This is a genomic window from Synechococcus sp. MEDNS5 (genome assembly GCF_014279875.1).
Classification (GTDB): domain Bacteria; phylum Cyanobacteriota; class Cyanobacteriia; order PCC-6307; family Cyanobiaceae; genus Synechococcus_C.
The window spans coordinates 1967469-2022519 of record NZ_CP047952.1 but is presented as its reverse complement, the minus strand read 5'-3'; the positions used below and the strand labels follow the sequence as shown (position 1 = coordinate 2022519).

Annotated in this window: 58 protein-coding genes, 2 tRNA genes and 1 pseudogene (2 of these 61 only partly in view); 25 read left to right on the top strand and 36 right to left on the bottom strand. The window is 58.7% G+C overall.

The annotated features are described in order from the left end of the window. Positions 1-382, top strand: partial view of an ABC transporter ATP-binding protein/permease gene (locus tag SynMEDNS5_RS10940; protein ID WP_370593532.1) — the final stretch only. 1604 nt of this gene lie to the left of the window's left edge; the window shows 382 of its 1986 coding nt (coding positions 1605-1986); its start codon lies off the left edge, out of view; its stop codon occupies positions 380-382. A 9-nt stretch (positions 383-391) separates the two neighbouring features. Continuing rightward, positions 392-607 carry a chlorophyll a/b-binding protein gene (locus SynMEDNS5_RS10935; RefSeq protein WP_186583402.1) on the top strand — a complete coding sequence of 72 codons (216 nt, stop codon included), beginning with the start codon at positions 392-394 and terminating at the stop codon, positions 605-607. Here the strand turns inward: SynMEDNS5_RS10935 and SynMEDNS5_RS10930 are convergent, their stop codons facing one another. The 4 genes from SynMEDNS5_RS10930 to psbX form a co-directional block, all read right to left on the bottom strand. Next, positions 608-1099 (bottom strand): hypothetical protein, encoded by a 492-nt coding sequence (locus SynMEDNS5_RS10930; RefSeq protein ID WP_186583401.1) that lies wholly within the window; start codon positions 1097-1099, stop codon positions 608-610. It lies immediately after the preceding gene. After that, positions 1096-1596, bottom strand: a complete 501-nt coding sequence (locus tag SynMEDNS5_RS10925) for a TolB family protein (protein ID WP_370593596.1) — start codon at positions 1594-1596, stop codon at positions 1096-1098. Before SynMEDNS5_RS10925 ends, SynMEDNS5_RS10930 begins: the two co-directional genes overlap by 4 nt. Before the next feature lie 23 nt (positions 1597-1619). Then, a complete protein-coding gene (locus SynMEDNS5_RS10920; RefSeq protein ID WP_186583400.1) occupies positions 1620-2567 on the bottom strand; it encodes a Ycf66 family protein in 948 nt (315 codons plus the stop codon). Positions 2568-2648: 81 nt separating this feature from the next. Further along, entirely contained in the window at positions 2649-2771 is a 123-nt protein-coding gene (gene psbX / locus SynMEDNS5_RS10915; RefSeq protein ID WP_186583399.1) for a photosystem II reaction center X protein, read from the bottom strand. Between the two features lie 96 nt (positions 2772-2867). Between psbX and SynMEDNS5_RS10910 the strand changes: the two genes are divergently transcribed. After that, positions 2868-3188 carry a YggT family protein gene (locus SynMEDNS5_RS10910; RefSeq protein WP_186583398.1) on the top strand — a complete coding sequence of 107 codons (321 nt, stop codon included), beginning with the start codon at positions 2868-2870 and terminating at the stop codon, positions 3186-3188. Between the two features lie 22 nt (positions 3189-3210). Here the strand turns inward: SynMEDNS5_RS10910 and accC are convergent, their stop codons facing one another. Then, positions 3211-4554, bottom strand: a complete 1344-nt coding sequence (gene accC / locus SynMEDNS5_RS10905; protein ID WP_186583397.1) for an acetyl-CoA carboxylase biotin carboxylase subunit — start codon at positions 4552-4554, stop codon at positions 3211-3213. Between the two features lie 147 nt (positions 4555-4701). Here accC and SynMEDNS5_RS10900 point away from each other — a divergent pair. From SynMEDNS5_RS10900 to msrB, 3 genes are all read left to right on the top strand, one after another. Beyond that, positions 4702-4783: transfer RNA gene (locus SynMEDNS5_RS10900), tRNA-Leu, on the top strand. A 26-nt stretch (positions 4784-4809) separates the two neighbouring features. Further along, positions 4810-6096 carry a glycosyl transferase gene (locus tag SynMEDNS5_RS10895; RefSeq protein ID WP_186583396.1) on the top strand — a complete coding sequence of 429 codons (1287 nt, stop codon included), beginning with the start codon at positions 4810-4812 and terminating at the stop codon, positions 6094-6096. A 25-nt stretch (positions 6097-6121) separates the two neighbouring features. Continuing rightward, on the top strand, positions 6122-6535 hold the full coding sequence (gene msrB / locus SynMEDNS5_RS10890; protein ID WP_186583395.1) for a peptide-methionine (R)-S-oxide reductase MsrB: 414 nt from the start codon (positions 6122-6124) through the stop codon (positions 6533-6535). 30 nt (positions 6536-6565) lie between these two features. On the opposite strand, the gene SynMEDNS5_RS10885 is transcribed toward msrB, so the two are convergent. From SynMEDNS5_RS10885 to SynMEDNS5_RS10875, 3 genes are all read right to left on the bottom strand, one after another. Beyond that, entirely contained in the window at positions 6566-7639 is a 1074-nt protein-coding gene (locus SynMEDNS5_RS10885) for a PRC-barrel domain-containing protein (protein ID WP_186583394.1), read from the bottom strand. Between the two features lie 60 nt (positions 7640-7699). Then, on the bottom strand, positions 7700-11251 hold the full coding sequence (gene smc, locus SynMEDNS5_RS10880; protein WP_370593531.1) for a chromosome segregation protein SMC: 3552 nt from the start codon (positions 11249-11251) through the stop codon (positions 7700-7702). Between the two features lie 104 nt (positions 11252-11355). Continuing rightward, positions 11356-11769: a hypothetical protein gene (locus tag SynMEDNS5_RS10875; protein ID WP_186583392.1), complete on the bottom strand. Its 414-nt coding sequence runs from the start codon at positions 11767-11769 to the stop codon at positions 11356-11358. Positions 11770-11823: 54 nt separating this feature from the next. Here SynMEDNS5_RS10875 and SynMEDNS5_RS10870 point away from each other — a divergent pair, with 54 nt between their 5' ends. Next, positions 11824-12264: a YqjD family protein gene (locus SynMEDNS5_RS10870; protein WP_186585975.1), complete on the top strand. Its 441-nt coding sequence runs from the start codon at positions 11824-11826 to the stop codon at positions 12262-12264. After that, positions 12261-12659 carry a phage holin family protein gene (locus SynMEDNS5_RS10865; RefSeq protein ID WP_186583391.1) on the top strand — a complete coding sequence of 133 codons (399 nt, stop codon included), beginning with the start codon at positions 12261-12263 and terminating at the stop codon, positions 12657-12659. Before SynMEDNS5_RS10870 ends, SynMEDNS5_RS10865 begins: the two co-directional genes overlap by 4 nt. Positions 12660-12662: 3 nt before the next feature. Here SynMEDNS5_RS10865 and SynMEDNS5_RS10860 read toward each other — a convergent pair whose 3' ends face one another. Together SynMEDNS5_RS10860 and SynMEDNS5_RS10850 are read right to left on the bottom strand one after the other, a co-directional pair. Beyond that, entirely contained in the window at positions 12663-13835 is a 1173-nt protein-coding gene (locus SynMEDNS5_RS10860; RefSeq protein ID WP_186583390.1) for a class I SAM-dependent RNA methyltransferase, read from the bottom strand. A gap of 609 nt (positions 13836-14444) precedes the next feature. Continuing rightward, on the bottom strand, positions 14445-14690 hold the full coding sequence (locus SynMEDNS5_RS10850) for a hypothetical protein (protein ID WP_186583389.1): 246 nt from the start codon (positions 14688-14690) through the stop codon (positions 14445-14447). A 373-nt stretch (positions 14691-15063) separates the two neighbouring features. Here SynMEDNS5_RS10850 and SynMEDNS5_RS10845 point away from each other — a divergent pair, with 373 nt between their 5' ends. Next, positions 15064-18003 carry a DUF4114 domain-containing protein gene (locus SynMEDNS5_RS10845; RefSeq protein WP_186583388.1) on the top strand — a complete coding sequence of 980 codons (2940 nt, stop codon included), beginning with the start codon at positions 15064-15066 and terminating at the stop codon, positions 18001-18003. Positions 18004-18585: 582 nt separating this feature from the next. Here SynMEDNS5_RS10845 and SynMEDNS5_RS10840 read toward each other — a convergent pair. Further along, positions 18586-19119 carry a hypothetical protein gene (locus tag SynMEDNS5_RS10840; protein WP_186583387.1) on the bottom strand — a complete coding sequence of 178 codons (534 nt, stop codon included), beginning with the start codon at positions 19117-19119 and terminating at the stop codon, positions 18586-18588. A gap of 664 nt (positions 19120-19783) precedes the next feature. On the opposite strand from SynMEDNS5_RS10840, the gene SynMEDNS5_RS10835 reads away from it, so the two are divergent. After that, positions 19784-20098, top strand: a complete 315-nt coding sequence (locus SynMEDNS5_RS10835) for a DUF3303 domain-containing protein (protein WP_186583386.1) — start codon at positions 19784-19786, stop codon at positions 20096-20098. Positions 20099-20613: 515 nt separating this feature from the next. Next, a complete protein-coding gene (locus SynMEDNS5_RS10830; protein WP_186583385.1) occupies positions 20614-21054 on the top strand; it encodes a hypothetical protein in 441 nt (146 codons plus the stop codon). Positions 21055-21100: 46 nt separating this feature from the next. Here SynMEDNS5_RS10830 and SynMEDNS5_RS10825 read toward each other — a convergent pair whose 3' ends face one another. Then, positions 21101-21382 carry a hypothetical protein gene (locus tag SynMEDNS5_RS10825; RefSeq protein WP_370593530.1) on the bottom strand — a complete coding sequence of 94 codons (282 nt, stop codon included), beginning with the start codon at positions 21380-21382 and terminating at the stop codon, positions 21101-21103. A 127-nt stretch (positions 21383-21509) separates the two neighbouring features. Between SynMEDNS5_RS10825 and SynMEDNS5_RS10820 the strand changes: the two genes are divergently transcribed. Together SynMEDNS5_RS10820 and arsH are read left to right on the top strand one after the other, a co-directional pair. Further along, entirely contained in the window at positions 21510-21782 is a 273-nt protein-coding gene (locus SynMEDNS5_RS10820; protein WP_186583384.1) for a DUF3764 family protein, read from the top strand. A gap of 425 nt (positions 21783-22207) precedes the next feature. Continuing rightward, the gene (gene arsH, locus SynMEDNS5_RS10815) at positions 22208-22909 is read left to right on the top strand and encodes an arsenical resistance protein ArsH (protein ID WP_186583383.1); all 702 of its coding nucleotides are present in this window, start codon (positions 22208-22210) and stop codon (positions 22907-22909) included. A gap of 12 nt (positions 22910-22921) precedes the next feature. On the opposite strand, the gene SynMEDNS5_RS10810 is transcribed toward arsH, so the two are convergent. Both SynMEDNS5_RS10810 and SynMEDNS5_RS10805 read right to left on the bottom strand, forming a co-directional pair. Beyond that, positions 22922-24562 carry a SulP family inorganic anion transporter gene (locus SynMEDNS5_RS10810; protein WP_186583382.1) on the bottom strand — a complete coding sequence of 547 codons (1641 nt, stop codon included), beginning with the start codon at positions 24560-24562 and terminating at the stop codon, positions 22922-22924. Between the two features lie 4 nt (positions 24563-24566). Next, positions 24567-24872 carry a hypothetical protein gene (locus tag SynMEDNS5_RS10805; protein ID WP_255440140.1) on the bottom strand — a complete coding sequence of 102 codons (306 nt, stop codon included), beginning with the start codon at positions 24870-24872 and terminating at the stop codon, positions 24567-24569. Positions 24873-25051: 179 nt separating this feature from the next. Between SynMEDNS5_RS10805 and SynMEDNS5_RS10800 the strand changes: the two genes are divergently transcribed. From SynMEDNS5_RS10800 to SynMEDNS5_RS10780, 5 genes are read left to right on the top strand one after another with little or no spacing between them, the layout of a single operon-like run. Then, positions 25052-26023 carry a DnaJ C-terminal domain-containing protein gene (locus tag SynMEDNS5_RS10800; protein WP_186583380.1) on the top strand — a complete coding sequence of 324 codons (972 nt, stop codon included), beginning with the start codon at positions 25052-25054 and terminating at the stop codon, positions 26021-26023. 51 nt (positions 26024-26074) lie between these two features. Then, positions 26075-27076: a porphobilinogen synthase gene (hemB, locus tag SynMEDNS5_RS10795; protein ID WP_186583379.1), complete on the top strand. Its 1002-nt coding sequence runs from the start codon at positions 26075-26077 to the stop codon at positions 27074-27076. A 38-nt stretch (positions 27077-27114) separates the two neighbouring features. Beyond that, positions 27115-27393 (top strand): hypothetical protein, encoded by a 279-nt coding sequence (locus SynMEDNS5_RS10790; RefSeq protein WP_186583378.1) that lies wholly within the window; start codon positions 27115-27117, stop codon positions 27391-27393. 21 nt (positions 27394-27414) lie between these two features. Next, positions 27415-27813, top strand: coding sequence for a VOC family protein (locus tag SynMEDNS5_RS10785; RefSeq protein ID WP_186583377.1), 399 nt, complete (start codon positions 27415-27417; stop codon positions 27811-27813). Continuing rightward, the gene (locus tag SynMEDNS5_RS10780) at positions 27813-30197 is read left to right on the top strand and encodes an endonuclease MutS2 (protein WP_186583376.1); all 2385 of its coding nucleotides are present in this window, start codon (positions 27813-27815) and stop codon (positions 30195-30197) included. The genes SynMEDNS5_RS10785 and SynMEDNS5_RS10780 overlap by 1 nt, the downstream gene beginning before the upstream one ends. Before the next feature lie 24 nt (positions 30198-30221). On the opposite strand, the gene SynMEDNS5_RS10775 is transcribed toward SynMEDNS5_RS10780, so the two are convergent. Next, positions 30222-31454: an ABC transporter ATP-binding protein gene (locus tag SynMEDNS5_RS10775; protein WP_186583375.1), complete on the bottom strand. Its 1233-nt coding sequence runs from the start codon at positions 31452-31454 to the stop codon at positions 30222-30224. Positions 31455-31513: 59 nt separating this feature from the next. Between SynMEDNS5_RS10775 and obgE the strand changes: the two genes are divergently transcribed. Together obgE and SynMEDNS5_RS10765 are read left to right on the top strand one after the other, a co-directional pair. Then, positions 31514-32503, top strand: a complete 990-nt coding sequence (obgE, locus tag SynMEDNS5_RS10770) for a GTPase ObgE (RefSeq protein WP_186585973.1) — start codon at positions 31514-31516, stop codon at positions 32501-32503. 94 nt (positions 32504-32597) lie between these two features. Further along, a complete protein-coding gene (locus tag SynMEDNS5_RS10765) occupies positions 32598-32780 on the top strand; it encodes a hypothetical protein (protein ID WP_186583374.1) in 183 nt (60 codons plus the stop codon). Between the two features lie 92 nt (positions 32781-32872). Here SynMEDNS5_RS10765 and SynMEDNS5_RS10760 read toward each other — a convergent pair whose 3' ends face one another. The 4 genes from SynMEDNS5_RS10760 to SynMEDNS5_RS10745 all read right to left on the bottom strand — a co-directional run bounded on the left by SynMEDNS5_RS10760 (position 32873) and on the right by SynMEDNS5_RS10745 (position 36910). Further along, entirely contained in the window at positions 32873-33091 is a 219-nt protein-coding gene (locus SynMEDNS5_RS10760; protein WP_186583373.1) for a CP12 domain-containing protein, read from the bottom strand. Between the two features lie 287 nt (positions 33092-33378). Continuing rightward, positions 33379-35289, bottom strand: a complete 1911-nt coding sequence (locus SynMEDNS5_RS10755) for an ABC-F family ATP-binding cassette domain-containing protein (protein ID WP_186583372.1) — start codon at positions 35287-35289, stop codon at positions 33379-33381. Next, positions 35286-35924, bottom strand: coding sequence for a DUF2301 domain-containing membrane protein (locus tag SynMEDNS5_RS10750; protein WP_186583371.1), 639 nt, complete (start codon positions 35922-35924; stop codon positions 35286-35288). Before SynMEDNS5_RS10750 ends, SynMEDNS5_RS10755 begins: the two co-directional genes overlap by 4 nt. Beyond that, a complete protein-coding gene (locus SynMEDNS5_RS10745; RefSeq protein ID WP_186583370.1) occupies positions 35921-36910 on the bottom strand; it encodes a glutathione S-transferase C-terminal domain-containing protein in 990 nt (329 codons plus the stop codon). Before SynMEDNS5_RS10745 ends, SynMEDNS5_RS10750 begins: the two co-directional genes overlap by 4 nt. Before the next feature lie 50 nt (positions 36911-36960). On the opposite strand from SynMEDNS5_RS10745, the gene SynMEDNS5_RS10740 reads away from it, so the two are divergent. After that, positions 36961-37884 carry an aspartoacylase gene (locus SynMEDNS5_RS10740; RefSeq protein WP_186583369.1) on the top strand — a complete coding sequence of 308 codons (924 nt, stop codon included), beginning with the start codon at positions 36961-36963 and terminating at the stop codon, positions 37882-37884. A gap of 2 nt (positions 37885-37886) precedes the next feature. On the opposite strand, the gene SynMEDNS5_RS10735 is transcribed toward SynMEDNS5_RS10740, so the two are convergent. From SynMEDNS5_RS10735 to SynMEDNS5_RS10725, 3 genes are all read right to left on the bottom strand, one after another. Then, positions 37887-38255: a hypothetical protein gene (locus SynMEDNS5_RS10735; RefSeq protein ID WP_186583368.1), complete on the bottom strand. Its 369-nt coding sequence runs from the start codon at positions 38253-38255 to the stop codon at positions 37887-37889. Between the two features lie 74 nt (positions 38256-38329). Then, entirely contained in the window at positions 38330-38686 is a 357-nt protein-coding gene (locus SynMEDNS5_RS10730) for a hypothetical protein (RefSeq protein ID WP_255440139.1), read from the bottom strand. A gap of 484 nt (positions 38687-39170) precedes the next feature. Next, complete coding sequence (locus SynMEDNS5_RS10725; RefSeq protein ID WP_186583367.1) at positions 39171-39311, bottom strand: hypothetical protein; 141 nt, start codon at positions 39309-39311, stop codon at positions 39171-39173. A gap of 211 nt (positions 39312-39522) precedes the next feature. On the opposite strand from SynMEDNS5_RS10725, the gene psbA reads away from it, so the two are divergent. After that, positions 39523-40602, top strand: coding sequence for a photosystem II q(b) protein (psbA, locus tag SynMEDNS5_RS10720; protein ID WP_006040880.1), 1080 nt, complete (start codon positions 39523-39525; stop codon positions 40600-40602). A gap of 49 nt (positions 40603-40651) precedes the next feature. Here psbA and SynMEDNS5_RS10715 read toward each other — a convergent pair whose 3' ends face one another. Both SynMEDNS5_RS10715 and SynMEDNS5_RS10710 read right to left on the bottom strand, forming a co-directional pair. Then, positions 40652-41824, bottom strand: a complete 1173-nt coding sequence (locus SynMEDNS5_RS10715) for a DUF389 domain-containing protein (RefSeq protein WP_186583366.1) — start codon at positions 41822-41824, stop codon at positions 40652-40654. 83 nt (positions 41825-41907) lie between these two features. Then, a tRNA-Thr gene (locus SynMEDNS5_RS10710) sits at positions 41908-41980 on the bottom strand. Between the two features lie 82 nt (positions 41981-42062). On the opposite strand from SynMEDNS5_RS10710, the gene SynMEDNS5_RS10705 reads away from it, so the two are divergent. Further along, positions 42063-42284 carry a DUF3493 domain-containing protein gene (locus tag SynMEDNS5_RS10705; protein WP_186585971.1) on the top strand — a complete coding sequence of 74 codons (222 nt, stop codon included), beginning with the start codon at positions 42063-42065 and terminating at the stop codon, positions 42282-42284. 45 nt (positions 42285-42329) lie between these two features. Here SynMEDNS5_RS10705 and SynMEDNS5_RS13195 read toward each other — a convergent pair. From SynMEDNS5_RS13195 to grrP (SynMEDNS5_RS10650), 12 genes and pseudogenes are all read right to left on the bottom strand, one after another. Further along, positions 42330-42887, bottom strand: a pseudogene (locus SynMEDNS5_RS13195) (low-complexity tail membrane protein); the annotation flags it as partial. Next, a complete protein-coding gene (gene infB, locus SynMEDNS5_RS10700; RefSeq protein WP_186583365.1) occupies positions 42887-46252 on the bottom strand; it encodes a translation initiation factor IF-2 in 3366 nt (1121 codons plus the stop codon). The gene infB and the pseudogene SynMEDNS5_RS13195, both read right to left, overlap by 1 nt. Positions 46253-46315: 63 nt before the next feature. After that, positions 46316-46597 (bottom strand): YlxR family protein, encoded by a 282-nt coding sequence (locus tag SynMEDNS5_RS10695; protein WP_186583364.1) that lies wholly within the window; start codon positions 46595-46597, stop codon positions 46316-46318. Beyond that, complete coding sequence (nusA, locus tag SynMEDNS5_RS10690; RefSeq protein ID WP_186583363.1) at positions 46594-48021, bottom strand: transcription termination factor NusA; 1428 nt, start codon at positions 48019-48021, stop codon at positions 46594-46596. Before nusA ends, SynMEDNS5_RS10695 begins: the two co-directional genes overlap by 4 nt. Positions 48022-48070: 49 nt before the next feature. Continuing rightward, entirely contained in the window at positions 48071-48538 is a 468-nt protein-coding gene (gene rimP / locus SynMEDNS5_RS10685; RefSeq protein WP_186583362.1) for a ribosome maturation factor RimP, read from the bottom strand. 140 nt (positions 48539-48678) lie between these two features. Beyond that, a complete protein-coding gene (locus SynMEDNS5_RS10680) occupies positions 48679-49119 on the bottom strand; it encodes a hypothetical protein (RefSeq protein WP_186585970.1) in 441 nt (146 codons plus the stop codon). A gap of 108 nt (positions 49120-49227) precedes the next feature. Further along, positions 49228-50379 carry a cyclophane-forming radical SAM/SPASM peptide maturase GrrM/OscB gene (gene grrM / locus SynMEDNS5_RS10675; protein WP_186583361.1) on the bottom strand — a complete coding sequence of 384 codons (1152 nt, stop codon included), beginning with the start codon at positions 50377-50379 and terminating at the stop codon, positions 49228-49230. Further along, on the bottom strand, positions 50376-50714 hold the full coding sequence (gene grrA / locus SynMEDNS5_RS10670; RefSeq protein WP_186583360.1) for a GrrA/OscA1 family cyclophane-containing rSAM-modified RiPP: 339 nt from the start codon (positions 50712-50714) through the stop codon (positions 50376-50378). The genes grrM and grrA (SynMEDNS5_RS10670) overlap by 4 nt, the downstream gene beginning before the upstream one ends. A gap of 34 nt (positions 50715-50748) precedes the next feature. Then, a complete protein-coding gene (gene grrP / locus SynMEDNS5_RS10665) occupies positions 50749-51687 on the bottom strand; it encodes an extracellular substrate binding-like orphan protein GrrP (protein WP_186583359.1) in 939 nt (312 codons plus the stop codon). A 113-nt stretch (positions 51688-51800) separates the two neighbouring features. Then, positions 51801-52070, bottom strand: a complete 270-nt coding sequence (locus tag SynMEDNS5_RS10660) for a hypothetical protein (protein ID WP_186583358.1) — start codon at positions 52068-52070, stop codon at positions 51801-51803. A gap of 50 nt (positions 52071-52120) precedes the next feature. Next, complete coding sequence (gene grrA / locus SynMEDNS5_RS10655) at positions 52121-52483, bottom strand: GrrA/OscA1 family cyclophane-containing rSAM-modified RiPP (RefSeq protein WP_186583357.1); 363 nt, start codon at positions 52481-52483, stop codon at positions 52121-52123. Between the two features lie 46 nt (positions 52484-52529). Further along, positions 52530-53435 (bottom strand): extracellular substrate binding-like orphan protein GrrP, encoded by a 906-nt coding sequence (gene grrP, locus SynMEDNS5_RS10650; RefSeq protein ID WP_255440138.1) that lies wholly within the window; start codon positions 53433-53435, stop codon positions 52530-52532. 128 nt (positions 53436-53563) lie between these two features. Here grrP (SynMEDNS5_RS10650) and SynMEDNS5_RS10645 point away from each other — a divergent pair, with 128 nt between their 5' ends. Together SynMEDNS5_RS10645 and SynMEDNS5_RS10640 are read left to right on the top strand one after the other, a co-directional pair. Then, positions 53564-54268: a response regulator transcription factor gene (locus SynMEDNS5_RS10645; RefSeq protein WP_186583356.1), complete on the top strand. Its 705-nt coding sequence runs from the start codon at positions 53564-53566 to the stop codon at positions 54266-54268. 288 nt (positions 54269-54556) lie between these two features. After that, positions 54557-55051: the 5' portion of a cellulose binding domain-containing protein gene (locus tag SynMEDNS5_RS10640; RefSeq protein WP_186583355.1), read on the top strand. 1320 nt of this gene lie beyond the right edge of the window; 495 of the gene's 1815 nt are visible here — the first part of the coding sequence; it begins with the start codon at positions 54557-54559; the stop codon falls past the right edge of the window.

The following is a 55051-nucleotide window of genomic DNA, read 5'->3' as shown; positions in this document are numbered from 1 at the left end:
CGATGAAAGTCGCTACAGCGATGACCAGCTGCGCCATGTGCTCGAGGAAGTCAATCTCGGGGGTTTGGTCAGCCGCTATCCCGATCTGGATGTGAAGCAAGATTGGCCGAGAATTTTGTCGCTGGGTGAGCAGCAGCGCCTCGCCTTCGGTCGCTTGCTTCTCAATGCACCGCGTTTCGTGGTGCTGGACGAAGCCACAAGTGCCCTCGATGTTGCCACGGAAGATCGTCTTTACAAGCTCCTGCGCCAGCGCGATCTATCCGTGATCAGCATTGGTCATAGGCCTACGCTTAAGTCGTTTCACGACACTGTTTTGGCTCTGGATGGTCAGGGTGGATGGCAGCTCCTCCCCGCCGCCAGCTATGACTTTGGACATTCCTGATCCCTACGCATGACCACCAGTAGTGCCGACGCGAGTGTTAATGGGCCTGAGTCCGAGTCGACTCCTGCTCCCAGTGCGACGACTAGTGATATTCCGGCCTTTGGTTGGAGTGCATACGCCGAAAGGATCAATGGACGCTTCGCAATGATCGGTTTTGTCGCTGTGCTGGCGGTCGAAGCCATCAGTCACGACACCTTTCTGCATTGGGCTGGTTTCCTGCGCTGATTAGGGGAGTCGGATCACATCCACATCCCAGCGACCTTGGCGACTCACCTGCACGGCCAGACGCTTGCCTTCGCCATCAAGGCTCACCTCCCTCGGCACACCTGACGGTTCGATGGGCAGTCGCTGAAGAGCTCCAGCGCTTCGTCGGTAGAGCATCAGCTCTGTGCGTCCCTCACGGGTGCGAACGAGAGCAATGCGCTTGCCATTGGCGCTCACACTCGCACTCACCGGCTGGCTTCCTGCTTGATTGAGTCCAGGCAAAGGCACCGGTTGGCGGGTGCGCAGATCCACCAGCTCAATGCGTTCCCGCCCGTTTCGGCTGGCAACCGACACCAGCCACTGCTGCCCCAGAGCTGGCTGTCTGCGACTGTCTGCACTGCGACGCAGGGCGGAATTCAAGCCCGGTTGCGGACGCATGCCAGAGCCGGAGCACCCCGAGATGCTGATGCCCAGCACTGAAGCCAGGATCACTGGTCTCAACCATCCCTTCAAGGTTCCTGCGGGGTTGTGGTTTCCAAACGCCCTCCAGGACGATCGGGTTCAAGCAGTTCACGGAGGTTGAACATCTCAACCTGCCAGCGCCCCTGCTCGGCTGTTTGAACCGCCAGTTCGCGTCCATCAGGTGCCAGGCTGAGGTTCACAGGATCACGTCCTGCCGGAAGACGCAGGGGATGGGCCTGGCCTGTGAGACGGTCCTCGATCAGCACAAGTCGGCGGTTGCCCCGCTGAATTACAGCGGCGAGGTAGCGACCGTTCCAACTCAGCGACGGTGAGCTGTGAGGCTGGTGGCGAGAAAAGTGGCGGAGTTGCAGAAGCTGCCCACTCTTGAGATCCCTCAGTTGCACGGTTGGGCGCCCGCGTTGGTCAGCGATCACAGCCAGTTTGCTGCCATCGCCACTCAGGCTGGGTTGCTGCTGTTGGTTTGGCACAAGACCACTCGGAGCGCGACGGCTTCGGCCGCTGCAGCCAGCTTGGGTGAGACCAGCCAGCAGAAGCACCAGGATCAGGCGCTTCAGTCGTCGAATCGGGAACTGTTGTCCCGTGGGCGGGAACTGCGTGGAGGCGTGCGATCAGCACCGTCAGTTCTTGCCGCAGTGGGTCCTGCAGGCTTACGCGGTGTTGAGGGCGTGGAGCGTTCGCTCGGGGCGAAGGCAGCGTCCTCCGCCTTTTGGCGCAGAGGTGTGCCTTGGGGGACGCCGGCTTGGGAACGGCTCACAGGCCTGCTGCCCTGGGGCTGTTGGATTGGAGCAATGCTCCGTTCAACTGTTTGGGTCGGACTGGCTGAACGACTTGCTGCAGGATTGGGTCGGCTGCCACGGCGCTGATCCTCTCTTTGGCTGCGTCGGTCGCCAAAGCTGGGGCCAGTGCGACGCGTTTCATCCTCACGATTACCGAACCTCGCCATGCGTCGATCTTGCTCTGAATCACCGTTCCAATCGCTGGAGGCCTCGCTGCGTCCTCGCCTGCGGCTTGCAGCCTCTTCAGGGATGGCAGCGCGAGGATTCCGGCGCGGTCTGTAGAAGTCCTGGTCTTCCGGCTCAGCATCGTCGAACTCTCTGCCGGCGAACCGGCGCCTCAGGGGTTGAGGTTCGTCAAAGCGCTCATAGGACTCGTCATATCCACCACGCAGGCCACCGGCGGGAGCTCGGCTCGGGGGCTCATCGTCGAAGTAAGCCGAACGTTTGGCCTGTTCTGCAGAGATACCACGAAGACGCACACTCTCGTAGGCGAAAAAGACCGTGGTACCAGCGAGGAGGAACTGACCGAACTGGAGAATTGGGTCCAGACGCCACCCCTGGAAAAACAGAATTCCTCCGCAGAGAAGACCAATGGCCGCAAAAAAAACGTCGTAATCACGGGCCAGCGCTGGCTTGAAGCTGCGCATGAAATACAGCATTGCGCCACCAACGGCCAGCACGATTCCAACAATGCTGGCCCAATTAAGACTGGCGTTAACCACGTTGAGGCCCCCGGGAAACGGTTATCAGCTCTCGATGAAACGAGTTCTGATTGATTAATTCTACGAAGCGCGCCAGAGCGATCAGAGCTTGCGATCGAGGCGGTCGGTCTGGCTCAAGAAAAAGAGTCCAATGGAGGCCGGGACAACCACGATGACGGCACCCCAGACCAGGCTGCTGAGGAAATTGGAGAGTGAGGGGGTCATAGCGAGCGCGCCGGAGCTGACGATCTGACAGAAACGCCACGATCCTAGGGATTGCTGGCATGTTTCTACGATGTCTCATCGATTGCTTTGAGGTTTGTGACGCCGACCTTGCTCCAGGTGCTGTCTGTTCTGAATCCGCTTTTGGGATTGCTGCTGGCAGCCTGGAGTCTGATGTTCCTTCTGCGCATTGTGCTCACCTGGTATCCCCAGGTGGATTTGAAGAACGCACCCTGGGCGGTGATCGCCTTGCCCACTGAACCGGTGCTTGCGCTCACTCGTCGCGTGGTGTCCCCCATCGGAGGGGTGGATGTGACCCCCGTGATCTGGGTGGGGATCGTCAGTTTGATCCGAGAATTGCTTGTCGGCCAGCAGGGGCTGTTCACGATGGTGTTGCAGCGCGCTCAGACGATCGCTTGAGACTGCTTGCTGCGCATTGTGTTCAGAGCATCTCCTGTTCCACGAATTTTGTGTGCACGTCACCCTGCAGAAACTCTGGCCGCTCCAGCATGCGCAAGTGAAAATCCACTGTGGTGGGAATCCCGGTGATGGCGCATTCGTTCAAGGCTCTGCGCATGCGGCTGATGGCAGCCTCCCGATCAGGTCCCCAAACAATCAACTTTCCGATCAGTGAGTCGTAGAAGGGTGGTATGTCGTAGCCGGTATACACGTGGCTGTCGACGCGCACACCTGGGCCTCCTGGAGGGAGCCATCCGGTGATTCGCCCGGGAGCTGGCCGGAAGTTGTGGGTTGCATCCTCGGCGTTGATCCGACACTCGATGGCATGCCCTCGCAGTTCGATCTGGTCCTGAGACACGCTGATGGGCTCACCCCCAGCGATGCGCAGCTGCTCCGCGATCAGGTCGATGCCTGTCACCATTTCTGTGACGGGATGCTCCACCTGAATGCGGGTGTTCATCTCCATGAAGTAGAAGCCGCCGCTGCGATCGAGCAGGAATTCAACGGTGCCCGCACCCTCGTAGTTGATGCTGCGTGCTGCAGCAACGGCGGCTTCGCCCATGCGCAAGCGCAGGTCCTCGTCCAGAGCAGGGCTGGGTGCTTCCTCCAGAAGTTTCTGGTGCCGTCGCTGAATCGAGCAGTCGCGCTCACCGAGGTGCACCACATGGCCGTGGCGGTCAGCGAGCACCTGAACTTCAACGTGTCGGGGCCTGTCGATGAATTTCTCCATGTACAGCCCCGGGTTGCCGAACGCCGCCTCCGCCTCCCCCTGGGCGGCCTTGAACAAATTCTCCAGTTGATCCGCTGACTGAACGAGACGCATGCCCCGGCCACCGCCGCCAGCTGTGGCCTTGATCATCACGGGATATCTCATGGCCATGGCAAGGTCGGCCGCTTCGTCTGGCCCAGACAGAAGGCCTTCGCTGCCCGGCACGGTGGGAACCCCCACGGCCTGCATGGTGGTTTTTGCCGTGGACTTATCCCCCATGGAGCGGATCGCGTGAGGGGATGGGCCTACAAATGTGATTCCGTGATCTCTGCAGATCTCCGCAAAACGGTCGTTCTCCGCCAGAAAGCCGTAGCCGGGATGGATGGCATCAGCCCCGCGTGAGGTGGCCGCAGCCAGGATGTTGGGGATATCCAGGTAGCTGCGGTTGCTGGGGCCCTCACCAACGCACACCGCTTCGTCTGCCAGTTGCACGTGCAGGGCATTGCGATCCACGGTGCTGTAAACAGCGACCGTGGCGATTCCCATCTCACGGCAGCTCCTCAGGATCCTCAGAGCGATTTCGCCGCGGTTGGCGATCAGCACCTTGCCGATGGACATCCCGCAGTTTCCAGGCCAGGGCGGATCGTATCAGCGTCCGTTCTGCGCGTCCTTTTTCATCCTGCCTGACAGGTGCTTCAGGAAAGGGTTGCACCGTGAGCCGGTATGATCGATCCTTGACAAGGCCCGAGCGGCTGCGTCGACCACGCGGATGTGGTGGAATTGGTAGACACGCACGTTTGAGGGGCGTGTGGCTTCGGCCTTGCGAGTTCAAGTCTCGCCATCCGCACTTCACTCTTCTCTGATCTGTCGCGCGTGACGACGAGACTCACAGATCAGACGCTCTCCGTCATTTTTGTCTCCAACGGGCCCGGGGAGCTCGCCACCTGGGTCCGTCCCTTGGCAGAACAGCTGCATCGCCGCCTCTTGATGCGGCCCAGGGCTCCTGGTTCACAGATCAGTCTTCATCTGGTGTTGGTTCCCTGCCCGAATGCCACGGGCACGGAGGCTGAAGCCGCAGCGCGTTGGGGGCAATTTGATCGCATTGTTCCGGCGCGGCGTTTCTGGAGTCTGTTGCTGAATCCCAGTCGCTACGGCCCCTGGCCATCCCGCGGTGTGGTGGTGTTTCTGGGTGGTGATCAGTTCTGGACTGTGTTGTTGTCCGCCCGGCTTGGGTATCGCCACATCACCTATGCCGAATGGGTGGCACGTTGGCCCCGCTGGAACGATCGGATCGCCGCTATGGCTCCAGCGGTGCTGGAACAGCTGCCTAGGCGTTTCCGTCCGCGTTGCCGTGTTGTCGGGGATTTGATGGCGGATCTTTCCGATGACGCCAAGGGCAGAGACCCATTGCCTGAAGGGCTCTGGGTGGCGCTGATGCCCGGGTCAAAGCCTGCCAAGTTGCGGGTGGGCATGCCGTTCCTTGTAGAGACTGCCGATCGTCTGGCAGCCCAGCAGCCCGACTGCCACTTCCTGTTGCCTGTGGCACCCACCACCAATCCAGAAGAGCTAATACGCTTTTCCGGTGTCACCAACGCGATTTCCTCCAGCTATCGCGGTGGCATTCACTCCCTGTTGCCCGCCGATGAACACTGGCCATGGCGACGTCTGCTGACCCATGCCGGCACGGTGATCCACCTGCAGGAAGATCCGCCTGCTCATGCTGCACTCAGCCAGTGTGCGCTCGCTCTCACCACTGTGGGAGCGAATACCGCTGAGCTCGGGGCTCTTGGGGTTCCGATGATCGTGCTGGTGCCGACGCAACATCTGGTGGTGATGCAGGCCTGGGATGGCTGGCTGGGTCTGCTCGCCAGACTTCCAGGTCTGCGAAGGCTGATCGGACTGCTTCTCAGCGCCTGGCGCATGCGAAACCATGGCCTGCTGGCCTGGCCGAATATCGCTGCCGGACGGATGGTGGTTCCTGAGCGTGTCGGGCCGATCACACCGGAGGAGATCGCCGGAGAGGCCCTGGAGTGGCTTCAGGCCCCGCACCGTCTGGATGGTCAGCGCGAGGATTTGCGCCGATTGCGCGGACAGCCCGGTGCCGTGTCGGCTCTGGCCGAGGAAGTGAGGGAGCTGCTCCCGAGAGCGCTTTCCGATTAGGGTCCGCGCCAATTGCCTCAAGATGATGTCCAGCTCTCACCCCACCGAAGGCGACCGCATGCAGCGTTCTCCTGACGAATGGAGAGAGCAGCTCACCCCTGAGCAGTTTCAGGTTGCCAGGCAGGGGGGGACTGAACGCGCCTTCACCGGGGCTTATTGGAATCACAAGGACGACGGCGTTTATCACTGCATCTGCTGCGATGCGCCACTGTTCAGCTCGAGCACCAAGTTCGAGTCCGGGACCGGCTGGCCGAGTTTCTGGGATGGGGTGAGCTCAGGGGCGATCCGCACCAAAGAGGACCGCACCCATGGCATGGTGCGTACTGAAATCCTCTGTGCCCGCTGCGATGCCCATCTGGGACATGTGTTTCCGGATGGTCCGACGCCCACAGGGCAGCGTTACTGCGTCAACAGCGCGTCTCTCCAGTTCAAGGGATAGGACATCAGCTGAGGCCCTCTTTCACGGGATCTACCAAGGATCATCCATCGGTTCCCTGGGAGATCTGGGCTGGGATTCCTGATCGAGGGGCTCCACATCCAAGGGTTCGCCTGGTCGCTCGATCGGCCGCCGCGATGCCGGCCGCGGCCGTTGATCGCTGCGGGGTTGGGGTGGGGCCTCCTCATAGCGAGGTGGCTGCAGGTCGAAGTCCCGATCCTGATCAACCTCACGGGACTGATAAGAATCACGGGATGGATAGCTCTCCCGAGGCTGATAGCGCTCAGGGTCTTCCTCGAATGGAAGTTCATCGAGGTAGCGCCTGCGGCGGGCTTCGTCCTGGCGGGGCTGCTCCAGTTCCACGTACTCCAGCTCGGCCTGATCCACGTCAAATCTCTGTGAGGAGGAGGCTTCCAGCTGCCGGGGAGTGTCTTCCGTGCTCTGGCCAGAGCTCAACTGATTCTCCACAGGCACCACGTTCACCCTGTAGCGCTCGCGTTCCTGCTCTTCCCAGCTGGGGCCACCAACGCCAAGCTTTTCGAGAAAACCACTGTTGAGCTGCTTGAGTTTCTCCTCGGCACCCTCGTAAACAATGATCCGGTCTGCACCGCTGCTCACGATCTCGTCGACGGGGATCTCCCAGGTGCTGAGAACCCCTTCACCCAGAAGGGGCACGCCCACGGCCCCCATCACGAGTGTGGTGAGTTCTCCGGTTTCGATATCGAAAGAGAAGCCGAGCACCCTGCCAAGCTGCTGGCCTGATTCGGTGATCACCTGGCAATTGATCACGCGGCTGTAGCGCTCGGGTGAAAAAGCTTCACTCAGAGAATCGGCGGAATCCACGAGGATCACATCGCCGACCTGACGGATGCGATCGAGGGGCATCCAGCGCGGAAGCCCAGGCAGGAATCGGGTGAGGGGGTTATCACGCAAGCCAAGGGCGACGACCTCGCGGCCGTCAATGTCCACGATCACCTCTCCCACCACACCAAGGCGGCGCCCGGTATCGCGGGTGATCACCTGGGTACCCATCAGCTCTGACCTCAGCCAGAGGCGATCACTGGGCACGTTGGCCAGAGGATCATTGGAAGACGACGACAAACTCAACCGCAGGCCTCAGCCGGAGGGATTTGCGCCATTTTGACGCAAGGAGCCGACACCGGCTCGTCAGGCTGCATCCGGAAGGCCCACCACTTGGGTGTGGGCGCCCCGAGCCTGGGTCACGCCGATGGTTCTGGTCGAGGCGCCGATCATGGGCCTGCGGTGGCTCACCACAAGGAACTGGGCCTGTTCGGCCTGCCGGGCGATCAGCGCCGCCAGGCGCTCCACATTCACCCCGTCAAGAAAACTGTCCACCTCATCGAGGGCATAAAAGGGCGATGGCCTGAAGCGCTGCAGCGCAAAAAGGAAGCTCAGCGCGGTGAGGGATTTCTCCCCGCCCGACATGGCCGCCAGACGACGGACAGCTTTGCCCTTGGGATGGGCGACCAGGGTCAGGCCTCCCTCAAGGGGGTCATCGGCGTTGTCCAGCTGCAATTTGCCGTCGCCATCGGACAGGCTTGCGAAGATTTCGCGGAAATGACTGTCCACCGCTTCGAAGGCCTCCATGAAGGCCTCCTGGCGGAGGGTGGCCACAGTTCCGATTCGTAGCAGCAGTTCCTCCCGTTCTTGACTAAGCACTGCAAGGCGTTCACCGAGATCACCGAGGCGTTGTTCGAGCTCTTGCAGCTCTTCCAGCGCCAGCATGTTCACGGGCTCGAGGGCCTCCATTCGCCGTTGAAGCTGCTGGAGTTGCTCCTGCAGAGCCTCGAGACCACCCTCGCGAACGCCATCGCTGATCTCCGGCAGTGGGTCTGGCAGAGATGATTTCAGCTCCTCCAGGCGAATGCTGCCGCTGCGCAACTGCTCCTCAAGGCCCACCCGTTCCTCGCGCAACCGTTCTAATTCCCAGCGCGCCTGCTGCAGCCCCTGGCGTTGTTCCGCCACGATGGCCTCGGATTCATCGCGGGCGCGACGTTCCTCCCCGAAACGTGTCTGCAGCTCCTGTTGCTGGACGTTGAGGGCATCGCGCCGGGTTTTCAGATCCTGCTGCTGCTGCCGCCAACGGCCATGGGTTTCGGCAAGGGTTTTCACCGCTTCTTGGAGGGATTGTTCCTCGCGCTCGAGAGCCTTCAGCTGATCTGCCAAGCGCTGGACCGACATCTGGCGCTCTCGGTCTTGCTGCAGCAAGGTGTCGCGCTGACGGCGGGCCGTCTCCAGTGCTCCATCTGCCTGTTCCAGGGTGTGTTGGAGGGCTTGCCAGCGTTCGGCGTCACCGTTGGTTTCCACCTTGGCGTCCTCCTGATCCAGTTGCTGGAGCTCGGTCTGCAGAGGCGTCAGCGCTGTCTCGATGTCCTGGAGGCGACGGTTCTCCTGGCTGCCTGTCTCCTGCAGTTCCTGAAGCCTTCGCTGACGTTGCTGCAGGCGTTCCAGCAGGGGGCCGTGGGAGCGGCGCGCTGCCTGGCGTTCCGCCTCCAGGGCTGCCTGGCGTTGCTCAAGCTGGCGTAATCCCGGGCGTTGCTCCTCAATCTGTGCCGTCAGGCGTTGCTCTTCCCGACAGCAGGCAGCCAGGGTTTCTCCCAGCTCCAGGAGGCGTTGGCGCAGGGGAGCCGCTTCGTCACCCTCATTGCTTACGCCGAAGCTCAGGCTGCCGCTGCGCTGGCTCAGGCTTCCCCCGGTCATGGCTCCGCTCTTTTCCAGCAGCTCGCCCTCGAGGGTGACGGCACGGGAGCGGCCCAGGACGCGTCGAGCACTGCCCAGGTCTGTGAAGACCTGGGTGTCCCCGAACACATAGGCGAACACCTCGCCGTAAATCGGCTCGTACCGGATCAGGTCGACGGCTCTTCCGATCAGGCCATCGGCGTTGCCACCGTCCGGTCTGCGTCCACGGGCCATGGCGGCGCCGCCACCACTGCCGGGGGCCCGAATCTTGTTCAGTGGCAGAAAGGTAAGACGTCCGGCTCTGCGGCTTTTCAGTAGATCGATGGCCCGTGCAGCGATGCGGTCGTCGTCCACCACCACCTGTCCCATACGCGCACCGGCAGCCACCTCGAGAGCCATGCGATGGCGCTCCTCCACCTCCCCAAGCTGAGCGACCGGTCCATGGATTCCCTCCAGTCCGGATTCGAGCAGAAGGCGCAGGGCTCCGGTGCCGCGGCTCTCCTGAAGGGCTTCACGGCGACTGTCCTGTCGTGCGATGTCCCGTTCCAGTCGAGTCTGCTCCTGCTCCAGGCGGGCGCGGGTGCGCTGCTGAATCGCCAAGGACTCCGCCAGCTGCTGCAGTTGCTCCTGTCCCGTACGGATCGCGTTGAGCAGGGTCTGCCACTCCTGTTCCAGTTGCTCCAGCAGCGTCTGCACCTTGTGGTCTTCCGCACCGTCTTGATCCCGCTCCTGCTCCAGGTCGAGCCTGCGCTCTTCCGCCTGGCGCAGCCGCTCTTTCAATTGCTGACGCTCTTCCTGCAGAGGGGCCAGGGAGGCCTGCAGCTGCTGGCGGCGGGAGCTGCGCTGGCGTTGCTCCTCAATCCAGGTGCCTGAGCGGCCGGCCACTTCGCCCAGCTGGCGGCGGGAGCGTTCCACGGCGGCTTCCGCATCCCGGCAATCCTGTTCGGCTCGCGCGAGTGCGTCCGGATCGGTGCTGAGCCGAAGCGACTCCGATTCGGATTGGATCTGTCCTCTGCGTCCCTGGAGGTCATGGCGCACGGCCTGAAGCCGTTCACCCTCCTGCTGGTGCTGGGCGGCCTGCCGCTCCAGTTCTCGGCTTTGAGGATCGAGGCCTGCCAGCTCAGCCTGCACGCCCAGCAACTGGTCTTCTCCCAGAGCCTTGACGTTGTCCTGGAGTGTTTTCAGCTTGCTGGCCGCTTCCTGCAATGTCGTTTCCCGCTCCTCAAGGGCTCGGGAGTCGCGGGCATCCTGATTTCCCAGGTCTTGATGCCGCTGCTGCAGGCGGCGGCGTTCGGCCTGCGCTGCTTCGTAAGCCAGAACCAGTTCCTGCCGGCGACCCAGCTGGAGCTGCTCGCGCAGCTCCTGATAGGCCCGGGCCTTGGCGCAATCCTTCTCAAGCCGCTGGCGCGCCGCCAGAAGTTCCTGTTCCACGATCCGGCAGCGCTCCTGCCGTTCCTGCACATCGTCCAGTTTTCTGCGGGTCTGTTCGATGCGGGTGTCGAACAGGGCCACTCCGGCCAACTCATCAATGAGGCCGCGGCGGTCCCGGTTGCTCATCGACACGATGCGGGTCACGTCGCCCTGCATCACCACGTTGCTTCCCTCCGGATCGATGCGAAGCCGTCGCAGCTGGGTCTGGAGCTGCTGCAGGTTGCAAGGGACCCCGTCGGCGCTGTAGCTGCTGCTGTAGGAGCCGCCCGGCATGACCCGTAATTTGCGGGTCACCGTCCACTCGGTTTGATCCGGCCGGATCCAGGGGCCTTCCTCTGGAGCCTCGATGCCCTCCTCTGCGGCATCGGGTTGCCAGTCCGAGAGGTCGAAGCGCACGCTCACCGTGGTCTCGGCTGATTTGCCAGCCTTGAGAACCCCACTGTTCACAAGATCGGGCAAGCGATCGGCCCGCATGCCGCGGCTGTTCGCGAGCCCGAGGCAGAACAGCACACCATCAAGAATGTTGCTTTTGCCGGATCCGTTCGGCCCAGTCACCACCGTGAAGCCCTGCTCCAGGGGGATGCTCATCGCCCCGCCGAAGGACTTGAAGTGCGTGAGCCCAACTTGATTGATATGAACCAACAGGGGCCACGGCTGTCAGCGCTCTGAAATTAGCGAAGCCCCTGAAAAGCTCAAGCGTTGCGTTCAGTTTGTTGATCTCGAGGCTGGCTGAGGCAGCACAGTTCTCCGATCAGAGAGAGACAGACGGGATCTGGCATCCCGATCGCAGCCATCCCCTCAAGCTCCAGGGTTAAGGGCTGATCAGCGCTGGCTGGAAGATTGCCGCGGTAGCGCCCCCCCACCACCCGTCGCGCCCAACCCCGACCTCCGGACACCGCTGCGGCCTCTCGGTCGAGCCACACCAGCCGGTGGGGGGGGAGCGGCGTGGCGTTCTGGCCAGGGCCGTTGAGGAGCGGGATCGCATCAAGCCGCCAGCTGCGGCAACTGTCACCGTCTTCCAGGAGGAGATCGAGATGGCAACCCCGGGGATCATCCGGGGCTCCGAAATGCTCAAGCAGTACGTATCGGTGTGGATCGACGGGCATGAGTTTCATCCGCAGGACGCCCTACCTATCCTGTGAATGGCCATCAGGATCGCCATGGATTCAGCTCCATCCCCTGCCGAGTCGACTGCAGAATCCCAGGATCTGGCACATCGATTCCGAGATCGCTTTGAAACGCTCCTCCCGGAAATTCAGAAGCGCTGGCCGGAAGTGACGCATCAGGCCCTGGAGGCGACCCGCGGAAGTCTTGATGATGTGGTGCATCTGATTGCAACACATTCTGACCGCGCCTCTACGACGGTGCGCCATCAGCTTGAGGAGCTGATCCATCAGGCCGGAGACAGGTCCCGCCATCTGGCAGACAGTCTTCAGCCTCTGGAAGAGCAGCTGGAACAGTTGCTGGATGATCTAAACCGCACCCTGCGGCCGAAAATCGAGAAGCCCCTGCGGGAGCGGCCCCTCCTTTCTGTGGCTGTGGCCGCCGGGGTTGGGGTGTTGGTGGGTGCCTTGCTGAGCGGTGGTCGGCGGTCCTCATGAGCGAACTGCCTCGTTCTCAAGAGCCCCGTCCGCGCGGGCTTGGCGCAGCCGCCAGGGTGACTGCACTGGCGGGTTCCGTGATGGATCTGCATGTGCGCATTGCACTCCAGGAGGTGGACCGCGAAAAGCGCCGCTTGATCAGTGGTGGCGTGTTTCTGGCCATGGGCGGCACCTTGATGCTTCTGGCCCTGGTGGCCGGAGAAGCCGCACTGTTGGTTTGGGTGCTCGAGGCCTGGGACTGGTCACTGCTCCAGGCGTTGCTCGGTTTGGCAGTACTCAACCTGGTGGTGGCTGGGATCAGCCTGCGCGTGGGCGGGATGCTGGCCAAGGGGCCCTACCTTCCCCAGACCCTCGAGGGACTGTCGCGCACCACGCGCGCTGTGCTGGGGCGCTGAGCTTCAGCGCACGTCGTAGTGCAACCAGCGGCAGTCGATGCCGCCATTGCTGATGGGAATCCTGCGGGTGGCCTTCATGCGCAGGGCTCCGGTGAGCTTGGGGTTGCCGCTGAGCACCCACAGCGCCCATCCCGATGCGTGCTCTTTGGCGTAGCGACCCAGATCGCAATAAAGACTCTCCAGATCGCTTTCCGCGCCAATGCGTTCGCCGTAAGGCGGATTGCACACCAGCGTCCCAGGCTCCTGCGGCAGGGCGAAGTTGTGGAACGATCCCGTTTGGATCTCAACGATGTGCTGCAGGCCTGCGGCCTGAACATTGGCTCGGGCTTGATCGGCGATGCTGGGATCGGCCTCAAACCCCTGGATCAGGGGAAGGTTCCGCTCTCTGCAGGCCCGGTCCTGAGCGCGCTTTCTTTCGGCGTCCCATTGATCCAGGTTGAAATCAGCCCAGCTTTCAAGAGCGAAGACACGATCGAGTCCTGGTGGAAGCTGCAGAGCCATGGCTGCCGCCTCGATCAGAAGGGTGCCGGAACCGCAGAGAGGATCCACCAGTGGGCTGCTGCCGTCCCATCCTGAAAGCTGGATCAGTCCTGCGGCCAGATTTTCCTTTAAGGGTGCTGCACCCATTGCCGCGCGGTAACCGCGCCGGTGCAGGCTGCCGCCGGAGCCATCGAGGCTGAGTGTGGCTTCACCGCGGTGCAGATGCAGGTGCAGGTTCAGATCGGGCTCTTCAAGGTCGATGGACGAGCGTTCTCCCCAGAGGTCCCGTTGCCGGTCGATCACCGCATTTTTCACCTGAAGGGCCGTGAAATGGCTGTGGTTCAGGCCTGGGGCTGTGCCTGTGACATCCACACGGAAGCTCATGGAGGGATGCAACCAGCGCTCCCAGTCGAGAGCCTGTTGGATGCCGTCGTAGAGATCATTGCGCTCTCTACAGGGGAAGTGGCTCATCTCGCGGAGCAGCCGAAACGGCAATCGCGCCTGGAGATGCAGCCTGTAAAGACAGGCCATGTCGGCGTCAAACGAAGCCGCACGGCGGAGAGGCTTCACCTCTTTGGCACCAAGAGCGCTCAGTTCGGCAGCACCGATGGCCTCCAGGCCCTGGGGCAGCACGGCGATGCAGGGGATTCGTTTGGGTGGATGGCGGTGTTCCCTCCCCACGCTGCTGTGCTCCACGTCACCACTGCTGTCAGAATGGCAGTGTCCGGATTTTCCGGACTAGGTGATCCACACCAGTGTTCCGGACAGCGGTTCGATTCCGCTCAGCTCCATTCCCCCTTCCCGGGGCTGCAATGGTTTCGACGGGGCATGAGGAGGGTGACTGAAGCCTGCTCGGTGAGAGCAAACCCGTAACTGCGAACAACATCGTTCGTTTCTCCCGTCAAGCAGCCCCTGTTGCTGCCTGACCCTTAGGGGAGATGGGGTGAAGTCAGCCTTATCACCCAAATGACTCATGGGGCCTGGAAGGGCCTCTTAAATATTCCAAGACAGCGCATCTCAAGGGTCCGCTGTTTATTGCCAAGAGGTTCGTGGGCATCCTGCGGGCAGCGTCCAGTTCCGCGTCCAGGCGGTCAAGCACCATCGCGCTCATAACCCTCTTATTGAGAACTGCCATGTGAGCCAGCATCAGGCGCATCACAGTGGCAACATTTTCTGGCTTACTGGCTGCCATGCAATCCAGCCATCAACCCCCTAACGGCTCCAAATCTCCCAACCCCTGAAGACACGTCATTTCAACGCACGGAATCTGAACCGGAGGTTTTGGTAATGGTCGATTGCAAGCTATCACTCTGGCGAGGGCAACCAACTTTTTTCAATGGCTAATTGAAGAGGACTCTCCAGCATCCTCAGCCATGACCTGCGCTGATAGCTCAGCTGGTTGTACTGCGCTACGGTCACGCTCATTGCGGAGGCATTCTTTGCCACTCGGGTGGCTACTGCCTTGCTGATCATGAATTTTGAAGCTTTCACTAACCCTTGAGAAGGCTTCCGTTTCTTTGCTGCGTGGCAGCGCAACAACGTTGGAAACATCTATGCCATTACAACTGACTATGGCTGACCTAATGCAAGTTTAATGGTCATCTTCTTAGAACATTACTGAGATCACTAGCTCACTAGAGGGAGCGGTATTAAAGATTTTTATCCGTTTGGGGGATAGGTCAGCAGCGAAGACCACTCGGATGGGGGATGTGATTTTTATCTGCAAGTAGTGTGGGTAGTAATTGACTTTTCTGCCCCGTAAGACGAGTTCTTATTAGCCTTGTGATCATGATTTTTGCCTTGGATAGTCCTGCAAGGGCTTTATCATGTTACCCGAAGAAAATATAAATTCTATCTTGATTGTTAAATCTGGCCAAGACATCGGCCTTGATCTTAAAATTAGTCTATTTATGATTTCAAAAAAATGTCCTTCGATTTTGATTTTTCACTTTATTGGAAAAAGGATGGAAAAACAATAACTAAAACTGGGTCTAAACGGACTTACCGTTCCCAAAATATCGAACCTACTGAAGGTAATTGGATTTTTAATGGTAATGGTGATAGCATTTATCTTTTAGAACATTTTCGTCAAGCTTTTCCGAAGGACACAGATCTTAGTAAATACACTCTCGGGATTGAGTTTAATCAAACTGAAGGTTTACCTGAGAAAGAGTCATGGCTTGCAGTAGGCGACCATGCAATGAAAGGAAAATTTGTAAGTGGTACAAACCGGAAAAAAATTGAATTTAATCTAAGTGGTCTAAAAGACGGTTTGATTGGAGGTAATTCAGCGGCGAAAGCGACTCAGGGCGTCAGACAATTTACATTTATTCCTTATACAGAAAAATCTTCCAAGGAGGGAAATATTCAATATTTTGGCAAAAGAGTTGTTAGTATTACGACAGGGCCAAACTCTTATGATGATATTGTCCCAAGCCTCAAAACAGGAGTAAAAAATACTTCTCAAATCAAGACTTTAAAGGATTTAAAAGATAAAAAAAATTCTAACGTTTTGCCTGGTTTTACAGTAACGATTGGTGGTATAGCCGATCTACTGCTAAACAAAGGTTATAAGAAAGCTGGCGGTCTTCCGGACGATGTAAGCCAATATCATTTAATTGTTGATGATCTAGTCGACACGAGCAAGAAACTTCTTGCCCAATCTATTCTGGTAACTTATAATGGAAATAATCCAAAGTATAAAAAAAAGTTTGGTTCACCAGTAAGGATTTTACTCGAAAACGATATTCCTTGGTTTGTTACAGGCTCAAAGAATAGTATTATTGACAGTAGAACTAAATTTGATCAATATAAAAAATATAAACCTAATGTTGAGAAAAAATTTTATAATACTGCTCTTGAGCTGCAAAGCTCTTTCAAAGGTAAAACACCTACTTCCAATACACCACGTAATAGAGCAATCTCAGTTGCTGGTATTACATTCAAAGACAATGCAAAAGTTAATCGCTCAGCAATTCAGCTAAACGGTTATAATGATTCTGATGGCTCGTATGATTGGTGGGTCGAAACTAAAGCCAACCAGCAAGAGCAAACTTATTGGCGGAGAATCAAGAAGGCTATTGATAATTATGTTTCGGGAAATTCTACAACACAATTTTTTAATCAGGGAGGCAAGGCGTCTTCTCCTATCTATATGTATGACAACCAGATATCTACATGGTCTGATGGATCTGATGGTCCCGAAACACTAGCGCCATATAGTCTATTTGAAAGAAATTTTCAGATGGTCACTGATGATAACATCAAAGTTTTGACTGGTAATTCACGATGGAAGGATATGACATTAATCCAAGGTAATACTGGCTCAGCTGTTTCTATGGGATCTTATGGATTTACGAATGGAAATGTAAGTGGTAATAAACTGACAAACATTTCTATTCCTAGAATAGCCCAGTATAATCCTTTTGATTATATTAACGGAGTTATATCTAATAAAAGTATTTATGGAAAACCACTGCAAGGTTCCAAGAATTATGGAATTGATGGAAACTCAATTGGAAGAAAATCAGATAAGAGTGCGGGAACAGGGATCTATGTTGATTCGTGGAACAAAGATGGCACTAGCAATGGAAATATTAATGCAATTAGAGATATTGGAATTTTATCTGCGCTGAATCGGAACAACAAATTCGATGCATTGAGCAATTTTTCAGAAGGTCTGTTGACATCAAATAAAAGCTACGCACTAGGAAACAACCATTTCTCCTATTCAATTACCGACGATATATTCTATGATAATAAGGAGAGACAATTAATGTATGCCTTCGGCACTAATGACTCTTCAAATCATGTCTTCTATTCAGGACAGAAATGGAATACCATGACCAAGTGGGATACAGGTCTTGGTTCAATGCCCGACAACGCATTGAAATTAAATAAAAGCCTTAAAATCCATGCAACTAGAATTGATCAGAATGCCGGCTTGGTAACTATCGGTCTTGAAAAAGATTCGATATCCAATACGTTACTGTCATCAGCAAAAAGTCAATCAAAGCATATTGCGGCCCTTACTGCTGAAAATATTAACTCTGATCAGCAGTCTGAAAACTGGCTGTCAACAGAGGGTTTACAAGTTGGTCCTTTATCTTCTGCTCATTTGGATGACGGAACATATAAGCCATATGCTATTCATGAAGATCAAAAACTTGCAATCGAAACTCTGCATGATAATGGTAACTCCGTAGATGTGCATTTTGAAAAAAATATTCAAGTCAGGTTTTTTACTTCTTCAACAGGCAGTTGGCTTAATGATACGCCTCAATCTGAAAAAATTTATTTGAATATCAAGCGCTTAGGTAGATTAATCACTTCGTTGGGCTTCTATGAGTGCGATCCTGTCACTGGGGAGATATTAATTGCAGAAGACAGCATCAAGCCCGGCGAAGATGGGTATATGCAGCAAGCAATGGACTTGTCAAAATCTTCAAATCTTTTTTTCACAGGCAAAGATATGCCTGGCTATAAATCAGAAGTCACTATTTCTGATATCACCGATTTTAAGCCCAATGCCGGCTACGGTTTATTCTTGAGTGTTGATGGTCAAAAAAATATATTGCATTCATCATTTTCTAGTGCAAATCCAGGCAACGCGATTCAAATGATAAGCACTGCATCCCAAGCTGGTGCTATTAGTTATGCTTTTGAAGATATTTTGGTCAGCAATAGTGAATCCGATCGTGATTACAACGATCTTATTGTAACAATTGGCGCCGAGTCAACCATTCCCGATGTTAAGCATGATACCAATCCCACGGGATTTATAATTGACTATGATGAAACAAATCAAAATTATATTGATCTTTACCAAAATACAGTACATAAAAATATTAGGGCTACTGCTTAGATTGCATTACAGTGGCCTAGGCTGGATCTAATTCAGGGTTTGGCTATTGTATTGAAGTTATGGTGTTGTTCAATTCGGCAACATCAAGCAGCCCTTCAGCGCTGAACCATGGAGCATTTTCCCAGCTGAAGCCTTCGCCGAGGGTGTTGTCTGGAGCGACAACGTACCAATTGCAGTCGGCGTCTGGAACATCCGGGGAGCATTGCGACTAATCCGCTTGCCATTGGCGAGCTTGAACACACATGAAAACTGCAAGGGTGACTGAAAATAGGCTTTGCAGCATTGTTATTTAAATTAAAGAAGCTGCCCCTACTCATCAGCCTCAACCAATTCCTCTATGAAGTCGGCTATATCTTCTACAGCCTGAATAGAGACCTTGAGTCTGATATTCGGTGACCTCAACCTCGGAGATGTGCCTGGAGAACTGGGCGGAAGCATCGGAACGATGGTTGGTGAGTTCACCGCTAAAGCGATCAACTTCATGATAAGCCTTGAATGCGCAGCACTGGCTTCGGGGCTCAATGCAGCGATCTTCGACTTCTTTACGGCACTCTTCAAGAATATTGGCTACTGCCAAATCGGTCAGTTGGCGATGAACCTCATCCAAGGGGTGTTTGGCTCATTTACGGGCTTCATCATCGGAACCGCCGCGGCAGCCAAGTTCATCACCTTTATTGGCTTCTTAGGCATGCCACTCTCTGGCGTAGCAGCCACGATTGCGGCTGCTACGCCATTGATCAGGAATTGCAGCTCGGTGTCGGACAGGGTGAACTTGCGGCGTTTCTTGTCTGCCTTGCCTCGCAATTCCTTTATGTCCACAGTGTTGATTTGCCATGTCTTGGCGGCACCAAGCCGGGCGATGGCGTGATCAGTCAGGTTGCACAGCGCGATGCAATAGGCGGAACGTGATGGGGCCATCCCCGTCCATTTGGTCAGTGTTCTCTTCAAGAGGGTGTGACCATCAGAGGCCTGACCGGCATTAATCAACCGCAGGGCTTCGGTTACATAGGGCTGGTAGTTGTCCCGCCAGGGGATAGCCCGGATTTCATTGCGGTGATTCATAAGGACATCCCGCAGGCTGTCGGCTTCCTCCGTCCACAACAGTTCACGGCGCATGGTGGTGCTGCCGTCTTAGGCCGTGGCCAGTGCTGCTTTGAGGCTGTCGGTCTTGCCTTCGGCGATTGCCTTGGTAGTAAGGTTCAGCAGCAACAAGGTCTTAGCTGTGTTCTCTGTGACCAGGCCAGGTCCAGCACGGCTGATTTTTGTTTGCGCCAGTCTGTTGGTCGCCAGCGCAAGCGATGCGTCCGCGGTTTTTGGCGTTGCTCACGGTGAATCCAGCCAGGCCTGGGGCGGTGCGAATGGCGGAGTCGAGACCTTTTCGCCAGAGTGCACAAGCAGCTGTTGTAGGCATGGATCATTTCTAACGTCTGTTGACCAAACCTTGGCATTAGGGAGCCTTGCTATGAGTATAGGTGAACACTTGTATTGTTAATTGCTAGGGGTTTGGCGTCATAGCTGGCAGAAGCTTCCCGTATCACCAAAATGACTCATGGGGCCTACAAGGGCCCTTTAACCATTTCCGCCCGGCGAACTCATGGATTCGTCTTGTCGTGGCTCAGCTCTCAGTGGGAATCTCAGGTCCGCCAGACCGGTCATCAGAGAGACATGCTTCCAGCCGCTGCACCAGAACAGTGCGGGTCTCCAGTTGACAAATTTGTGTGGTAACGAATACATGCGTAGGCGATTAAGGTGTTATGGTCATTTACATTGATTTTCCAAAATGCAGCTCTACAACGTAACATGGCAGTTCCCTGAAATCGAGGGGCAAAAGGCCGGTTATGCCAAATTAATCGAGTACATGGCGAGTGGCGCTGAAGCGGACAATTTTGAAGGCTTTGAGTTGATCAGCCGCACGCATACCCCTCAAACGGGTAGCGGTATTGTGATTTGCAAGGCATCAGGCACTAAGGCAATTTTCAAGCATTTTGCCCCATGGAGAGCGATGTTTGGCGTGGAGTTTGACATTCAGCCAGCCTTCTCCGATGAGGAGGTTTGTGAGTGCCACAAGGAGCTTTTTGAGTCGATGGGCAACTGATTGCCCAGTGCTCTGCCATTGCAGTTAGTAAATATTGTCTCTATCAGCCCCGTCAGCAATGGCGGGTTTTTAGTAGGCACGCAGATAGCCTTTGGTATTGCCCGAAAGGGCTATTTTAGTTTTTGATGAAGATGCATAATACTTTTGTTGGTGATTTTGGTTAAATTATTTTCGATATAAGGGTACTCAGTTCATTAATTCATGAGTCTCTTGTGCAAATTAAGCGGGGCATTTGAAAACCTTGAGAAGCTTGCCTTCATCAGTTCGAATATCCCCTGACTGAAAGCATCCGGCTTCGGCAGGCGGAATCCTTGAGCCGATGTGGGTCGTGAAGCTCTCGGCACTGCTCAGCCCACTCGCCAGCACGACCACGAAAGCAACGAGTGAGAGCAGAGTAGTCGTAAGCAATCGCATCTGTGGAAGAGTTGAGGAGGTTCAAGTCTGCATGGAAGATCACTCAGCTGGGGCGCAGATGACGAGAGACCTCCTTAAAATTCTTATGAAATCACCTTCTGATGGACGAAACCAGAGAGTCGAGGGGTCATCTTGCCGCAATCGTTGGAATCGGTTTATTGGTTATCGGCTTTTTTGTTGTTGGAGTTATCGGGGTGAAAGTGTGGGGCCATCAAGTTGAGCTGACCAGAAGTTTTGAACAATGCATGGAGAGTGCTCCATTTAAAAAATCTTTCAACGTGGCGCGACCAGAGAATCTCTTATCAGCAGATCAACTGCAAAATCACTTTGAAGAGTTCGATCGGATTGTTGAAGTGACTGGTTTGCCACCTATCTGGAATGGAAAGACATTGGTTCCATGGAAAAGCTTCCATCAGGACTCCATCGCATTTGCAAGGCAATGCCATTTGCGACTGGGGATTGATCAGCCTCAAAGACAACTGAAAGGGACCTACTCCAAGCCTGTATTGGATCCTGATTCCCCGATTTGGGCACCCAGCTGATTCGACGCTTTGAGCGCATATTTGGAAGCTCAGTAGCCGCTGCTGCTTACTTTGAAGTGGTTTTGCTTGGAAGACTCACCTTGTGCAAGGTGTCGTTGAGAGGTCGCCATTGCACGAGGTGGTTCGGATCGATCTGATGGATGTCCAGGCAATTCCAGACATCTGTTCCGGAGAGGGTCGCCTTGGCCCAGTGATCGCCTTCGCTTTTCATTTGCTTGCTGTTGCCGTCTTTCCACTCGCTCCACTCGATTGTTGGGTATTGGTCAACAAACTGATTGAGAATGACGATTGAAAACTCCATGGCGCCGTCGAGCGAGTCCTTTGCCAAGCGTAAGGGGTCCTGAGTCTTGATTAGCCTGAACGGCCCTCTGATGGCTGATCCATACGCTTGGTGTTGTGGCAACTACGGATCAATCGCGGAACCAGTGCTTCAATAGATCATCTTTCAAAGTTCAATGGAAACCACGGTTTGGACCTTCAGCCTCAGTGTCCCTTTCGCTGAATGGGCTGCGATCTACGACAGCGATGACGTTGTCAAGATGCACGCTGCCGTGGGCTTGAAATCTCTTTTTCGCGGGGTTAGCAAAGATGATCCCAGCAAAGTGTGCGCGGTTCAACAGGGTCCTGTGGGAGTAGCGCACAAGATCTTTGAGGACAACAAGGAGATGATCCGCGGCGCTGGCCACGTGATTGAAAGCACCGTGATCAATTCTTATCTTGATGCCTGATCAGCGGTTTAGTTGCCTTTGCCGTTAATCCTTTATTGAGGGATGTAATCAAGAGGGTCGTCAAAGGTTCCCTCCCCGCAGGGCGTTTGCGATCGCCCTCCCGGTAGATACTGTTGCTGGATCATCCCATCTTGGTACTCCTGGCAGAGTTCTGCCGGGGTCTGGCTGTCGACCCAGCCTTGGTAATCGCTTGCGAGAAAGAGTTGGGCTATTAAAAGCGAATTGATCATGGGTTAACGCGCGTTCTTGTGGTTTAGCTCTGAAGCAGGTGGTGGTGCTTCAGGTTGTTGTGCTGGTTCCTGTTGTCTAACGGCTGCGGTTTCTGAGCTCGAGTGCGGTTCCACGCCCTTGAGGTTCGGTCACCCTCCTGGTCAAACCAGCCAAGACCAGCAACGCTGAATTCATCAAGTTTGGTTGATGAATTGATGGCTTTTTACCCTCCTGCCCCCTCCTTCGAGGAGTTCCAGCCCGTCCAGGCGATCAGTCACCGACCAAGAATCCTTGCCCTGTATGGCTCGTTGCGTGCCAACTCCTGCTCGCGCTGTCTCACCCTGGAGGCCCAGCGCATCCTCGAGGCGATGGGGGCTGAGGTCAAAGTGTTTGATCCCCATGATCTTCCCCCTTTTGATTCCGAGTTGTCGGATCATCCGAAGGTGAAGGAGCTCCGGAAGTTGGTGGCCTGGTCGGAGGGTCAGTTCTGGTGTTCACCAGAACTGCACGGAAATCTCAGTGGTGTTTTTAAAAACCAGATCGACTGGATCCCGCTTGAAAGTGGCGCCTCAAGGCCGACGCAAGGGAAAACCCTTGCCCTTGCGCAGGTGTCGGGCGGGTCTCAGTCGTTTAATACCGTGAATAGCCTTCGAATTTTGGGTCGCTGGATGCGCATGATCTGCATCCCGAACCAGAGCAGTGTTCCTCGTTCCACTGCTGAATTCAACGAAGACTGCACAATGAAAGACTCCTCTTATCGCGAGCGTCTGATTGATGTGTGCGAGGAATTGATTCGCTTCACTGTTCTGATCCGTCCCAATCAGCGTCAGTTGGTGGATCGCTTCAGTGAGCGGCGGGAGACTGCGCAGATGCTCGAGCAGCGCATGGGGATCGCTGCCATCACCGAAAAAAGCTGAAGCAGATGTGATTCAACCGTTGAGGCGTTGATCGGCTTCACGCAGAGCGTCCAGGCGTGTGCCGACAAGCGATGGAATGCCGAACAGCTCAAGGCGGCGTTTCACCTTGCCGGCTGCACCGGCCACGAGCACCTGTCGATCGTGTTGCGCCGCCTCCTGCACCATGCGCTCGATCGCCAGGCTGGCCGTGACACCGAGATGGGGGACATCAGTGATGTCCAGCAGAAGGATCCGGTATTGCCGCACCAACATCATTCGCTCACTGATGCCTTTGGCTGCACCGAAACTGAGAGGCCCTTGCAGCCTGAACAGCATCAGTTCATCGCCGCAGCGTTGCAGCAGGGTTCGCTCCTCAGCGTTCAAAGGTTCCTGGTGCTGGTTCATGGTTCCGAGCTGGTGGGCAGTGAGGGACTCGATCGTGAGCAGGTTGGCCACGAACATGCCCACCAGCACCGCACCGATCAGGTCCCAGAACACCGTCATCAGCAGAACACCCCACATCACCAAAGCCGTCTTGAAGGAAAGACGGTGGGCACGGCGCAGGAACCCCCAGTCGATGATGTCGACGCCTACCTTGATCAGGATCCCCGCCAGCAGCGCCGTGGGGATCCCTTCGGCCAGAGGTGCGGCGCCCAGAAGCAGCACCAGCAGCACGATCGAGTGGGTCATCCCCGAGAGGGGGGTGCGCCCTCCGGACTGGATGTTGATCACTGTGCGCATCGTGGCCCCCGCACCAGGCAGACCGGTGAAGAGACCTGCCACGCTGTTGGCGATGCCCTGGCCGACCAGTTCGCGATCGGATCGATGCCGCGTGTAACTGATGTTGTCGGCGACCAGAGAGGTGAGCAGTGAATCGATTGCTCCGAGAACGGCCAACACCAACCCGGCTCGCAGCAGCACAGGCAAGTGCTCCTGCCAATTCGGCACAGTGAGTGTGAGTCCGCCTTCCGGGATGGTGCCGATGCGCGGGAGCTCTTCAGGGAACAGCCAAAGCGACAGCGGCGTGATCACAACAAGCGCCAGCAGAGGTGATGGAATCACCTGGCTGAGCCGCCTTGGACAGCCGAACACCACAAGAAGGGTGGCGGCACTTACCAATAGCGCCGCCGGCTGGGGGCTGAAATTTGTAAGGACCGACTGGAGCGACTGGAGCACGCCGCCGCGGCTGTCAATCCCCAGCAGTGGGCCGATTTGCAGGCAGAGGATGATCACCCCGATTCCGGTCATGAAGCCGGAGACCACCGAGTAAGGCACAAGCGTGATGTAGCGACCGAGCCTCAGCACTCCCATCAGGATCTGAAACAGTCCTCCGATCACCACGGCGGCCATCACCAGCGGCAGCAGCTCCCCGCTGCTGAGTTCACGGCTGACGCCGACAGCCGCAAGGCTGCCCACAACACCGGCCACGGTGACGCTCATCGGGCCCGTCGGCCCACTCACCTGTGCAGGCGTTCCCCCCAGCAGAGCCGCGAGGAACCCCGTCACGATCGCTCCGTACAGCCCATAGATCGCCCCTCCCGGACCAAGGGCGGCATTGCCGAAGGCCAATGCCAGGGGCAGTGCCACAACTGCCGCGGTCAGACCACCCGAAAGATCGCCACGCCAATGGTTCCAGCTGAAGCCGTGGATGAAAGAGTTCCTGCGTTGGTCCATCACCTCAGGGTGTTGTGCTCATCCCAGACCAAACCTGAAGTTCCTCCAGCGATTGGACACCCTCGCGGCGCTCACCGGTCGGCAGGATCCAAGTCGGATAGGCGCGGATTTTGGCCGTTTTGCAGGCAGCGGCCTGAATGGGCAGCTCCTTGGGTTTGGCGCATTCCACGTAGGGAAGCTTGGTGACCGCCTCGCCAAACAGGCGACCCTGAGCCTGGCAGGCGGGGCATCGCCATGAGCCGTAGTAGAGAATCTTGGTTTCGCTGAGATGGTCAGCCAGAGCGGCCGGGTCGGGGGCTGCGTGGGCCATACCCGCAGCGAAAAGACCAAGTCCAGCGCTAGAGAGCGTCCCGAGGAGAAAAAGTCGGATCATTCCAAAAATGTACGTGGACGCAGGCGTACGGGCATCCGGCCTGCCGTAAAGGTGCCGAACCCCAGATGGAACTGGGAGACTCGGAGGCAGTGGAGTCTTCGGGCTGAACGATCACCATGGCTGGTAGTGGGTACCGCGATTACTTCAAGGTGCTCGGTGTTGATCGTGGGGCCGATGCTGACGCGATCAAGAGGGCGTTTCGCAAACTGGCGCGCCAGTACCACCCGGATGTGAATCCTGGGAACAAAGACGCAGAGGCCAAGTTCAAGGAAGTCAGTGAGGCTTACGAGGTTCTCTCGGACCCTGAGAAGCGCAAGCGCTACGAACAGTTCGGGCAGTACTGGAACCAGGCCGGCGGCGGTAGCGGCGGCGTGGATGTGGATTTCGGGCGGTACGGCAACTTCGACGATTTCATCAATGACCTTCTCGGGCGTTTCGGAGGTGCGGGAGCTGGTGGTTTCGGTGGAGCGCCAGGTGGTTTCGCGGGTGGTGGCTTTCCCGGTGGCTTTGCCGGCGGCGGCTTTCCCCGAGGGGCGTCGCGCCCTCCGGTGAATCTCGATGCAGAGGCCACGGTGAAAGTGAGTTTTGCTGAGGCGTTCCGCGGGGGTGAACGCACGCTTTCGGTGAATGAAGAACGGGTGCAGGTGCGCATCCCCGCTGGTGTGAAGAATGGCTCCCGCCTGCGCCTTAAAGGGAAGGGCAACCTTCAGCCCGGAACCGGGCGTCGCGGCGACCTTTATCTGAATCTGGAGGTTCAGCCCCACCCGGTTTGGCGCTTCGACGGTGACCAGCTGCGGGCTGATTGTCCTGTGGCCCTTGATGAATTAGCTCTCGGCGGCACCGTCACCGTGATGACACCAGACGGTGAAGCCGAAGTGTCGATCCCCGCGGGCACCAGCCCAGGTCGGAGCCTTCGCCTCAAAGGCAAGGGCTGGCCGCTGAAAACCGGTCGCGGAGACCTCCTGCTCACGCTCACCCTGCAGTGGCCGCCTCAATGGTCTGAGACGCAGCGTTCCCTGCTGGAGCGGTTGCGTGAGGAACGCGGCGATGACCCCCGCCGCGACTGGCTTCAAACCGCTCGGCTCTGAAAAGCTTTTCAGGCTTGGCGCCTACGATCACGTCCTCGATATGGCCCGCTGATGGACCTCACTTACCGCCCACGTCGTCTGCGCCGCACCGCTTCACTGCGGGCCATGGTGCGTGAGACCAGTCTTTCAGCTGCCGATTTCATCTATCCGCTGTTCGTGCATGAAGGTGCGGAAGTCGAGCCGATCGGGGCCATGCCAGGAGCCAGTCGCTGGAGCCTGGCAGCGCTCACCGGTGAGGTGCGGCGCGCCTGGGAGCTTGGAATCCGCTGTGTGGTGTTGTTCCCGAAGGTGTCGGAGGGACTCAAAACCGAAGATGGCGCCGAATGCTTCAACGAGAACGGGTTGATTCCACGGGCCATCCGACAGCTCAAACAGGAGCTCCCCGAGATGGCGATCATGACGGACGTGGCCCTCGATCCTTACTCCTGCGATGGCCATGACGGCATCGTTAGCGACCAGGGGGTGGTTCTGAATGATGAAACGATTGAGTTGCTTTGCAAGCAGGCCGTTGCCCAGGCCAGAGCCGGTGCTGATCTGATCGGACCCAGCGACATGATGGACGGCCGGGTCGGGGCGATCCGTGAAGCCCTCGATGACGAAGGCTTCGAGCATGTGGGGATCATCAGTTACACAGCCAAATATTCCTCGGCGTATTACGGACCCTTCCGCGAAGCGCTCGATTCCGCGCCCCGGGCCGCCGGGAGCAAGCCGATTCCCGGCAACAAGGATACATACCAAATGGATCCTGCCAATGCTCGGGAGGCCATCACCGAGGCCCAGCTCGATGAACAGGAAGGGGCTGACATCATGATGGTGAAACCCGGTCTGGCCTATCTCGACATCATTCACCGCCTGCGGGAAGAGTCGGAGTTGCCCATCGCGGCTTACAACGTGAGCGGCGAGTACTCGATGGTGAAAGCAGCCGCTGAGCGTGGCTGGATCGATGAGCGGGCTGTGGTGCTGGAGACCCTGCTCAGCTTCAAGCGTGCTGGTGCGGATCTGATTCTCACGTATCACGCCTGTGATGCCGCTGCGTGGTTGCGGCAGGGATAACGAACGCGAGCTATTCAGGGGGCAAGTGCTGCCTGCTGATGACATCTGGCCGTCCACTGCGTTTCTGGAGTCCTCTTCCTTTTGTCTGCGCGACCGTGGCCTTCGTTCTTGCCGGCCACCTGCTCACCAGCGGAGACCGTCAGGACCGATCGGAGGGCTTGGTTCTGCTCGGCAGTGGATTGATCTGCTTCTCGATCGGATGCGTCTGCCGAACGTCCTGGGGTATTTCCTTCGCGAAGGCTCCTCACACCGACCCCTCGAGCGTCGGGCCGCTTCTCGATTCCCTCTCGGCGGATGTCGGGCACCGTTCAGACTGATCTCCATTCGATGAACAGCCCATGCCAGTGGTGGAGCGCCTAGGCCACGTCGCCATCCGCGTTGAGGATATGGACAGGGCTGTGGCCTTCTATTCCCAACTGGGAATGGAGATGGTCTGGGAAGCAGACGACTGGTGCTACATGGAAGCCGCCAAGTCCCGTGACGGACTCGCGCTTCTCGGACCGAACTACAAAGCCGCAGGACCACACTTCGCGTTTCACTTCCGTGACCGTGCCGAAGTGGATGTGATTCACGATCAATTGAAGGCCTCGGGTGTGGCCGTGGGTGCCGTTCATGATCATCGCGACGGCACTGCCTCCTTTTACCTTCGTGACCCGGAGGGCAACTGGCTTGAAATGCTCTACGAGCCTCCTGGTGGCATTCCCTCCAATCAACCAGGAGTGGCCGCAGCTGATTGATGTCTGCTCTTCAGGAAACCCTGGAGCTGCTGGAATGGCCGCGGCTCTGTGAACACCTCGCCAGTTTCGCCAGCACCGTGCAGGGGCGCCGTCACTGCAAAATCGATTCCCTGCCAGCCTCGCTCTCAGACAGCCTCGCTCTGCAGGAGCAGACCCTGGAGATGGGGTCTTTGGACGGTGTTCTCGACGGTGGGCTGAGTTTTCAGGGTGTGCGTGATCTCGCTCCAACCTTGTTGCGCTGCAGCAAAGGGGGAGTCGCCTCGGGGGAGGAGCTTTTAGAGGTGGCTGACACCCTGGCCGCAGCCCGTCGTCTGCGTCGCCAGATCGATGAACCGGAGCTGCGTCCCGTTTGCACGACCTTGCTCAGGGATGTGGCGACCTTTCCCGATCTCGAGCAGCGCCTGAAATTCGCCATCGAAGAGGGGGGACGGGTTGCTGATCGCGCCAGCCCTGGTCTCGATGGTCTGCGGCGGCAATGGCAGGAGCTGCGGGTTAGGCGCCGGGACAAGTTGCAGGACGTGATCAGGCGTTGGGCCGCCCATCTCCAAGACACCGTGATTGCCGAGCGCCACGGCCGGCCCGTACTGGCGGTGAAAGCCGGTGCCGGTGGTCAGTGCCCGGGCATGGTGCACGACAGCTCCGCATCCGGCAGCACGGTGTTCGTGGAACCCAAAGCGGTCATCGATTTGGGGAACAGGCTTGCTGTTGTGGATGGCCGGATCCGTGAGGAGGAGCAGCGCGTCCTCGCCGAGCTCAGTGCTGCCGTCGCTGAGCAGGTTGAGGGGCTCCAGCATCTGATGCAGGTGCTGCTCAAGCTGGATCTGGCCCTGGCCCGTGGCCGCTACGGGCAGTGGCTCGGTGCAGTCCCTCCCCGTTTGGAGTCTGCCGTTGATGCACCGTTCGAGCTGAAAACGCTGCGCCATCCGCTGCTCGTCTGGCAGGAGCGCAAAGAGCAGGGGCCAACCGTGGTGCCCGTCAGTGTGGAGGTGTCGTCATCGCTGCGCGTGGTGGCGATCACTGGCCCGAACACCGGCGGTAAAACCGTCACCCTCAAGAGCATCGGTTTGGCCGCCTTAATGGCGCGGGCAGGGCTATGGGTGCCATGCAGTGGCAGCCCAACCCTGCCCTGGTGCGCCCAGGTGCTTGCTGACATCGGCGATGAGCAATCGCTGCAGCAGAGCTTGTCCACCTTCAGCGGTCATGTGAAACGGATCGGTCGGATCCTCGAGGCGATTCGTTCCGGGCCGTCTCCTGCTCTGGTGCTGCTGGATGAGGTCGGTGCCGGTACCGACCCCAGTGAGGGCACGGCTCTGGCGACAGCACTGTTGCGCACCCTGGCCGATCGTGCACGGCTCACCGTGGCGACCACCCATTTCGGCGAGCTCAAGGCTCTCAAGTACAGCGATGCGCGCTTTGAAAATGCCTCGGTCGCCTTTGACAGCGACACGCTGTCGCCCACCTATCACCTGCTCTGGGGGATTCCAGGTCGGAGCAATGCGCTGGCGATCGCCACCCGTCTGGGACTGGAAGGAAGTGTGATCGATGAGGCACGCGCCCTGCTCTCTCCCGCAGGCGATGGTGAGGTGAACACCGTGATTCGTGGCTTGGAGGAACAGCGCATGCGCCAACAGGCTGCGGCGGAAGATGCCGCTGCGCTCCTCGCAAGGACCGAACTGCTGCATGAGGAACTCCTGCAGCGCTGGGAGAAGCAGAAACAGCATTCCGCTGAACGGCAGGAACAGGGACGACAACGCCTGGAGACCTCAATCCGTGACGGGCAGAAAGAAGTGCGTCAGCTGATCCGGCGGCTTCGCGATGACCGTGCTGATGGCGAAACCGCCAGACAAGCTGGGCAGCGACTGCGCAAACTCGAGGATCGTCACCGTCCTGAGCCGGAACGTCGCCGGCATCAAAGCTGGCGACCGCAAGTGGGAGATCGCATCCGCCTGCTGGCTCTGGGCAAAGCCGCTGAGGTCCTGAAGGTGTCCGATGATGGTCTGCAGCTTCAGGTGCGCTGCGGAGTGATGCGCAGCACCGTGGAGCTGTCTGCAGTCGAGAGCCTGGACGGACGCAAGCCCGACCCCCCAGCCGCTCCGGTGGTTCAGGTGCAGGTGAAGGCTCGGCGGGGGAGCGGCAGTGCCGAGGTGCGCACATCAAGGAACACCGTGGATGTGCGCGGAATGCGCGTTCATGAAGCCGAGTCGGCTGTGGAAGAGTTGCTGCGCGGTGCGAGCGGTCCTGTGTGGGTGATTCACGGCATCGGCACCGGACGTCTCAAGCGTGGCCTCAGGGACTGGTTTGCGTCCCTGCCGTATGTGGAACGGGTTGTGGATGCTGAACAGGGAGACGGGGGGGCAGGCTGCAGCGTCGTGTGGGTGCGTTGAGGAGGGCCTCCCCGAGTGTCTGCATCAGCCCAGGTTGGGCAGAAGTGGTTCGTTTTCGCTCGACCGGGATGGCTGGGGCCGAGCGATGGCCTCTCCAAGACGATCGAAGAATCGCCATGCGCTGGGCTCGGCTTCCAGGTGCACGCGGGATCCCGGTCGGGCTTCCAGGTCAGGATCGGCCCGAACCTGAATCAAGTGGTCGCCATCGAGTAGCCGGCAGGTGATCAGCTGTTCGTTGCCTAAAACTTCGCTGTGACTGACATCCGCTGGAAGATTGCGGTTGGTCGCTGGGGCAATCCGAAGCTGTTCCGGGCGGATTCCGCCGTTCAGATGCTGGCCTTCCAGAGCAGGCAGGGCCTCGGCCAGGGCGCCTTCGACCGGCAGGCGACGCTCACCGAGCAGCAGGGTTCCTGCTGAGGCCACTGTCACGGGAAGCACATTCATCGGCGGGCTTCCGATGAACTGGGCCACAAAGAGATTCGAGGGCCAGCGGTAGAGCTCCATCGGTGTGCCCAGCTGCTGCAGCCGGCCCTGATTGAGCACCGCGATCCGGTGCCCCATGGTCATCGCCTCCACCTGATCATGGGTCACGTACAGCGTGGTGGTGCCCAGCTGTCGCTGCAGATCAACGATGCGCGTGCGGGTGCTTCCGCGCAACTTGGCATCGAGATTGCTCAGAGGCTCATCCATTAGGAAGACGTCCGGTTGCCGTGCCATGGCCCGTCCAAGCGCCACCCGTTGTTTTTGGCCCCCAGAGAGCTCTTTTGGGAGCCGATCGAGCAGCTGATCCAGTTCGAGGGCCTCGGCGACCTCATTGACCCGGATTTCCAGACGCGCTTCCCGGGGAGAACGCAATGAAAGAGGCGGAGGAAAGCATCGTGTGGTGCGATGCAGCTGGTCCTCGATCTGCTGCAAAAAGGTGCGCCTGCGACTGCGCCTCAATCCGAACCCCAGGTTGTCGCGCACGCTGAGGTGGGGATAGAGCGCATAGCTCTGAAACACCATGGCCACATTGCGTTGGGCCGGACGCAGGCGACTGACGGGATGGTCGCCGACAAAGATTTCTCCGGAACTCGGGGTTTCCAGGCCCGCCATCAGCCGCAGGAGTGTGCTTTTCCCGCAGCCTGAGGGGCCGACCAGCACCAGAAATTCCCCGTCTTCAATCGTCAGAGAGAGCTCACGGATCACCTCGACCGGGTCGGACCCTCCACGGGGTGGATAGCTCTTGCTGAGCGCTTCGAAGCAAACGCCTGCCAAGCCCAATCTCCGGCACTGCACGATCCTAGGGTTGGTGGTTGAACCCATCGAGGGGTTTCGTGCAGTTCATCGATCAGGCACGCATCACCGTGCGGGGAGGGCGCGGCGGCGACGGCATCGTGGCCTTCCGAAGGGAGAAGTACGTCCCTGCCGGGGGGCCTTCGGGCGGAGATGGTGGGCATGGCGCCGATGTAGTGCTGGAAGCCGATGCCAACCTCCAAACTCTTCTCGATTTCAAATACAAACGATTGTTTGCGGCCATTGACGGACGTCGGGGTGGTCCCAACCGATGCACCGGCGCCTCCGGGCAACCTCTTGTGATCCGGGTGCCGTGCGGCACCGAGGTGCGCCATCTCACGACGGGGATCCTGTTGGGTGATCTCACAAACCCTGGCGAAAGGCTCACGGTGGCCTTCGGCGGTCGAGGCGGTCTCGGGAATGCGCACTACCTCAGCAATCGCAATCGAGCTCCCGAGAAGTGCACCGAAGGCAGGGAGGGCGAGGAGTGGCCGCTGCAACTCGAGCTCAAGCTGCTGGCAGAGGTTGGAATCATCGGGCTTCCCAATGCGGGCAAAAGCACCCTCATCAGTGTTCTCTCCGCAGCCCGTCCAAAAATTGCCGACTATCCCTTCACCACATTGGTGCCGAATCTTGGAGTGGTGCGCAGGCCCTCGGGGGACGGCACAGTGTTTGCAGACATTCCAGGGTTGATTGCTGGAGCCGCTCAAGGCGCTGGCCTGGGCCATGACTTCCTGCGCCACATCGAGCGCACCCGCTTGCTGATTCACCTGGTGGATGGGGGAGCTGAGGATCCCCTGGGAGATCTGCGGGTGGTGGAAAAAGAGCTCGAGGCTTACGGCCACGGGCTGGTGGGCCGTCCACGCCTGCTGGTGGTGAACAAACTCGAACTTCTTGATGAGCAGGGGAGAGAGGACCTGCTGGAGAGGCTGGAGGCCTCGAGTGGGCGACGACCTCTGCTGATTTCCGCTGTGATGGGCAAGGGGCTCGATACCTTGCTTGATCAGGTCTGGCAGCAGCTCGGCGTGTGACAGCGTCAGGTTTGTCCCGGTGTGCGGGGGCACATCCGCCCTTGTCCGATGCCGGTGTCCTGGCGATAAAGGACATAAGGATCAACGCAAACTCATGACCTTTTTCAGTTGCTTTGACGATCAGGGTGAACTGATCGCCCGCTGCCAGACCCGGGAAGAGATCGAAGCCCTTCGCCGTCGCGGGCGTCCGATCGCGGAGATCCGCGAGATGAAGCCAGAGGAGTCGGTGGTCTGCAGCCTCACCGGTAGCCCTGCGGACTTCAATGAGGAGCAGTGAGTCTTTGACCGGCATGGCCAGGGGCTCTGCAAACAAAAAAGCGGGGCAATCGCCCCGCTTTTGAATGGCACTCACTGGTGAACGGTCAAGCGTCAGTCGTCGTAGACCCTGCATTCGTCGGCTTCGGGATTGGCTTCGCAGTAGAGCTCCAGAGGCGTTGGATCGTGGGAATCTTCGGGGTGCTCTTTCTTGTAGTCCTGCAAAGACTCCAGCTCTTCACTGATGTGACGCACCTTGGCATCGTTCCCTTCAGCCTTGGCCGTCTCGAGTTCGGACTGGTCCTTTTTGATGTGTTCGTCGATGGATTTCATGGAATCGTTGGCGCGTCCAGGCCAATGGCGACAATCACACCATACGGCTGATGGGCGGACGTGCCAGCGATAGGAGCGGAGACGAGGTTTCCGTAACAACACGCTTGCCACGCACTTGTATTAATGGTTACCAGATGGTCGGCGTGTGGATCGATCCCATGGTGCGGATCCAGCAGCGACAAGGTCGCTACTGCATGGACGAAGAGGGAAGAGTGTTCTGGATCAACGGTCCAGAAGGCCATGCATCGCTGGCTGAAGCGTCCGTAGCTGGACTGAGTTGCCCCTGCTCAAGGAGCCAGTTCACTGAGTTCCAACCAGCGTTCTTCGCTCTCTTGAAGTTGCTCAAGCAGTGCCGCCAGATCGTGACTGAGATCGGTGAGGTCTCCCTGGCCTGACCCGATCGCCTCCTCCAGATCGGCCTTGCGCTTTTCAAGGTCTGGCAGTGTCCGCTCCAGAGTCTCCAGCTCTCTGGATTCCTTGAAACTGCGGCGGCGTGGGCCTGCATCGGTGGATTTCGCCGGCTTCTTTTTGGTGCTGGCGGACTCTTTCGAAAGAGACGATGGCTCAGAGCTGCTCTTCTCCAGAGCACGTTTGTGCTCAAGGAAAGCGCTGTAGTTGCCCTCGAACCGCTTCAGGCGACCGTCTTCGAAACAGAACAACCGATCAATCGTTCGGTCGAGAAAGTAGCGATCGTGTGACACCACAACGACACAACCACGGAAATCCTCGAGCAGATCCTCAAGGACGCTCAGGGTCTGGACGTCTAGATCGTTGGTGGGTTCGTCCAGTAACAGCACATTGGGAGCCTGGATCAACATCCTGCACAGGCTCAGACGCCTGCGTTCGCCACCCGAGAGCTTGTTGAGAGGGCTGTGCTGTTGGGCTGGGGGAAACAGGAACCGCTCCAGAAGCTGGGAGGCACTCAACTGTTCGCCACCGAGGTCGATCGTGGAGGCTGCTTCCTCCACGAATTCGATCACCTTTCGCTCGAGACCGCGGCCCTCGCTGAGCGCATCCGTGTGCTGATCGAGGTAGCCGAGGTGAACCGTGTCACCCAGCCGCAGGGAGCCGCTGGTGACCTGGCGGCGGCCAGCGATGAGATCGAGAAGGGTGGATTTGCCGCTGCCGTTGGGGCCGATGATCCCGACCCGATCCTCGGGGCTGAAGCTGTAGGTGAAATCCCGAAGCAGCGAAGGACCTCCCGGCTGGCCATCCGCTGTCACCGAGAGCTCCTCGGCCTCGATCACGACCTTGCCGATGCGCCGGCTGACGCTGCTCATTGATAGCTCTTGTTTGGCTTGCTTGACCGGTGACGCCTTGAGGGCCTCGATCCTTTCGATCCTGGCTCGTTGTTTGGTGCTTCTCGCCTTTGGCCCCTGGCGCAGCCAGGCCAGTTCGCGACGCATCACGCTCTTGAACCGCGCAGCCTCTGCGGCATCGGCCACTTCCTGGTCGGCCTTGCGCTGCAGATAGGCGCTGTAATTTCCGTCGATGCTGCTCGCGACCCCCCGTTCGACCTCCACGATCCGACGGGTCACCTGGTCCAGCACATAACGATCGTGGGTCACGAGAACCACGGCGCCTGGATAGCGATCCAGCCAGCTCTGCAGCCACTCCACCGCCGCGGCATCGAGATGGTTCGTGGGTTCGTCCAGCAAAAGAACATCGGGGCAGGCCACCAGGGCGGAGGCCAACCCCACCCGTTTGCGGTATCCGCCGGAGAGATCTTCCACGGGCCGATGCAAGTCGGAGATTCCCAGGCGTTGCAGCACCTCCTGGCACTGCTGCTCCAGCGCCCAGGCCTCCTCTTCATCCATGCGCTCGCTGAGCGCTCCCAACTCACCCATCAGGGCCATGTCATCCGGAGTTTGCGCAACGGCTTCCGAGACCTCGCTGAAGCGCAGCAGCAGATCCCGTTTCTCGCCGCATCCAGCAAGAACCTGCTCCAGCACCGTCAGCCCCGGATTCACGCGGCTGTCCTGCCCTACCAGTTCCACTCGCAGTCGGGATGAGCAGCGACGCTCTCCGCTGCCGAGGGGTTCCAGCCCTGCGAGCACTCTCAACAGGGTTGATTTCCCGGCTCCGTTGGGGCCGATCAGGCCGAGGCGATCGCCCTCCCGCACATGCAGGGTGAGGCCTTCAAACAGTGTGCGGATCCCGAAGTCCTTGGAGGCATCAACAAGGCTGATCAGACTCACGGGGTGACGACGTTGCGCTGCGCTTCCAGGTAAGCAAACACGCTCTTATCGCCGATATCGGCGGCTGGGTCCATTCCGAACTTGCGGACCGCCAAGATCACCAGGAGCAGAGCAGCCATCGTGAGCAAGGCAAGGCAAACGTCTGCTGGGAGCAGGTTGCTCAGTCTCCCCAGGAGGGCCATGGGCAGCAACAGGGTGAGGCCGATGGCCTCGGGTCTGCGGAAACAGAAGAACTCCTTGAAACCGATGCCCGCCATTGCCGCGAATAGGGGACCGATCGCCAGAATCCACAAGGGCTGACGTTGCAGGGTTGGCAGGGCAGCGGCCGGGCCGTTCAGAGCCAGCAAGGCGCACCATCCCAGGCATCCCAGCAACCAGAACAGCTGCAAAGCCTGGTGCAACGGCCGCAGGTAGATGTGAATCCAGCGCAGCGCCAATCCGAGGGCAGAGGCGAGTGGCAAGACCCAGAGCCAGGCCAGTTCGCTGCCGAGCTGCCACCACTGCAGCAGCCCGGCACTGAGTGCAAGGCCGCTCACGAGCAGCGCGATTCGATACCGATGCACCTCCCGCCGATCCCGTTCGGTGATCGCATAGGAGCCATAGACACCTTCGAACTGGGGATCGGCTTCGGTCATGGCAATGCCGGGGAACGTCCTATCAGTGTGCAGAGATCCGGCCCCGCTGGAATGATGCCGCCGGGATTCAACGGGAACAGGGCGCCAAAGTAGTCGGCGCGCCAGGCCTCGCCATCGCAGGTTTCGGCAACCCCTTGCAGGGCGTAGAAGGATTGACGCCAGCGCCACAGCGCCGGGAACATCCACAACGGCTGGGCGTTGCATCCAAAGAGCGGGGCGTAGACCAGCTCCCAGCGGATCAACGTGGGGAACAGGCACACATCCGCGATGGTGGGTTGCGCGCCACAGAGCCAGGGGCCCTGGTGCTGCAGTGCCGCCTCCACCTCCTCGAGAGCTGAGAACAAGGCTGTGCTGGCCTCGTCGTAAGCCTTCTGCGTGCGTGCAAAGCCGCAGCGGTAGACGCCATCGTTGACGGCAGGTTGCAAGAGCTGCAGCCAGCGTTGAATGCCTGGCTCCAGAGCGGCGGGAGCCAAGTCCATGGCTCCGTCCCCCCCTGGCCATTGATTGAGCGTTTCGGTGAGTGCTGCGCTGTCATTCCCCAGGAGTTGGGGAGTGGGCTCAGCCCCCATCCCTGGATCGATCAGGGCTGGAACGGTGGCCCTGTGATGGGGCGGAGTGCCGCAGTGCTGATACAGCGCGAGCAGGGACTCGCAGCCCAACCAGGCTGGAACGAGAGACCAGCGTCCTGCGCGGTGGTCTGCTGTGGCCATCAGCAGGGTGAGGGTTCCCTCCAGCCGACGCAGCCGATGCATCAGCCAGGTGCGATGGGCCCAAGGGCAGCTTCTGCCGATCACCAACCGTGGACGCTCCGCGTCGGTACGGAGTTTCAGCCCCGACCTGTCCGGAATTAGCACGTCCATTCGGTCGCTCGCAGGGCGCTGGTAACGCCCTTCGGCATCGGCCGGTCCAAGCCCCTGCATCAGCTGGCGCCACTGCCACCTCCAGCCCTCTCTGGCGGTGGCAACAACCAGAGGAGGTAAAGCCATGGGCGAGCAGTGACAAGTGGTGTCAGTCTGGATGTGTTGCCAGGTGCTGGATGGTGAGGCCTCGGGTTTTGGTGGTGGCCGGCACCCACGGCAATGAGATCAATGGCCCCTGGTTGCTCGACCAGTGGCGCCAACAGCCGGCTTTGATTGATTCCAAGGGTCTCGACGTGCAGCTGGCGATCGGCAATCCTGCGGCTTGCGCGCAAGGCCGGCGATACCTCGACCGCGATCTCAACCGTTCCTTCCGCCCTGACCTTCTTGAGAAGGCCTCCACGATGCCTGCTGAAGCGGATCGGGAAATGCTGCAGGCACTGGCATTGCTCGAGCAATTCGGCCCGGAGGGGGAGACGCCCTGCGACCTGGTGGTGGACCTGCACAGCACCACCTCAGCGATGGGCAATTGCCTGGTTGTGTATGGACGCCGGCCTGTTGATTTGGCTCTAGCGGCGTTGGTTCAGCACCGACTGGGCCTCCCCATTTATTTGCACGAAGCGGACTCTGCGCAACAGGGGTTTCTTGCGGAGCGTTGGCCTTGTGGTCTGGTGATTGAAGTTGGACCCGTTCCGCAAAACGTACGCCGCTCGGACATCGTGCTGCAGTCCCGCTTGGCTCTCGAAGCTCTGATTGCGGGGATCGCTGCGGTTCGTGACGGGACTGCTCGCTATCCCGACCAGGTTGTGATTCACCGCCACCTGGGCAGTTTGGATTTGCCGAGACGCAGCTCGGGTGAGCCCGATGCCGTGGTGCATCCCAATCTTCAGGGGCGCGATTGGCAACCCTTGAAAGGTGGGGATCCCCTGTTCATCAATGCCGAATCAAAACCTGCTGTTTTTGAGGGTGAGGATGGATTGATTCCTGTCTTTATTAATGAAGCGGCTTATGCCGAGAAGGCCATCGCCCTGAGTTTCACCAAGCGAGAGGCCTGGCCTCTTTCCAAGGACTGGAAAGAGGCCTTGGCCAACCTCCTCGGCTGATCTCAGCGGGGTGATCCGTTGTAGAGGATGTTGGTCACGCTGCGGCCGTCAGGCGCAACCTGAAGTTCGGTTTCCGTTGTGGGGTCGCTTCCGTTTTCAGGCCAGCCCGGTACTCCCCCAAGAAACTTGAAGGTGTAGCCGCTGGCATCGTCCTTCACCAGGCACTCTCCACCGCCTCCACTGGTGTTGAACATGCAGGGCTGGGGGCGATAGACGCTGAGTCCACCATTTTCTGTGACGGCGGTGTTACGGGCCAGATTCAAGGCTCGGATCTGTGACGCGGGAACAGGGGCCTGAGCAAGCGCGGGTGCGCCTGCAAGGGTGCCTGTGCCCAGGATCAGGGCCAGAGCAGAAACAGTGGAAAGGTTCATGGTCTTTTGAAAACCTCTCCTATGGCACTCACTGAGCGGTGGAGTGTCAACAACATTGCGCTGAGACTTGTCCGTCAGCGCAAGGGGCCGTTGTAAGGAACTTCCAAGATCCGATCTCCATCCTTGGACACCAGAACACTGGTTTCAAGCGAGGGACGGGGTGGGGTCTGCTGTTCCCATCCTGGAGGGCCCCCCTCAAACCGGAATAGAAAGCCTCCGCTGGTTTTGGATGCAAGACATGAAGTGCCTCCCGTCTCGTACATGCAGCCTGCGGCGCGGTAGGCCCCAAGACCACCATTGAGGGATTCCGCCCGCATTCGAGCCAGGTTGGCTGCTTTGGTCTGGGCGAACGGCAGGGGCTGGTCCGCCCGCACCATCAATCCGGTGCTGAGACCGAGTGTCAACCCGATGAAGAGAGCAAAGCGACGCATCACGAGCGTGAGTTGATCAACCTCACCTTGAAGGCTCCGCACTGTTGATGCATGACCAATTTCTGAATCAGGAATGTCCGGGTGTGTCTGGGAGCGCTTCCTAGCCACAGGCCCACGTGCCCTGCTCGAGCGTGCAGGGCAGATCAGTGCGCTCCTCATTGGCCCAGTAGATACGAACCCTGTCATCCGCTGTTCCGCTGCGGAAGGTAATGGATTTGATGGGACCTGGTGGGACGCGATTGCCTTGATCTGGCACTGGCGTTGCGGTGTCCAGCCGTTGCTCGAGTCGTTTGAGGCGTTCGTCCAGTCGCTGAATCGCTTTCGTCTGGGAACCGGAATTGCTCCTATCCAGTTTCGATGATGTCTGGCAAGAGCTGAGAAGCCCCAAAGTCAGGAGTGCTATGGCTCCGCAGGACACGTTTCTGAACGTTGATCCCAACCTCAGGGGCATGGTCACTGATCCCAGTTGACTCAGTTTGGCGGGTCAGTGGCTTTCAACCAGTCTTTCGCTCCAGTACACAACAGCTCCCTGCGCTTCAAGTTCGTTGCGCCGATGGCGAGCGTGCTTGGTCGGCACGGTCTCCTCAAGGCGTTGGCCCGCAATCAACCAGCGGATCAAGACCACACGCGTCTCCTTAAGACTCACACTAAGAACCTTAAGCGATTCTTTAGCGATCGTCGATTCTTTCGGGCTCGAGACGGGCTGGAGCTCAACGCTTCTTCACAACGACTTCATAAAGAAACGGAAAACTTCCGCAATGTTGCTTTACACTCCTGTTTGGCAGGGCACTCCTGCCCTTCCGTAACCGCTCTTTTGAGCCTTCTTTTCCGTACTCATGACCACCACCATTCAGCAGCGCTCCGGCGCCAATGGCTGGCAGTCCTTCTGCGAGTGGGTCACCTCCACCAACAACCGCCTGTATGTGGGCTGGTTCGGTGTGCTGATGATCCCCACCCTGCTGGCTGCCACCACCTGCTTCATCGTTGCTTTCATCGCAGCGCCCCCCGTCGACATCGACGGCATCCGTGAGCCCGTCGCCGGCTCCCTGATCTATGGCAACAACATCATCTCCGGTGCTGTTGTGCCTTCCTCGAACGCCATCGGCCTTCACTTCTATCCCATCTGGGAAGCTGCCTCCCTCGACGAGTGGCTGTACAACGGCGGTCCTTACCAGCTGGTTGTCTTCCACTTCCTGATCGGCATCTTCTGCTACATGGGCCGCGAGTGGGAACTTTCCTACCGCCTCGGCATGCGCCCCTGGATCTGCGTTGCTTACAGCGCACCTGTGGCTGCTGCCTCCGCCGTGTTCCTGGTGTACCCCTTCGGTCAGGGTTCCTTCTCTGACGGCATGCCCCTGGGCATCTCCGGCACCTTCAACTTCATGCTGGTGTTCCAGGCAGAGCACAACATCCTGATGCACCCCTTCCACATGATGGGCGTCGCAGGTGTGTTCGGTGGCTCCCTGTTCTCCGCCATGCACGGCTCCCTGGTGACCTCCTCCCTGGTGCGTGAAACCACCGAGAGCGAGTCCCAGAACTACGGCTACAAGTTTGGTCAAGAGGAAGAGACCTACAACATCGTGGCTGCCCACGGTTACTTCGGTCGCCTGATCTTCCAATACGCCTCCTTCAATAACAGCCGCAGCCTTCACTTCTTCCTGGCTGCCTGGCCTGTGGTCGGCATCTGGTTCACTGCCCTGGGCGTCAGCACCATGGCTTTCAACCTGAACGGTTTCAACTTCAACCAGTCCATCCTTGATGGTCAGGGCCGCGTCCTGAACACCTGGGCTGATGTGCTGAACCGCGCCAACCTCGGCATGGAAGTGATGCACGAGCGCAACGCTCACAACTTCCCCCTCGACCTGGCAGCTGCTGAGTCCACTCCTGTGGCTCTGCAAGCACCCGCCATCGGCTGAGGCTGAAGTCTCTACCAAAAGATTCGGCGTCAGTTGAATCGGAAAGCCCTCACCTCAAAGTGGGGGCTTTTTGTTGGAGATCCGGCAGACGAAGCGGTTTTGAATCAACTCTCAGATCTTCTTCAGCTGGATTGACGTCTGATTCAGTCGGATCAATTGCTTGCTCCGGCTCAGGTGCAGGCGATAACAGTTGTTCGGTTGCTGGTGTTGCAGGGTTCGGAGCGACTTCAGGACCGACAACATCCACTGCAGTGCGCTGCACGACCAACCGGAAATTGATGTCTTGCCGGCGGTTAATTGCTTCTTGCACCGCCGAGACCTGCTTGAAGCTAGGTAGGGCTGGATCGGAAACCCGCACGACGACGCGAATGATCGGCGGATCTTGATTCCAGGCGATATCTACGCGCTCCACATCCACAGACTCCCGATCGCCGAAGGTCAGCGTCTCCCGCATCAGAAAGCTTTCGATGGTCTCCTGAAGCATGTCCCGGGTGTTGTCTTTCCGGGCTCTGTCCAAAAGATTGAAAAAACTACTGCCGAGTGGGAGGAGGAGCAGGCCGGTGAGGGTGAAGCTTGCAGCGCTGAGATGACTGCGTCGGAACACCTGCCTGAATTCGGGATCCTTCCAGGCCATCAACACAAGGCCACCGGTGAGGATGCCCAGCAGGTTGGTGGCGAAGAGCAGTCCAGCACCTGCTGCATCGGTCCATTGTTGCTGTGAGAGGAGCAGCCCCATCACACACACCGGCGGAACCAGAGCCACAGCGATGGCCGTTCCTGCCAAGGAGCTCACCGCATCGCTGCGCAGCTTGGCGTAGGTGGCGAGGCCACCAGCCACCAGAGCGATACCGAGATCCAGCAGATTCGGTGTTGTGCGGGTCAGTACTTCAGTGCCGAATCGCGGTAAATCCGCTAAGGATCCCAGCACCAGAGATAAGAGTGTGGTGCTCACCACCCCCACCATCAAGGTGCGCAGTGATCGCCCCAGCAGTTGAACCTCTCCAAGCAGTATCGCAAAAGCGGCCGCCCGCAGCGGCATGATCCACGGAGCCACCACCATGGCGCCGATCACCACGGCGGCGCTGTTCGCAAGCAGCCCGAGCGTGGCGATCAGGCTCGCACCCACGCTCAACACGATGAAGACCTCGTCGAGGGCTGCATCATGCATATGACTGCGGTGCAGCCGTTTGAGCATGCGGCTGGAGTCGCTTTCCGAGTCCATGAACCGTTCGAATCAATCTCAGCAGCCTGATGGATTCAGGATGCTGAATAACGATCCAGGCGCGGAAAGCAACAGACTTTTCAAGCCGATGACCTGACTTGAACAGGCGACCCACGCTTTACGAAAGCGTTGCTCTACCAGCTGAGCTACATCGGCGACCTATGGAAATTAACATTTGGGACCAAGCCCGTCGTCCGTGACATCAGATCAGCAGGGAAACAGGGATCTGGATCCAGCCATGCGTCAGAGACTCCTTCAGGAGTCACGCACTCCCTGGCGGGGGCTCAGACGTCTCCTCTGGGTCGCTTTGTTCGGCTCCGGTGGTCTGGGCCTCTTCGTGATGGCTTTCCGCCTCAGTGCCGGCAATCCCGTCGTTCCCAGTGACCTCTTGATCCAGATCGGAGCGGTCGTTCTGTTTGGAAGCTTGCTCTGGTTCGATCGGCCCAGAACCGAGCTCTGAGCTTTCGCTGGGGGTTGACCATGTCAGCGTCGGCAGAGTCAGCAGCCCGAAGCCAAAACTGGTTCGATCGCTGCGCATCTGTTCGTCGCTGAGGGGCTCAACGGCAAGAACGTTTTCGTCAGAACGAGTAAGCAGCCAAAGGCTGGAACAGAGCTGTTGCCACTGCCACAGAAGCAGAGAGAGAACCAGGCCCGAGAGCAGCAATCCCGTGAGCCTGCTCCCTTCTTTCAGAGGCGAGAGATCAATCACCAACAGGGCTGAACGGTCGATCCACCAGACCACCATCAGCAGAAGCACCATGCCGAACACCGTGGCGATTTGCAGTTCGGGTGACTGTTGAAGCGCACTGATCCGTCGCTGGTCTACCTGACGGGTTGAGAGAGGCTGACGCAGCAGCAGCAGTGATCCCCAGTCCACGGGTCGTTGCACCAGCCAGTACCCCGGCGCCACCACAGACAGACTCCACACCAAAAGGCGTTCCAGCGCGGGAGAGGGCCCGAAGGTGCTGCCAGCAAGAACGAGCCTGAGCAGCTCGAGCTCCAGCGGAATCACGGCCAAGGCCATCAGCTGAAGCCAGAGGAGCGGCTCTCGGCGGGTGATCATCAGGTGGTGAGCTTGCGGCGCTGGGTAACCATCTTGAAGGCTTCGATGCGGTCACCGTCCTGCCAGTTGGCAAAGCGATCCGTGCCCACGCCGCACTCGAAACCAGTCGCCACTTCTTTGACGTCGTCTTTGTTGCGGCGCAGAGAATCGAGGTCGCCGGCGTAGACGATCTCCTTCCCGCGGTGCACACGAACTCTGCAGTTCCGCTGCAGTTTCCCGGTGGTGACATAGCAGCCGGCTACGGCGCTCTTGCCGATTGTGAACACGGCACGCACCTCGGCCTCGCCCAGGGCCTCTTCCACGAGCTCCGGTTCCAACAGGCCTTCCATGGCTAATTGGATGTCCTCCAGGAGCTTGTAGATCACCTCGTAATCACGCACGTCCACACCGTTGGCATCGGCAGCCTTGCGAGCCCCTGAGGCCATAGAGGTGTTGAAGCCCACGATCACGGCTCCGGATGCTGCAGCCAGGTCAACATCCGTTTCTGTGATCTCGCCAGGTGCCGAGAGCAGGACCCTCACCTGAACCTCATCCTTCGGCAACTGTTCGAGCGAGCCCAGAATGGCCTCAACCGAGCCCTGCACATCGGCCTTGAGGATCAGATTGAGCTCCTTGAGGTCGCCGTCATTCGCCTGACCGGACATGGCGGTAAGAGAGACACGGCGCGAGGCCATCTGCTGGGCCAGTCGGGTGGCCCTGGCATCGGAGGCGCGGTCGCCGACCACGGCACGGGCCGACTTCTCATCCGGGTACACCTCAAACTCATCTCCGGCCGTCGGCACTTCGCTGAACCCAAGCGCTTCCACCGCACAGGATGGACCGGCCTCCTTGAGGCGAACGCTGGCGTCATCGACCATGGCGCGGACTTTGCCGAGCACAGGACCGGCCGCCACCACATCGCCCGTTCGCAACGTTCCGTTTTGCACGAGAAGGGTGGCCACTGGACCCTTGGCCTTGTCGAGGTGCGCTTCGATCACCGTTCCACGGGCCAGGCGATCGGGATTGGCCTGCAGATCCTCGACCTCTGTCACCAGCAGGAGCATCTCCAGCAGTTTGTCGATGTTCTCCGACTTAATGGCACTGACAGGCACCATCACCACATCACCTCCCCACTCTTCGGCCAGGAGATTCTGTTCAGACAGTTCCTGCTTCACTCGATCCGGTGAAGCTCCTTCCTTGTCGATCTTGTTGATGGCCACCACGATGGGCACTTCGGCAGCGCGCGCGTGGCTGATGGCTTCAAGCGTCTGAGGCCGCACTCCGTCATCAGCTGCCACCACGAGAACCGCCACGTCAGTGACCTTCGTGCCGCGGGCGCGCATTGCTGTGAACGCTTCGTGGCCGGGAGTGTCGAGGAAGGTGAGCCTGCGAGGTTCGCCGCTGTGCTCGATCTCGACTTGATAAGCACCGATGTGCTGGGTGATGCCACCGGCTTCGCCCGCCGCCACACGCGCCTTGCGGATCGCGTCGAGCAGGCTTGTTTTGCCGTGATCCACGTGGCCCATGACGGTGACGACCGGAGGACGGCGGATGAGATGTTCGAGGTCTTTTTCCTCGATCATTTCCACGGTCTTCTTCGCAGCCTCCTCAACGTCGTCCTGAAGCACGGGAACACCGAATTCTTCAGCCACGGTCTCGATCGTGGGCATGTCGAGAGACTGGGTGACCGTGGCGATGATTCCCTTGAAGAAGAGGGATTTGATGATTTCCGAGCTTTCGACACTCAACATGTCGGCAAGCTCCTGAACCGTGAGGTTGTCCTCCGGAACCACGATCATCTCGGGCCTTACCTGCTTCGCCTCCCGAGCCGCCCGCAGCTCCATGGCCCGCCTCCGCTGGCGCTGCCGCGTGGTTTCCTTGCGGCGCTTGCGCATGGCCGCCACCGGTTTCGGTGCGGACCTCTGCTGGGATTTAGGCTTGGATGGGCGCGCCAGGCTGGCCGACAGCACCATGTTTTCCTGTTCGCCGGCGAATCCCCCGGTCTGTGCAGCCAGGGAATCGTCGTTCTCGCCAATGATGTGAACTTTTTGGCGTTGCTTCTGCGGTGAACGGTTGCGCAGAGCGTCCAGCTTGGCGCTGTCATCCCAATCAGGACGACCGGGGCGGCGCTGCCCTCCAGGACCGGCGCCGGGCCTAAAGCCGCCGGGGCGTCTTGGGGCTGTCGCCGGCGATGGCGGAGTGGCCGCCGGGCGGGAGACCGGCGGAGTTGCTTTCGGACCGTCTCCTCTCGGGGTGACAGGGGTGCCGTCGGGCCGTCTCGGCGGGGGAACACCTGGACGTCCGGAAGGTTTCTGGAGCTGCATGAGCTCACCGGGTGCTACCGGTTTGCGCATGCCGGGTGGCATGGCTGGACGGTTGCCGCCGGATGCGGGACGCGCTCCTCCTGGAGGACGGCCACCATCACCTTTGCTTCCGCTGCTGTCTCGACGGATCGGCTTGCCGACAAGCTCCAATGTGTTTCCACCGGGGCGAGACGCACGACCCGATCCAGTTCCAGGCCGCGTGGGCGCTCCCGGGCGCTGGGCACCGGCTGGACGTTGGGGCATGTTCCTTTGGCTCCCTGGCGCACTGGGGCGAGGGCTGACAGCCGGTCTTGGAGAACCAGGTCCTGAATTTTGTCGGGCCGGAGGTCCTTCCGGTCGCTTCGGTTGAGGGCGGCCCACCAATTCGGGTTTAGCAGCCGGCCGCTGCGGTGGGGCATTCCTGTTGACAGGAGTTTTGGGCTGGGGACGGCTCGGGGGTGCATTCACCGGCCGCGGTGCATCGTTGGGGGAACTCCTCCGGATGGGAGCGGCACCGCGGGGCTTCGCTGAAGGCGTGGAGGGTTGTTGGGGAACCGGACGCGCGGGAGGCGATGGAGGTCGGCTGACGGTGCGCTCCGGTGCCGGTTTCGGTCTCGGAACCGGTTGCTGTGCCGTTGGCTGCTGGCGCACCACCGGCTTCTGAGGGGCGCTGGTCTGTGGAGCCGCAGCTTTCGGCGTCGCCGGTCGTGAGGGGGCGGAAGGCCTGGCAGGCGGCTGCTGAGGTGATTTTGCTTGCGTCGGAGCAGCCGGCGCGGCGGGGAGGGGTGTGACTGCGGGTTTGGGCTGCACGGGGCGTGCTGGAGCGTTGCTGCTTGAACCCCCAGCTTTCTGAACGGAGAGGATGGCCTTGCTTGGCGCGGGTTTGGCGGGAGAGGCTGCAACGCGCTGCGCGCTCCCTGCCTTCAGGAGGCTGCGGATTTTGCCAGCCTCCGTCTCGCTGATCGAGCTGCTGTGGCTCTTGGCCGCAATGGACAGCTTCTCAGCGGCATCCAGCACGTCTTTGTTGTCCAGACCAAGGTCCTTGGACAGCTCATAGATTCTGACTTTGCCGCTGCTGGTCATTCAGGTCTCCGGTCGGTCCGGGCACGGTGTGCCTCGGGGCACCACTCAAGGTGGGGCCAATGTTCATCTTGCCTCAGCGACTGTCTCCTTATCAGGGAAAAGTCGCTGCTTCAACGTCGCCATCACGCTGTCAGGCACCTGGCATCGCAGGGCTTTTTGCAGTCGTTTCCGACGTTGTGCTTCTTCTAAACAGCTCTCCTGAGGACAGAGATAGGCCGAACGGCCCATTCCGTGATCGAGGAGAACCCCATCCCGATAGTCACGCACAATCCGCCAGAGAAGGCTGCGATCCAGCAGCTGACGGCAGGCGACACAGCGTCGCAGGATGGGGCGCTGAGGTTTCACCGGGCTCCTTCCTCGGTGGAATCACTGGAATCAGTGGAATCACTGAATTCGGGAGTCGGCTCGCCGCTTTCTGCTGCTTCACCGTCAGGCATCGCAATATCGTCAACTATTTCGTCGCCGTACTCCTCCTCATCTTCAGGTAGGGGATAAAGCTCGCGCAGTCGCGCATCCTCCTCGGCTCTGGCGGCCTGTTCTGCGGCCAGACGCTCTTCGGCTTCCCGCTGGAGGGCCTCTTCCTGTTCCCGTTGGGCAATCAGTTCGGACACGACCGCGTCCTCTGAGGCTTGGTCGTACTCGCTGGAATTTTTAATGTCGATTTTCCAGCCCGTCAGACGGGCTGCGAGGCGAACGTTCTGCCCCTCGCGTCCGATTGCCAGGCTCAATTGATCCGGTGGAACCAGCACATGGGCATGCTGACCGAGAGGATCGACAAGCCGCACCACATCCACCCTGGCAGGGCTGAGGGAATTGGCGATGTACTGACCAGGATCGGAGGACCAGCGGATCACATCGATCTTTTCGCCACGCAGCTCATTCACAACCTGCTGAATCCTGGAGCCGCGTGCGCCGATGCAGGCACCAACGGGGTCCACTTCCCGTTCGATGCTGTCCACGGCAACCTTGGTGCGAGGGCCGACTGAACGGGACGGGGGATTGGCTTCTCTCGCGACGGCAACGATGCGTACGGAGCCTTCCTGGATTTCGGGAACTTCGTTCTCGAAGAGGTAAACCACAAGCCCTGCGTTGGCTCGGCTCACGAACAGCTGGGGTCCTCGCCTCGGGACTTCACTGACCTCCTTCAGAAAGACCTTGAAGGTGGCGTTGGCGCGGTAATTGTCGTTAGGAAGCTGATCCCGTCGTGGAAGTTCAGCCTCCACTTCCGGACGCCCCAGGCCAGAGCTCACGGCCATGATTACGGATTGGCGTTCAAAGCGAATCACGCGGGCGGTGAGGACAGGATCCTCAAGATCGGCGAATTCTTCTTGAATCATCCGACGCTGTTGGTCCCGCAACTTCTGGGCGAGCACTTGCTTTGTGGTGGCAGCTGCCATCCGCCCGAAATCGTCCTTCTCCGGGGTGACATCAAGCACCACGGTGTCTCCAGACTGGGCGTCATCGGCGACCTGCATCACCTCTGCCAGGGCGATCTGATGATCTTCACTTTCCACCTCATCAACAATGATCTTGCTGGCGAGAACGCGGTAACCCTCTTCGTCTAGGTCGAGGGCAACGTCGAAATTGCTGAAATATTCCTCATCGAAAGGGTCTTCACCCACTCCCAGATAGAGCGTGCGCCGATACCGCTCATACCCTTTGAGGAGTGCCTCCCTCAACGCTGCTTCCACAACCTGCGGGGGAAGTTTCTTCTCTTCACTGATGTCTTCGATCAGGTTGGTGAGGCCGGGAAGAAGAACGAGAGCCATCGGGTGGGAAGCGTGAGAAGGGAGTAAAGGGAATGAGCGGTGGAGGGATTCAGCCGGTGGGACTGATGAGCTGAACGGAAATCACAGAGGGTCTGGGAATGCGTTTGATGCGACCGCGCACATTCACCTGCACGTGGTCGTCATTGCGTTCGAGCAGGGAGCCCTGTTGCCGTTGCTCCCTGCCTTCGTCATCGCGATAGAGGACTTCAACCGGGTAACTGCGGAACGTCTGAAAGTCCCGATCGCTCTTGAGCTGATCCCCGATTCCAGGACTGCTGATCTCCAGAACATACGCCTCGGTGAGCAGAGCCTGCGACTCGAGAGCTTCACCCATAGGTTTACTGAAGCCTGCACAATCGTCGAGAGACACATCGGAACCATCACTGCGACGGATCTGCACCTGCACCGTCATGGGCTGCAGGTGCGTGAGAATCTGAATCTCTGCCAGTTCAAAACCGTGCGCTGCAGCTGTGCTGGCAGCGACGGGAATGATGTCCGGCAGGAGTGGATGGGGCAAGGACTCGTGGAGAGGGTGATTCGGGCTCAGGCCCGATGGTTGATGCTGTGATCACCCTCCCGGAGAGAGGAACTCACCAGGCCTTTTTCAATGTAGGCGATGGAGGTTCCCGGAGCCCTATCCCAGACCTTGCAGTGTGTTCAATTGCACCCCTGGACTGAGATTCGGTAACTGAAGCCTGTGGCCCCTGGATCATTGTTCGCACCGATTTTGAAATTCACCTGACCCACGGCTTTTCCGGATGGAACGGTGAACGGACCAAACTGAGCACCGGTACCAGTCGGGGGCTTCATGGATTCCTGCACGACCCTGAGGTTGCTGCCGTCTGTGAATTTCAGATAGGCCTCGATCGGATAGGCACCCGGGTTGCCATCGGTTGAGTCCGCCGTGAAAAAGAGCTTGAAGCTCTTGTAGGGCTGGTTGACGACGAAATCCGTGTTCCAGTTCGTCCGCCCGACGGCTTTACCCACCAAGCCTTTGGGGCGCTCGACCTGTTTCTTGACGATGTAGGGCTTGGGTCCGTTGCCATTGCCCCCGACTGGCATCAGGAAGGAACAGCCGGCATGGGCTTGAGGTGCCATCGAGACCGCGCCACAGATCGCAGCAAAGCAAAGGGTGATAGCGGCCGGTCCTGATTGGTTGCGCATGGTGTGGGAATGAGCTCGATGAGGGAATGTTGAGGGAGTGCTTCAGGGGCTGGTTGCACTCTCCAGTTCCATCTTGTTCAGCACCACGTCAACAGGGATCTGGCTCGAGAAGCGGCAGGCGCAGGTCTCTGCGGCATCAAGACTCCCATGCTCCCAGTACTTGTTGCTGCCGTTTCCGCCTCCGCAGAACCCGTAGTACTCGCAGGTCTGTTGACAGCGCTCTGTTCCCGCCTGCATCTCCTGCAGCAGGCGCTGGAATGGGGCGCCTTCGGTGGCATCCAAGAGTGAGAGATCGCGGATGTTGCCGAGGTTGAACAATCCGTAGCGCTCGGTTTCCACCGAGAGCAGCTCGGGGTCGAAGGTGGAAAAGTTGCCCTTCGCATCCACGCTCAGAATCGCGTAAGGACGGTTCATTTCGTTCTGTAGCAGACGTTGACCGCCGGCGATCATGCCCATCACCTGGTCGAATTCCCGGATGCGCAGAGGAAAACCGTCCTGTTGATTAAGGGTCCAGAAACGGGAGAGAAACTCGCGGTAACGCCGTTCCTTGGCCAGTCCCTGCATCGAGGAGTTGGTATGAACACCCTCCTGCTCCTCCACGTTGAACCCAAGCGCATGAATCCCCTCATCGCGGAAGAAGGTGTACATGCGTTCGGGTTGATCAAGAGCATCCTCAGTGAGCACGGCGATCGCGTGAAAGTCGATGTTGTGCTTCCTGAGGGTGCGGATGCCATTCAGGGTGTGCCCATGGGATCCCTGGCCATTGCGGAACCGCCTGTGACTGTTGTGAATTTCTTCAGGACCATCAATGCTGACGCCCACCACGATGTTGTTGCGTTGGAAGCATTCACACCAGGCGTCGTTGATCAACGTGGCATTGGTCTGAATATGTTGCTCAATCACTACCCCCTGGGCCTGGAGATCAGCCGTTTCACGATTGATGATGACGCTGGCTTCGTCGTAAAAAGCAGTCGGCAGGGTGAGGGGTTCTCCGGCGTGCCAGAGAATCGAAAGATGGGGACCCCAAAACGGGCTTTCATACACCCGCTCCAGCAGCAGGGGTAGCTGCTGCTGGAGGTTGAAGATGTTCCGCTTCTGTCGGTCTGGTAGGTAGCAGTAGCTGCAGTCGAGATTGCAGAGGGACGTCGACTGGATCACCAGAAGACCGATGGGGCCGTAGTCAGACGTGTTCACCAGTTCGCGAAACCGCCGCGGTAGCCATTGGCGAAGCCGCCGCCGCCGCCGTTAGCGAAGCCACGGCCACCGCCACCGTTGCCCCAGGCCCGGCCACCGTTGCCCCAGGCCCGGCCACCGCCGTTGCCCCAGGCCCTGGCGATGGAGTCGGGAGTGGTGCCGGTGATGCCGTTGCTGTCGAGGAGGGCCCAGGCCTTCGTTCCCATCCGTTCAATGCGCTGTTCGAGCGCATTGCCGAGATCAGGCTCGCGGTGCACGGCGGCTTTCGAGGATTCGCAGAGAATTGCGCTGGTCGCAAGGACGGCGGCAAGGCTCAGCAGACTGGTTTTGTTCATGGTTCAGAAATGAGAATGGACGAACGGGTCAGGGTCAGGACTGCTTGTTGAATTCGGCTGCAGTGGACAACACGATCGTGAAGAAGCTGCCGATCTGGTCATCGCTGAGGCCCAAGGTGCTGCCACTGCCGACCCAGTTGTTGATTTCACTGCGGACTTCGTCGTTGTCGTTGACGTAGGCCGAGAGCAGACGTCCGATGGCCAGGTTGCTCATGTTCAAAAGCTTGGGGGTGGTTCCAGCCACCACGCAGCCGATGCCAGAGCGTGCGTAGGGAAGTGCAGGGACCAGCGCTGCTTCAGGAGCGGTTGCAGCTTGGTTGGCCTTCAGCCAGAGACTGTCGCCGCCGAGAACCTTCACCGTTCCGTCCTTGAGCGCCGCAAGCGCTTCGTCGGGGGTGTCGAAGAACTGGAAGGAGGCGTCATCCACCGATGAGGCCAGAACATTGGCAGCCACGCTGTCTTTCACCACACCAACCGTCTGCCCATTCAGGCTGTCAGGGGTTCCATCGTTGCCTTGAGGGGCCAGCACCCTCACCCCACCCATGGCGAAGGGAAGGGTGTAGGTGAGGGTGCGTTGGCGCTTCCAGCTGAAGGCCACGCCGCAGGCGATATCAGCCGCCCCGGAACGGATTTTGTTGAGTCCTTCCTGCGCCGATCCAACGGCAACAGGTTCGATGTCGATGTCCTTGTCTTTTTTCAGCGGGGACACATTGAGTTGATCCCGAATGGCTTCGAGAACCACGAACGACAGGCCGTCGTAGTTATCACCATCCTTCTTCACCATCGGCAGGGCATCGCCGATCACAACAGCGCGAAGCTTGCCTGTGTCGAAAACGTTGCTGGTCGATTGCTCTGGGGCTGATGCGGAAGATTGTGAGTCAGATGTTTGGCTTGCTTCTTTGTTCTGGCATGCAACCAGAGCCAACGTGGAGAAGGCGAGCAGGCCAGTGGCGGCTCTCTGGATCAGACGCATGACGACGCAGTCAGGACGTATCTCGCTTACGTCTAGGCACGTACGGCAGAAGAGTCCACTACATCCGAGCAAATGATGCCTGATTGGGATCGACGCAGGATCAGCTCACGCCATCAAACCTGGCCACCATCCCCGAGCTGAATGGCGGTGATTTCTTCGAAGCCATCGCCGGGCTGGGGTGCCCCACGCAGGGCTGGATCCTGGTTGATGCACTGCTGCTTCTGTTCGTCGGTTTTGAGGTACTGACAGACCCTTGCCCAGAGTTTGCCGCGAGTGCCGGGGGTTCCTCTGCTGAAGAGCACACGATCAGTGGCCGAGCCTTCGCCCTGAATCTCGACCTGGCAGAGCGCGCAGCGTTGAGACCCCGGTTCAGTGCTCGTCATGGAAACAGTTCAGCGGTGAGAGAAGGGTAATGCTCTCACTGGCGGCTGCTTCACCAGCGAATGGTGATCCCGGGACCACCATTCGCCCAGCCAATTCCGCCACCATTTCCCCAGCCTCCATTGCGGAACCCGCCGTTCCGCCATCCTCCGTTGCGGAAGCCGCCATTGCCCCAGCCGCCATTGCGCCAGCGGCGCCCACCGCCGTTGCCCCAGCCACCACCGTTCCTCCAGTGGCGGGCCAGGAGTTGCTCTTGCTGCTGCTGCAGTTGGTCAAGATTGAGCGCACTCACGCGACGCTCGAGAGCCAGGCCAGGATCAGGTTCAACGAAAACGCGGGCAGAGGCGCCCTGCTGAAGCGTGGAGCAAGCGGCCATCAACGTGAGCAAGCTGAGCAGGGGACTTTTGAGTTTCATGGTGATTCCAACGAGTGGGGGAGAGCGGCTGGTCGTCGGTGAGGCATCAGTTGGATTGATCCGTGTCTTTTCTGAATTCCGTCACCGTTGCCAACACAACGCTGTAGTAGTGGGCGATGTCGTCGTCGCTTAAGCCCACAGCACTGCCAGGGCCGATCCAGCTGTTGATCTCTTTGCGAACGGCTTGATCCCCGTCCACGTAGTCCTGCAGCACCCGACCGATGGCGAGATTGCTGGCGTCCAAAAGGGATGCATCTCCCTCGGTTACGACGCAAGCCACAGATGTGCGGGCGTAGGGCTGATTCGGTACGAGATCATCTTTGGGTGCGACCCCCTCGCGGCTGGCTTGCAGCCAAAGGCTGTCTCCGCCGAGGATTTCAATCGTTCCTTCCTTCAGTGCGCTCAATGCTTGTGCTGGAGACGAAAAGAATTGGAACGTTGCTGTTTCAAGGTTGTTGGCCAGCACTGAGGCGGCAACACTGCCCTTCACGACCCCGATGGTCTTGCCTTGAAGACTGTCAGGGGTGCCGTCATTCCCTTCAGGAGCCAGGAGACGGATTCCAGTTGAGGCAAAGGGCAGCGTGTAATCCAGCAGAGTCTGTCGCTTCCAGCTGAAATCCACACCACAGGCCAGATCTGCTTTGCCTTGCTCCAGCAGGGACTGTGCTTCGCGCAGGGTTTTGACGGGGATCGTCTGGATTGCAATTTCCTTTCCATCGGTGTGGCTGAGCTGATCACGGATGGCTTCGATGAAGACAAAGCTCAAACCGTCGAAGCCCGCGTCTGTTTTCTTCACCAGGGGAAGCTCTTCCCCCACCACGACAGTCCGCAGTTGCCCATCGCTCCTTTTGTTCGCTCCAGGGTCAGCCAATGGAGGCTTCGCTTGGCAACCAAAGGCCAGAAGACTGAGGACACAGATCAGGGCGGGCCTCAGGACGCGATCGGTGGGCATGGGGTAGCCACGGCTGGAGGGATCTCCCTCTCATTGGTAGGGAAAGCCGGTCAATCTGGCTATTCCCTCTGGCGCTGCCGTGGAGGGAGCGCTCATGCTGAACAGGTGATGAGAAGGGGAGTGAATGGATGTTGATCACGATTGACGATTCCTTCCGAACGCTCAGTCAGCACCTGCAGGACTTGTCTCAGAATCACCGGATTCTGGTGGCGACTGACAATCGCCCCTATGCCCTGGCTCTGGCCAGTTGTTTTGCCCTGCATCACGACGATCACCCCAGCCGTCTGGTGGGAATTGCCACGACGCACCGAGAAGCGTTGGCCTGTCTCGATGACGTTCGTGGTCCCCTATTGGCCTTCGTCAGTGAGCATCTGGAAAGCGGGGATGGGCTTGCGCTCGTGGCTGATCTCGAGCAGCGATCAGTGCCTCAGTCGCCCATCGCCACTGTGTTCACCCTGGAGCAAATCGACTCACCGAGGCTGAAAGAGGCGCTGGCCAGCCCTTCGGATGTGGTGCTGGCCCGCCCCAGTCTTGATCTGATGGCGATCGTGAATGCGGTGGAGTCGATTCTGGCGGGAGTGCGGTTTGTGGATCCTGCAATTCCTTTTGCCATCAAGAAGCATGAACTCAATGGCAACCACGTTCTGTCGGAGCAGGAGCGCCGGGTGCTTCAGCTGCTTTGCAACGGCTTCACAAACAAGGGGATCGGTGAGGCGCTCTCAATTGCAGAGACCACGGCGAGAGGGCATGTGCAATCCATCATGCGCAAGTTGAACGTGAGGGATCGAACCGCTGCTGCCGTAGAGGGCATTCGGCGTCACTGGGTGGATTAATCGCATCAGAACCAGTTGAACGACTGGCGCGCGACTCGTCTGACAACGATGAGATCTTCATCGTTTGTGTCTGGAGAGCGCCCTTGGAATCCAGAAGCACGGCTGTGATTGTGATCCTTTGATCAACTCCTTGCGAAGAGGATGTAACCGGATCTTCCTTGGCTGCAAACAGATGGTGACATCCATGACGCAGGGTGCGTCTGGATGCGGCCACCAACCCTTTGATTGCAGGGTGCTTGTGATCTGAGAACGCGTCAATGATGACGGGGCCTTGAACAACATGAATCTATGGCTCGCATTCAAGTCGGCAATTTTTCTCAGGACATCACCAACTTTGATCCAGCGAATGATCAGCTGGATTTCGGCAACATTTCTGTTCATAGCCTGATTCTCGGTGAGGAACCTAATGGAACGGCCACAATCGTTTATCCATGGCAGCCCAATCAGTTTCAGCGGATTCTTGGAGCAAATGGTCAGGGAATTCAATGGAGTGACCTGAGTGAAAGCAATTTCGCTCCCGTGGGCAATGAGCACCTGCGGGGAGATATTGGTGGCGTTTTCTCCTGGGAAAAGGGCATTGGCCCTGCCTTTGATTCTGGAAATCCTGATCGAGAGAGTACGGTCTATATTCGCTCGCATGAACGTGACAGTGTCACGACGATTGAGAATTTTGATCCTGTCACCGACAAGATCAATTTCCTCTACTTCGGAACGAGGGAGCGTCTTTCAGTAGTGAATGAAGGCGCAGACCTGGTGATCAGCTCTGAGCCAATCGGTCAGCGT

Excerpts from the sequence above, each read along its gene's own strand:
- SynMEDNS5_RS10935 (WP_186583402.1), top strand. The coding sequence starts at position 392 with ATGACCACCAGTAGTGCCGACGCGAGTGTTAATGGGCCTGAGTCCGAG.
- psbX (WP_186583399.1), bottom strand. The coding sequence starts at position 2,771 with ATGACCCCCTCACTCTCCAATTTCCTCAGCAGCCTGGTCTGGGGTGCC.
- accC (WP_186583397.1), bottom strand. The coding sequence starts at position 4,554 with ATGTCCATCGGCAAGGTGCTGATCGCCAACCGCGGCGAAATCGCTCTG.
- msrB (WP_186583395.1), top strand. The coding sequence starts at position 6,122 with ATGTCCAGCTCTCACCCCACCGAAGGCGACCGCATGCAGCGTTCTCCT.
- smc (WP_370593531.1), bottom strand. The coding sequence starts at position 11,251 with ATGAGCATCCCCCTGGAGCAGGGCTTCACGGTGGTGACTGGGCCGAAC.
- SynMEDNS5_RS10875 (WP_186583392.1), bottom strand. The coding sequence starts at position 11,769 with ATGCCCGTCGATCCACACCGATACGTACTGCTTGAGCATTTCGGAGCC.
- SynMEDNS5_RS10870 (WP_186585975.1), top strand. The coding sequence starts at position 11,824 with ATGGATTCAGCTCCATCCCCTGCCGAGTCGACTGCAGAATCCCAGGAT.
- SynMEDNS5_RS10865 (WP_186583391.1), top strand. The coding sequence starts at position 12,261 with ATGAGCGAACTGCCTCGTTCTCAAGAGCCCCGTCCGCGCGGGCTTGGC.
- SynMEDNS5_RS10850 (WP_186583389.1), bottom strand. The coding sequence starts at position 14,690 with ATGTTTCCAACGTTGTTGCGCTGCCACGCAGCAAAGAAACGGAAGCCT.
- SynMEDNS5_RS10845 (WP_186583388.1), top strand. The coding sequence starts at position 15,064 with ATGTCCTTCGATTTTGATTTTTCACTTTATTGGAAAAAGGATGGAAAA.
- SynMEDNS5_RS10840 (WP_186583387.1), bottom strand. The coding sequence starts at position 19,119 with ATGCGCCGTGAACTGTTGTGGACGGAGGAAGCCGACAGCCTGCGGGAT.
- SynMEDNS5_RS10835 (WP_186583386.1), top strand. The coding sequence starts at position 19,784 with ATGCAGCTCTACAACGTAACATGGCAGTTCCCTGAAATCGAGGGGCAA.
- SynMEDNS5_RS10830 (WP_186583385.1), top strand. The coding sequence starts at position 20,614 with ATGGACGAAACCAGAGAGTCGAGGGGTCATCTTGCCGCAATCGTTGGA.
- SynMEDNS5_RS10820 (WP_186583384.1), top strand. The coding sequence starts at position 21,510 with ATGGAAACCACGGTTTGGACCTTCAGCCTCAGTGTCCCTTTCGCTGAA.
- arsH (WP_186583383.1), top strand. The coding sequence starts at position 22,208 with ATGGCTTTTTACCCTCCTGCCCCCTCCTTCGAGGAGTTCCAGCCCGTC.
- SynMEDNS5_RS10810 (WP_186583382.1), bottom strand. The coding sequence starts at position 24,562 with ATGGACCAACGCAGGAACTCTTTCATCCACGGCTTCAGCTGGAACCAT.
- SynMEDNS5_RS10805 (WP_255440140.1), bottom strand. The coding sequence starts at position 24,872 with ATGGCCCACGCAGCCCCCGACCCGGCCGCTCTGGCTGACCATCTCAGC.
- SynMEDNS5_RS10800 (WP_186583380.1), top strand. The coding sequence starts at position 25,052 with ATGGCTGGTAGTGGGTACCGCGATTACTTCAAGGTGCTCGGTGTTGAT.
- hemB (WP_186583379.1), top strand. The coding sequence starts at position 26,075 with ATGGACCTCACTTACCGCCCACGTCGTCTGCGCCGCACCGCTTCACTG.
- SynMEDNS5_RS10790 (WP_186583378.1), top strand. The coding sequence starts at position 27,115 with ATGACATCTGGCCGTCCACTGCGTTTCTGGAGTCCTCTTCCTTTTGTC.
- SynMEDNS5_RS10785 (WP_186583377.1), top strand. The coding sequence starts at position 27,415 with ATGCCAGTGGTGGAGCGCCTAGGCCACGTCGCCATCCGCGTTGAGGAT.
- SynMEDNS5_RS10780 (WP_186583376.1), top strand. The coding sequence starts at position 27,813 with ATGTCTGCTCTTCAGGAAACCCTGGAGCTGCTGGAATGGCCGCGGCTC.
- SynMEDNS5_RS10765 (WP_186583374.1), top strand. The coding sequence starts at position 32,598 with ATGACCTTTTTCAGTTGCTTTGACGATCAGGGTGAACTGATCGCCCGC.
- SynMEDNS5_RS10760 (WP_186583373.1), bottom strand. The coding sequence starts at position 33,091 with ATGAAATCCATCGACGAACACATCAAAAAGGACCAGTCCGAACTCGAG.
- SynMEDNS5_RS10750 (WP_186583371.1), bottom strand. The coding sequence starts at position 35,924 with ATGACCGAAGCCGATCCCCAGTTCGAAGGTGTCTATGGCTCCTATGCG.
- SynMEDNS5_RS10745 (WP_186583370.1), bottom strand. The coding sequence starts at position 36,910 with ATGGCTTTACCTCCTCTGGTTGTTGCCACCGCCAGAGAGGGCTGGAGG.
- SynMEDNS5_RS10740 (WP_186583369.1), top strand. The coding sequence starts at position 36,961 with ATGGTGAGGCCTCGGGTTTTGGTGGTGGCCGGCACCCACGGCAATGAG.
- SynMEDNS5_RS10735 (WP_186583368.1), bottom strand. The coding sequence starts at position 38,255 with ATGAACCTTTCCACTGTTTCTGCTCTGGCCCTGATCCTGGGCACAGGC.
- SynMEDNS5_RS10730 (WP_255440139.1), bottom strand. The coding sequence starts at position 38,686 with ATGCGTCGCTTTGCTCTCTTCATCGGGTTGACACTCGGTCTCAGCACC.
- psbA (WP_006040880.1), top strand. The coding sequence starts at position 39,523 with ATGACCACCACCATTCAGCAGCGCTCCGGCGCCAATGGCTGGCAGTCC.
- SynMEDNS5_RS10715 (WP_186583366.1), bottom strand. The coding sequence starts at position 41,824 with ATGGACTCGGAAAGCGACTCCAGCCGCATGCTCAAACGGCTGCACCGC.
- SynMEDNS5_RS10705 (WP_186585971.1), top strand. The coding sequence starts at position 42,063 with ATGCGTCAGAGACTCCTTCAGGAGTCACGCACTCCCTGGCGGGGGCTC.
- infB (WP_186583365.1), bottom strand. The coding sequence starts at position 46,252 with ATGACCAGCAGCGGCAAAGTCAGAATCTATGAGCTGTCCAAGGACCTT.
- nusA (WP_186583363.1), bottom strand. The coding sequence starts at position 48,021 with ATGGCTCTCGTTCTTCTTCCCGGCCTCACCAACCTGATCGAAGACATC.
- SynMEDNS5_RS10680 (WP_186585970.1), bottom strand. The coding sequence starts at position 49,119 with ATGGCACCTCAAGCCCATGCCGGCTGTTCCTTCCTGATGCCAGTCGGG.
- grrA (WP_186583360.1), bottom strand. The coding sequence starts at position 50,714 with ATGAACAAAACCAGTCTGCTGAGCCTTGCCGCCGTCCTTGCGACCAGC.
- grrP (WP_186583359.1), bottom strand. The coding sequence starts at position 51,687 with ATGCGTCTGATCCAGAGAGCCGCCACTGGCCTGCTCGCCTTCTCCACG.
- SynMEDNS5_RS10660 (WP_186583358.1), bottom strand. The coding sequence starts at position 52,070 with ATGACGAGCACTGAACCGGGGTCTCAACGCTGCGCGCTCTGCCAGGTC.
- grrA (WP_186583357.1), bottom strand. The coding sequence starts at position 52,483 with ATGAAACTCAAAAGTCCCCTGCTCAGCTTGCTCACGTTGATGGCCGCT.
- grrP (WP_255440138.1), bottom strand. The coding sequence starts at position 53,435 with ATGCCCACCGATCGCGTCCTGAGGCCCGCCCTGATCTGTGTCCTCAGT.
- SynMEDNS5_RS10645 (WP_186583356.1), top strand. The coding sequence starts at position 53,564 with ATGTTGATCACGATTGACGATTCCTTCCGAACGCTCAGTCAGCACCTG.